Origin of the sequence: Micrococcus sp. KRD070 (assembly GCF_017168435.1) — a bacterium.
Classification (GTDB): domain Bacteria; phylum Actinomycetota; class Actinomycetes; order Actinomycetales; family Micrococcaceae; genus Micrococcus; species Micrococcus luteus.
In genome coordinates, this window is record NZ_JABFNH010000009.1 from 1 (window position 1) to 56,825 (window position 56,825).

50 protein-coding genes, 4 pseudogenes and 1 CRISPR repeat array (1 of these 55 running past the window's edge) are annotated in these 56,825 nt (G+C 68.9%); of the genes and pseudogenes, 27 read left to right on the forward strand and 27 right to left on the reverse strand.

The window, feature by feature from the left end; genetic code table 11:
- The 11 genes and pseudogenes from J1M38_RS03215 to J1M38_RS03265 form a co-directional block, all read left to right on the forward strand.
- Positions 1-1,126: pseudogene (locus tag J1M38_RS03215) on the forward strand (hypothetical protein); the annotation flags it as partial.
- On the forward strand, positions 1,107-1,742 hold the full coding sequence (locus tag J1M38_RS03220; protein ID WP_143741627.1) for an A24 family peptidase: 636 nt from the start codon (positions 1,107-1,109) through the stop codon (positions 1,740-1,742). The pseudogene J1M38_RS03215 and the gene J1M38_RS03220, both read left to right, overlap by 20 nt.
- A 4-nt stretch (positions 1,743-1,746) precedes the next feature.
- Positions 1,747-2,301 (forward strand): hypothetical protein, encoded by a 555-nt coding sequence (locus J1M38_RS03225; protein WP_087114229.1) that lies wholly within the window; start codon positions 1,747-1,749, stop codon positions 2,299-2,301.
- A gap of 96 nt (positions 2,302-2,397) precedes the next feature.
- The gene (locus J1M38_RS03230; protein ID WP_206450438.1) at positions 2,398-3,246 is read left to right on the forward strand and encodes a glutaredoxin family protein; all 849 of its coding nucleotides are present in this window, start codon (positions 2,398-2,400) and stop codon (positions 3,244-3,246) included.
- Positions 3,236-3,439, forward strand: coding sequence for a hypothetical protein (locus J1M38_RS03235; protein WP_206450437.1), 204 nt, complete (start codon positions 3,236-3,238; stop codon positions 3,437-3,439). The genes J1M38_RS03230 and J1M38_RS03235 overlap by 11 nt, the downstream gene beginning before the upstream one ends.
- Before the next feature lie 45 nt (positions 3,440-3,484).
- Positions 3,485-5,254, forward strand: a complete 1,770-nt coding sequence (locus tag J1M38_RS03240; RefSeq protein ID WP_179205923.1) for a hypothetical protein — start codon at positions 3,485-3,487, stop codon at positions 5,252-5,254.
- Positions 5,247-6,026: a hypothetical protein gene (locus tag J1M38_RS03245; protein ID WP_087114233.1), complete on the forward strand. Its 780-nt coding sequence runs from the start codon at positions 5,247-5,249 to the stop codon at positions 6,024-6,026. Before J1M38_RS03240 ends, J1M38_RS03245 begins: the two co-directional genes overlap by 8 nt.
- Positions 6,023-6,484, forward strand: coding sequence for a hypothetical protein (locus tag J1M38_RS03250; RefSeq protein WP_134377206.1), 462 nt, complete (start codon positions 6,023-6,025; stop codon positions 6,482-6,484). Before J1M38_RS03245 ends, J1M38_RS03250 begins: the two co-directional genes overlap by 4 nt.
- 10 nt (positions 6,485-6,494) lie before the next feature.
- Positions 6,495-7,211, forward strand: coding sequence for a DUF4145 domain-containing protein (locus tag J1M38_RS03255; RefSeq protein ID WP_206450436.1), 717 nt, complete (start codon positions 6,495-6,497; stop codon positions 7,209-7,211).
- Positions 7,208-7,480: a hypothetical protein gene (locus tag J1M38_RS03260; protein WP_123244365.1), complete on the forward strand. Its 273-nt coding sequence runs from the start codon at positions 7,208-7,210 to the stop codon at positions 7,478-7,480. Before J1M38_RS03255 ends, J1M38_RS03260 begins: the two co-directional genes overlap by 4 nt.
- A gap of 48 nt (positions 7,481-7,528) precedes the next feature.
- Positions 7,529-8,410: pseudogene (locus J1M38_RS03265) on the forward strand (IS5 family transposase).
- 315 nt (positions 8,411-8,725) lie between these two features.
- Here the strand turns inward: J1M38_RS03265 and J1M38_RS03270 are convergent.
- The 3 genes from J1M38_RS03270 to J1M38_RS03280 form a co-directional block, all read right to left on the reverse strand.
- The gene (locus tag J1M38_RS03270) at positions 8,726-9,352 is read right to left on the reverse strand and encodes a DJ-1/PfpI family protein (RefSeq protein ID WP_206450435.1); all 627 of its coding nucleotides are present in this window, start codon (positions 9,350-9,352) and stop codon (positions 8,726-8,728) included.
- A 267-nt stretch (positions 9,353-9,619) separates the two neighbouring features.
- Positions 9,620-10,189: a TetR/AcrR family transcriptional regulator gene (locus tag J1M38_RS03275; RefSeq protein ID WP_241246434.1), complete on the reverse strand. Its 570-nt coding sequence runs from the start codon at positions 10,187-10,189 to the stop codon at positions 9,620-9,622.
- A 17-nt stretch (positions 10,190-10,206) separates the two neighbouring features.
- Positions 10,207-11,673, reverse strand: coding sequence for an MFS transporter (locus tag J1M38_RS03280; RefSeq protein WP_241246435.1), 1,467 nt, complete (start codon positions 11,671-11,673; stop codon positions 10,207-10,209).
- A gap of 279 nt (positions 11,674-11,952) precedes the next feature.
- Here J1M38_RS03280 and J1M38_RS03285 point away from each other — a divergent pair, with 279 nt between their 5' ends.
- Positions 11,953-12,549 (forward strand): recombinase family protein, encoded by a 597-nt coding sequence (locus tag J1M38_RS03285; RefSeq protein ID WP_206450609.1) that lies wholly within the window; start codon positions 11,953-11,955, stop codon positions 12,547-12,549.
- 22 nt (positions 12,550-12,571) lie between these two features.
- Here J1M38_RS03285 and J1M38_RS03290 read toward each other — a convergent pair whose 3' ends face one another.
- Both J1M38_RS03290 and J1M38_RS03295 read right to left on the reverse strand, forming a co-directional pair.
- Positions 12,572-14,482 (reverse strand): UvrD-helicase domain-containing protein, encoded by a 1,911-nt coding sequence (locus J1M38_RS03290; protein WP_206450610.1) that lies wholly within the window; start codon positions 14,480-14,482, stop codon positions 12,572-12,574.
- A complete protein-coding gene (locus tag J1M38_RS03295) occupies positions 14,479-16,446 on the reverse strand; it encodes an ATP-dependent endonuclease (protein ID WP_206450611.1) in 1,968 nt (655 codons plus the stop codon). The genes J1M38_RS03290 and J1M38_RS03295 overlap by 4 nt, the downstream gene beginning before the upstream one ends.
- 159 nt (positions 16,447-16,605) lie before the next feature.
- Between J1M38_RS03295 and J1M38_RS03300 the strand changes: the two genes are divergently transcribed.
- Both J1M38_RS03300 and J1M38_RS03305 read left to right on the forward strand, forming a co-directional pair.
- Complete coding sequence (locus J1M38_RS03300) at positions 16,606-19,353, forward strand: DNA methyltransferase (protein ID WP_206450612.1); 2,748 nt, start codon at positions 16,606-16,608, stop codon at positions 19,351-19,353.
- 437 nt (positions 19,354-19,790) lie between these two features.
- A pseudogene (locus tag J1M38_RS03305) lies at positions 19,791-20,676 on the forward strand (IS5 family transposase).
- Here J1M38_RS03305 and J1M38_RS03310 read toward each other — a convergent pair.
- Positions 20,673-20,933, reverse strand: coding sequence for a hypothetical protein (locus J1M38_RS03310; protein WP_206450613.1), 261 nt, complete (start codon positions 20,931-20,933; stop codon positions 20,673-20,675). The pseudogene J1M38_RS03305 and the gene J1M38_RS03310 sit on opposite strands and share 4 nt — an antisense overlap.
- A 152-nt stretch (positions 20,934-21,085) precedes the next feature.
- Entirely contained in the window at positions 21,086-21,262 is a 177-nt protein-coding gene (locus tag J1M38_RS03315) for a hypothetical protein (protein ID WP_206450614.1), read from the reverse strand.
- A 310-nt stretch (positions 21,263-21,572) separates the two neighbouring features.
- On the opposite strand from J1M38_RS03315, the gene J1M38_RS03320 reads away from it, so the two are divergent.
- The 4 genes from J1M38_RS03320 to J1M38_RS03335 all read left to right on the forward strand — a co-directional run bounded on the left by J1M38_RS03320 (position 21,573) and on the right by J1M38_RS03335 (position 24,803).
- On the forward strand, positions 21,573-21,872 hold the full coding sequence (locus J1M38_RS03320) for a hypothetical protein (RefSeq protein ID WP_031943823.1): 300 nt from the start codon (positions 21,573-21,575) through the stop codon (positions 21,870-21,872).
- A gap of 3 nt (positions 21,873-21,875) precedes the next feature.
- The gene (locus J1M38_RS03325; RefSeq protein ID WP_049159095.1) at positions 21,876-22,325 is read left to right on the forward strand and encodes a helix-turn-helix transcriptional regulator; all 450 of its coding nucleotides are present in this window, start codon (positions 21,876-21,878) and stop codon (positions 22,323-22,325) included.
- Positions 22,326-22,426: 101 nt separating this feature from the next.
- Positions 22,427-23,059: an HNH endonuclease family protein gene (locus J1M38_RS11915; RefSeq protein WP_242821274.1), complete on the forward strand. Its 633-nt coding sequence runs from the start codon at positions 22,427-22,429 to the stop codon at positions 23,057-23,059.
- A gap of 82 nt (positions 23,060-23,141) precedes the next feature.
- Positions 23,142-24,803, forward strand: coding sequence for an RNA-guided endonuclease TnpB family protein (locus tag J1M38_RS03335; protein WP_206501170.1), 1,662 nt, complete (start codon positions 23,142-23,144; stop codon positions 24,801-24,803).
- 1 nt (position 24,804) lies between these two features.
- Positions 24,805-25,138: direct repeats of the CRISPR family, unit length 22 nt; unit sequence CCGCGCACGCAGGGATGAGCCC.
- Between the two features lie 149 nt (positions 25,139-25,287).
- Here J1M38_RS03335 and J1M38_RS03340 read toward each other — a convergent pair.
- A complete protein-coding gene (locus J1M38_RS03340) occupies positions 25,288-25,944 on the reverse strand; it encodes a hypothetical protein (protein ID WP_206501172.1) in 657 nt (218 codons plus the stop codon).
- Between the two features lie 184 nt (positions 25,945-26,128).
- Between J1M38_RS03340 and J1M38_RS03345 the strand changes: the two genes are divergently transcribed.
- Complete coding sequence (locus J1M38_RS03345) at positions 26,129-26,656, forward strand: DUF2505 domain-containing protein (RefSeq protein WP_078025720.1); 528 nt, start codon at positions 26,129-26,131, stop codon at positions 26,654-26,656.
- A gap of 83 nt (positions 26,657-26,739) precedes the next feature.
- Positions 26,740-27,315 carry a phosphotyrosine protein phosphatase gene (locus tag J1M38_RS03350; RefSeq protein ID WP_206481458.1) on the forward strand — a complete coding sequence of 192 codons (576 nt, stop codon included), beginning with the start codon at positions 26,740-26,742 and terminating at the stop codon, positions 27,313-27,315.
- Positions 27,316-27,362: 47 nt separating this feature from the next.
- Here J1M38_RS03350 and pth read toward each other — a convergent pair whose 3' ends face one another.
- The 3 genes from pth to J1M38_RS03365 form a co-directional block, all read right to left on the reverse strand.
- Positions 27,363-27,938, reverse strand: coding sequence for an aminoacyl-tRNA hydrolase (gene pth, locus J1M38_RS03355; RefSeq protein ID WP_069941663.1), 576 nt, complete (start codon positions 27,936-27,938; stop codon positions 27,363-27,365).
- Positions 27,939-27,945: 7 nt separating this feature from the next.
- Entirely contained in the window at positions 27,946-28,569 is a 624-nt protein-coding gene (locus tag J1M38_RS03360) for a 50S ribosomal protein L25/general stress protein Ctc (RefSeq protein WP_044659564.1), read from the reverse strand.
- Between the two features lie 185 nt (positions 28,570-28,754).
- The gene (locus J1M38_RS03365; protein WP_241246437.1) at positions 28,755-29,918 is read right to left on the reverse strand and encodes an O-antigen ligase; all 1,164 of its coding nucleotides are present in this window, start codon (positions 29,916-29,918) and stop codon (positions 28,755-28,757) included.
- Between the two features lie 315 nt (positions 29,919-30,233).
- On the opposite strand from J1M38_RS03365, the gene J1M38_RS03370 reads away from it, so the two are divergent.
- Positions 30,234-31,637 (forward strand): polysaccharide biosynthesis tyrosine autokinase, encoded by a 1,404-nt coding sequence (locus tag J1M38_RS03370; RefSeq protein ID WP_144860018.1) that lies wholly within the window; start codon positions 30,234-30,236, stop codon positions 31,635-31,637.
- Positions 31,638-31,697: 60 nt separating this feature from the next.
- Here J1M38_RS03370 and J1M38_RS03375 read toward each other — a convergent pair whose 3' ends face one another.
- Together J1M38_RS03375 and rfbB are read right to left on the reverse strand one after the other, a co-directional pair.
- Positions 31,698-33,113, reverse strand: coding sequence for a bifunctional dTDP-4-dehydrorhamnose 3,5-epimerase family protein/NAD(P)-dependent oxidoreductase (locus J1M38_RS03375; RefSeq protein ID WP_206481457.1), 1,416 nt, complete (start codon positions 33,111-33,113; stop codon positions 31,698-31,700).
- Between the two features lie 13 nt (positions 33,114-33,126).
- A complete protein-coding gene (rfbB, locus tag J1M38_RS03380; protein WP_206481456.1) occupies positions 33,127-34,122 on the reverse strand; it encodes a dTDP-glucose 4,6-dehydratase in 996 nt (331 codons plus the stop codon).
- A 139-nt stretch (positions 34,123-34,261) separates the two neighbouring features.
- On the opposite strand from rfbB, the gene J1M38_RS03385 reads away from it, so the two are divergent.
- On the forward strand, positions 34,262-35,599 hold the full coding sequence (locus J1M38_RS03385; protein WP_129867293.1) for a hypothetical protein: 1,338 nt from the start codon (positions 34,262-34,264) through the stop codon (positions 35,597-35,599).
- A 52-nt stretch (positions 35,600-35,651) separates the two neighbouring features.
- Entirely contained in the window at positions 35,652-37,532 is a 1,881-nt protein-coding gene (locus J1M38_RS03390; protein WP_206481455.1) for a glycosyltransferase family 2 protein, read from the forward strand.
- A gap of 48 nt (positions 37,533-37,580) precedes the next feature.
- Here the strand turns inward: J1M38_RS03390 and J1M38_RS03395 are convergent, their stop codons facing one another.
- Together J1M38_RS03395 and J1M38_RS03400 are read right to left on the reverse strand one after the other, a co-directional pair.
- Complete coding sequence (locus tag J1M38_RS03395) at positions 37,581-38,750, reverse strand: glycosyltransferase (protein ID WP_165381398.1); 1,170 nt, start codon at positions 38,748-38,750, stop codon at positions 37,581-37,583.
- Positions 38,750-39,409 carry an alpha-1,2-fucosyltransferase gene (locus tag J1M38_RS03400; protein WP_063189840.1) on the reverse strand — a complete coding sequence of 220 codons (660 nt, stop codon included), beginning with the start codon at positions 39,407-39,409 and terminating at the stop codon, positions 38,750-38,752. Before J1M38_RS03400 ends, J1M38_RS03395 begins: the two co-directional genes overlap by 1 nt.
- Before the next feature lie 280 nt (positions 39,410-39,689).
- On the opposite strand from J1M38_RS03400, the gene rfbA reads away from it, so the two are divergent.
- Both rfbA and J1M38_RS11930 read left to right on the forward strand, forming a co-directional pair.
- A complete protein-coding gene (gene rfbA, locus J1M38_RS03405) occupies positions 39,690-40,559 on the forward strand; it encodes a glucose-1-phosphate thymidylyltransferase RfbA (RefSeq protein WP_129867289.1) in 870 nt (289 codons plus the stop codon).
- A gap of 224 nt (positions 40,560-40,783) precedes the next feature.
- Positions 40,784-41,200, forward strand: a pseudogene (locus J1M38_RS11930) (glycosyltransferase family 39 protein); the annotation flags it as partial.
- Between the two features lie 213 nt (positions 41,201-41,413).
- Here J1M38_RS11930 and J1M38_RS03410 read toward each other — a convergent pair.
- Complete coding sequence (locus J1M38_RS03410; protein WP_206481453.1) at positions 41,414-42,421, reverse strand: IS481 family transposase; 1,008 nt, start codon at positions 42,419-42,421, stop codon at positions 41,414-41,416.
- Positions 42,422-42,774: 353 nt separating this feature from the next.
- On the opposite strand from J1M38_RS03410, the gene J1M38_RS03415 reads away from it, so the two are divergent.
- Positions 42,775-43,293 (forward strand): hypothetical protein, encoded by a 519-nt coding sequence (locus tag J1M38_RS03415; RefSeq protein WP_129866910.1) that lies wholly within the window; start codon positions 42,775-42,777, stop codon positions 43,291-43,293.
- Here the strand turns inward: J1M38_RS03415 and J1M38_RS03420 are convergent.
- The 10 genes from J1M38_RS03420 to J1M38_RS03465 all read right to left on the reverse strand — a co-directional run bounded on the left by J1M38_RS03420 (position 43,265) and on the right by J1M38_RS03465 (position 54,855).
- Positions 43,265-44,155, reverse strand: a complete 891-nt coding sequence (locus J1M38_RS03420; RefSeq protein ID WP_159832909.1) for a glycosyltransferase family 4 protein — start codon at positions 44,153-44,155, stop codon at positions 43,265-43,267. The genes J1M38_RS03415 and J1M38_RS03420 overlap by 29 nt on opposite strands.
- A gap of 291 nt (positions 44,156-44,446) precedes the next feature.
- Positions 44,447-45,580: a glycosyltransferase gene (locus J1M38_RS03425; protein ID WP_206481451.1), complete on the reverse strand. Its 1,134-nt coding sequence runs from the start codon at positions 45,578-45,580 to the stop codon at positions 44,447-44,449.
- Between the two features lie 10 nt (positions 45,581-45,590).
- Positions 45,591-46,553 (reverse strand): glycosyltransferase family 2 protein, encoded by a 963-nt coding sequence (locus J1M38_RS03430; protein WP_135019306.1) that lies wholly within the window; start codon positions 46,551-46,553, stop codon positions 45,591-45,593.
- 16 nt (positions 46,554-46,569) lie between these two features.
- Entirely contained in the window at positions 46,570-47,607 is a 1,038-nt protein-coding gene (locus J1M38_RS03435; RefSeq protein ID WP_206481450.1) for a glycosyltransferase family 4 protein, read from the reverse strand.
- Positions 47,604-48,731: a glycosyltransferase family 4 protein gene (locus J1M38_RS03440; RefSeq protein WP_206481449.1), complete on the reverse strand. Its 1,128-nt coding sequence runs from the start codon at positions 48,729-48,731 to the stop codon at positions 47,604-47,606. Before J1M38_RS03440 ends, J1M38_RS03435 begins: the two co-directional genes overlap by 4 nt.
- Positions 48,728-50,971, reverse strand: coding sequence for an N-acetylneuraminate synthase family protein (locus J1M38_RS03445; RefSeq protein ID WP_206481448.1), 2,244 nt, complete (start codon positions 50,969-50,971; stop codon positions 48,728-48,730). The genes J1M38_RS03440 and J1M38_RS03445 overlap by 4 nt, the downstream gene beginning before the upstream one ends.
- Complete coding sequence (locus J1M38_RS03450) at positions 50,968-51,759, reverse strand: acylneuraminate cytidylyltransferase family protein (RefSeq protein WP_206481447.1); 792 nt, start codon at positions 51,757-51,759, stop codon at positions 50,968-50,970. The genes J1M38_RS03445 and J1M38_RS03450 overlap by 4 nt, the downstream gene beginning before the upstream one ends.
- Positions 51,756-52,877, reverse strand: coding sequence for an RNA-binding protein (locus J1M38_RS03455; RefSeq protein WP_206481446.1), 1,122 nt, complete (start codon positions 52,875-52,877; stop codon positions 51,756-51,758). Before J1M38_RS03455 ends, J1M38_RS03450 begins: the two co-directional genes overlap by 4 nt.
- Positions 52,874-53,935, reverse strand: a complete 1,062-nt coding sequence (locus J1M38_RS03460) for a glycosyltransferase (protein WP_206481445.1) — start codon at positions 53,933-53,935, stop codon at positions 52,874-52,876. The genes J1M38_RS03455 and J1M38_RS03460 overlap by 4 nt, the downstream gene beginning before the upstream one ends.
- A complete protein-coding gene (locus J1M38_RS03465) occupies positions 53,932-54,855 on the reverse strand; it encodes a glycosyltransferase family 2 protein (RefSeq protein WP_206481444.1) in 924 nt (307 codons plus the stop codon). The genes J1M38_RS03460 and J1M38_RS03465 overlap by 4 nt, the downstream gene beginning before the upstream one ends.
- Before the next feature lie 200 nt (positions 54,856-55,055).
- On the opposite strand from J1M38_RS03465, the gene J1M38_RS03470 reads away from it, so the two are divergent.
- On the forward strand, positions 55,056-56,150 hold the full coding sequence (locus J1M38_RS03470) for a PqqD family peptide modification chaperone (protein ID WP_206481443.1): 1,095 nt from the start codon (positions 55,056-55,058) through the stop codon (positions 56,148-56,150).
- A 21-nt stretch (positions 56,151-56,171) separates the two neighbouring features.
- Here the strand turns inward: J1M38_RS03470 and J1M38_RS03475 are convergent, their stop codons facing one another.
- A protein-coding gene (locus J1M38_RS03475) for a glycosyltransferase family 25 protein (protein WP_206481442.1) crosses the window boundary here: on the reverse strand, positions 56,172-56,825 show its 3' portion. 222 nt of this gene lie beyond the right edge of the window; the window shows 654 of its 876 coding nt (coding positions 223-876); its start codon lies beyond the right edge, outside the window; it ends in the stop codon at positions 56,172-56,174.

Genomic DNA, 56,825 nt, shown 5'->3' on the forward strand with positions numbered 1-56,825 from the left:
GCACGACACCATGGACGAGGACGAGGACGAGGAGAGCCAGGACCAGGCCGCGGCGGCCGCCGTGCCGACCGAGCCCGAGGACATCACCCCCGAGCCCCAGGACCAGACCCCGGCCGTCGTCGCAGTCACCGAGACCGCAGGACCCGCCGAGCCCGAGCCCGAGCCCGAGCCGGCCGCGACCGCCGAGCCGGCGCAGCAGGAGGCGGCCACCGATCTCCACGACACGTCCCCCGCGGAGGACGAGGACGAGGACGAGAAGGACGCCGCCCCCGAGCAGCTGGCCTCGACCGACCCGCAGAAGCAGATCGACCTGGACGCCGCACACCTGCTGGAGCAGGCCACCACCCAGGCCCCGATGATCCTGATGCTCGGCGAGCTCAAGCTCGTCGGCGCCCAGGGCCAGGCCCCCGTCACCGCGGCCACCGGCGAGGTCTCGACGACCCAGACCGCCCGCTGCGTCGCCCTGGCCGCCTACCTGGCCCTGCACCCCGGCGCGAGCGCCGAGGCCGTCCACGCCGCGTTCTGGCCCACCCAGCGCTCCGACGGCAAGTCCGCCTCCAGCAACCGCAACAAGCTCACCAGCCAGACCCGCCGCCTGCTCGGCCAGGCCGCGGACGGCACCCCCTACCTGCCCGCCGTGGGCAGCGAGGGCTACCGCGTCCACGAGGACGTGCTCACCGACTGGCAGGTCGTGCAGTCCCTGATCGGCGATGACCCCGTGAAGGCCTCCACCCCCGCCCTGGTCGCCGCCATGCGTCTGGTGAGGGGAGTGCCCTTCGAGCACGCCAAGGCCTCCAACGTCGCCTGGGCCGAGGCCCTGGTCCAGGAGATGGTCCAGACCATCTGCGACGCCGCCCACGAGCTCGTGGCCCGCTCCCTGGCCGCCGGCCACCGCGAGCACGCCCAGCTGGCCGCCCGCGTCGGCCGCGCGATCGACCCCGCCAACGAGGCCGCCTGGCGCGACGCTCTGGTCACCGAGGCCGCCGCCGGCAACCACACCGAGGTCACCCGCCTGATCGAGAAGCTCTACTCCTACCTGGAGTCCTTCGAGGAGGACCTCGAGCCCGAGGTGGAGACCACCGCCCTGATCGAGGAGCTGCGGGCCCATGGCTACCGTGTCGCCTGATCTCCACGACACGTCCCCCGCGGCCACCGACCCCGCGCCGGCGCCCTACACGGTGCCGCCGCGGACGGTGCGCACCCTGATCGGCCCCGGCGGGGCCCTGGCTGCCCTGCTGGGCATCGCCGGCGCCGCGGTCGCCGGGCTGCCCGTGCTCATGGTCCACGCCGCGCTCGCCCTGATCGCCCTGGCCTGCCTGGGCATCTACATGGCGCGCGTGGACCGGGCCCACCGGCTCATCCCGAACTGGGCCGTGGCCGCCCTGGGCGCCATCAACCTCGGCGCCGCGGTGGGGCTGCTGGTCACCGGCTACGGCGCCTGGGCCCTCCAGGGGCTGGTGGTCACCGTGATCGCCGCCGTCGTGCTGATGGTGATGCACCTGATCGGCGGCACCGGCATGGGCGACGTCAAGCTCGTCACCGTGGCCGCCCTGGCCATCGGCGCCCACGGCCCCGGTGCCTGGGTGCTGGCCATCCTGGCCAGCTACGTGCTCGCCGCCCTGTTCGGTGCGGTACCGGCCCTGCTGCGCGGCCAGCGCAAGACTCGCGTGCCCATGGCCCCGTACCTCGTCGCCGGGCACGTGCTCGCCTTGCTCGCCGTCCTGGGCTACCTGGCATCCTGACCAGGTGCCCCGCACCTTCTCCGCCCGCGACCGCCGTGCGCTGACCGGCCTGCTCACCGCCGGGCTCAAGCACGCCCAGCTCGACGACCTCACCGCGGCCCACCCTGTTCCCGGCGACCCTGGCCACGACTCCGGCAAGGCCGGTCGCGTGGGCCTGATCGTGGCCACCTGGCTCGCCAGCGGCGACCACACCGGACTCACCCGCGCCCTCGAGCTGCTCGAGACCGCCAAGCTGCCCCCGGCCCGCCACGCCGACCTCGCCCGCCTGCAACGGAAGGCCGGCCTGGACTCCACGCCACAACCCACGCCAGAAGCCGAGCCAGAAGGCACCCTCGCCGCGGATGGTGCGACGGAGTCGCCGCTGCCGGCCGCGCCGGCCGAGGAAGCGGCGCCGGCCGCATCTCCGCGACACGTCCCCCTGGTCCTCCTCCAGGACCTGGCCGAGGACCATCCCGCGGTCCAGGCCCTGCTGGCCGCCGGCCTCGAGGTCGGGCACCTCGAGCACACCTCGACGATCCCCGCCGACGCGTTGCTGCTGCACCCGGCGCATGAAATCTGACCCCGGAACGGGGAGGGACATCAGCGCCGGATGCCGGCCTTATGGGAAGTGAGGGCCGGCCACGGCCCCGACCATCTCCCTGACCGAGGAGCACCCATGTACACGATCTACACCAGCCCCGGTTGCGGCCCCTGCATGGCAGTGAAGGCCCACCTGCGCGCCCACAAGATCCCGCACACCCTCGTCGACGTCTCCCAGGACCCCGCGGCCGTCGAGAAGCTGCGCAAGATGGGCTACTTCCGCGCGCCGGTCACCGTGGACGAGGCCACCGGGGAGCACTGGCACGGCTACCTCCCCGACCGCTACGCCTCCCCGGCCCCAGAGGCCGCGCCGGCCGCCGACATGCAGGCCACGATCGACCTGGGCCCCGTCGAGGCCGGAGAGCACGTGCTCTGGGACCCCCACCAGGGTCACCTGCTGATCATCGGCGACCGCGACAGCGGCAAGAGCGTGATCCAGCGCGGGATCATGGAGACCGCGGTCTCTGTGGGCTGGCAGGCCTGGGGCCTGGGCCTGCCCGGGGAGCTGGACAAGGTCGAGGACCATCGGTACGCGCAGGTGGTCACCGCCGACGTCAGCGACCAGCTCGAGCGCATCCGTGCCGCCAGCGAGCTGATGCGCGAGCGCTACCACCTGGTGGAGGTCGCCTCCCTCGCCCAGGAGAGCCCCGAGCCCTTCCAGCCCATCGTGCTCGTCCTGGACGACTACGCCCATCTGCGCCAGCGCTGGGCCGACCTCGCCCCGGCCGGGGAGCACGAGGCCGACGTCGCCGAGAACCTCCTGCTGGGCATCCATCGCCTGGGCCGCTCCGTCGGGATCCACCTGTCCGTCTCCTGCCACGGCATCGCCCACCACCTCGGCCAGTCCCTGGCCGCCGGCTCCACCGTGGTGCACACCTCGCTCTGGCGCAGCTCCCTGGAGACGGAGATGGCCCATGCCAGGTGACCGTCGCCGCCTGGCCCGCCACCGCAGCCGCCACTGCGGCGCCTACACCCTGGCCGCCGAGCTCGCCCTGCTGGCCCACGCCGGCCAACCGACCCCGGAGGCCGGCACCGACGATCTCCACGACACGTCCCCGCCCGCGGTGCTGCCCGGCCAGCTCGACGCGCTGGACCTGCTCCCTACCGAGGAGGCTTAGAGCAATGTAGGATTGCTCTAACTGTCAGATCGACCGGAGGTCCCCATGGCCTACTCCAACCGCGAGCGTCCCGGAGGTCGCGCTGGCCTGCGCGACAACACCCCCACCACGTTCCGCCCCGTGGCCTACCGCAACCTCGCCGCCCGCAAGAACCTGTGGGCGGACTACACCACGGGCCGGGGCGTGTTGGACAACGGGCAGGCGGTGCCGCCGAAGATCGGCCCGCGTCGGAAGAACCCGAACCTCACCGACATGCTCGACACTGCGGCCGCCGTCGGTGCGGACCGGATCTTCTTCACGGGCAAGACCCCGGTGGTCACGCCGGGCAAGCGCCACTGGCTGCTGGTGCAGACTCCCGGCTGGCTCGACGGAGGACACAACCTCGGCTCCCCGGCCACCGGCCGTTTCGAGCACCGCCAGACCGGCAAGCGCATGCTGGTGCAGTTCGTCTCCGGGTGGTTCGGCGACGCTCCGCTGAGCCCGGATCAGGCCCGCCTGGCCTGGCAGGCCACCGAAGGCATCATCGGTGCGCACTTCCGCGGAGCCAAGCTCATGGACAGCCCCACCGCCACCGGCGCCAACCTCTGGGCCCTGACCCTGCCGAAGAACCTCGAGCCGTACCCGCTGACCGAGGACATCGCCGAGGAGCTGCACCGCACCTCCGGCCAGCACCACGTCGAGCACCTCGTGGCCGGATCCTCCTCGGACACTCACCCGGACTGCATCCCCCTGCACGACCCGGCGAAGACCCCCAAGATCGACGGCTTCGCCTACGTCGACGGCCGCTTCATGTACGGAGCCATGTGCAGTGAGCTGGGCATCGGCCCCGGGTACCGGCTGCGCCGCGACGACACCGCGGACATGCTCCGGGAGAACCCCTACGCCCGCGCTCGCGTGCACGTGCAGTTCAAGGTCCCCGACACCTGGGACCACATCGGCCTGATCGGCGTCCAGCACGAGAAGGCTTCCGAGGGCTGGTACTGGCCCAACCGCCCCGGCGCCACCGGGAGCGCCTGGATCGACGCCGCCGAGTTCTTCGTCGCCGCCCGCCACGGCTGGCAGCTGGACCCCATCGAGTCCGTCGCGTTCACCACCGATGTCCCCGGCGCCCGCGACCGCGACCGGCGCGTGCGTGCACGCCCGCTGGACACCTGGAAGGACAACCTGGTCAAGGCTCGCGCCGCCGTCGCCGGCGACCCGCTGATGGACGAGATCATCAAGACCGCCGTCTCCGCGGCACTGCGCTCGATCCTGATCAACACGATCGGCAACTTCGCGGCCCGCGGGCGCGTGCAGACCCACATCACCTTCGACCCCAAGGAGGTCCCGGCCAACGCCCCCGACGTCAAGCAGCACGGCAAGGCCTTCATCTGGACCACCAAGCCGCGCTTCGACGGCCAGGCTCAGCGCTACTACCACCCCGAGTTCGCCGTGCAGGTCTGGGGCCGGGCCCGGGCGCGCATGCTCTCCGGACCCATGGCCGGTGGCCTCCAGGGCGGGGCCCTGCACGTGCCGGCCCACACCCTGCTGGGCGTGCGCGGCGACGCGATCTACACCACCGAGGTCCCCTCCTGGTCCCTGACCGAGGAACGTGGCGGCGGCGATGACGGCCGGGTGGGACGCATGCGCCTCCAGGGCTACGTCCCCGGACCGCTGAAGATTCCCGCCGACGAGACCGCCCGCAACAGGCTGCGCGCCAAGGCCGCGCGCCTGGGCGTGGACGCCGCCTACTCCGAATACGAGATGCAGGCCGCCCCCGTCGACGGGACGGACTACCTGCCCGGCGACGACGAGCAGGAGGCCGACGGTGAGTGACCCGGCACAGCTGAGCCCCGCCGAGCTCGTCACCCGGGTGCGCTCGGCCTACGGACTCACCTGGGCCGAACTCGGCGCGGCCATGAACCGCTCCCCGCGCATGATGCAGAAGATCGCCCGCGGGGAGACCTCGGGTGAGTCCTACCGGGACGCGCTGACCGAGCTACACGAGACCGGCGCCGTCTCCAAGGCACCCCGGCGTCGACGCAACGCCGCCGGCAAGCTCGTGCCCGTGCGAGCCAAGCGAGGTGCCAAGAAGCCCACCGTGGTCCCCAAGGACACCCGGCGCGGGCCCTCCCTGACCCGCCACTCCACCACGACCACCCACCTGCCCGACGGCAACCGCATCGTGCGGATCCAGCTGCCCAAGACCGTCGGATCGCCCGAGCGCGGGGCCGGCCTGCACGCGGCCCGCATGTCCATCGTCAACGTCGCCCGCGGCGCCCGCCACCAGGACAAGCGCGTGCACATCCGCGCCACCGTGGACATCGGCGGCGGCCGCACCCGCACCTTCGACGTCGGCTCCAAGGGCGGCTACCTGGCCGCCGACGTCGTCTCCGACGTGCGCGACCGCAACGGCGGGGACATGGGCGGATGGATCGCCTCCCAGATGGGCGACCGCTACGCCCGCGACGCCGTCACGCAGGGCCAGCTGGTGGGACTGTCCGTGACCAGCTTCAACGCCGTGCGCTCCAAGGAGGAACGCGTGGCCCAGGATGAGGCCGGCGCCCGCCGGTGGGGACGACGAGGAGGACGCACCCGATGGGGATGAATCAGCACGAGAAGCCGGCCCCGCCGGCACGCCGGTGGGACGAGGCCCTGGACCCCCACGCCCACCAGGGCCCCTACCGGCCCCCCGCGGCACTGCTGGACATCCTCGCCCGCGCGGCCGGGGCCAACTCCTACGAGGCGGCCACCACCGCCGTGCGCCACCGCGCGGCCAGTGCGGCCACCGAGCTGCACGAGGCGGGCCTGGACCCGCGGGTGATCGGCCTGATCGCCGAGCCGCGGGTCAACGAGCTGCTGGGCGTGGCCGAGCGCTCGGCCCGCTCCCTGCGCCAGCGCGACCGCCAGTTCCCCGAGCCGGTCACCCGCGGCCGGCTCTGGTGCGAGCCTGACGTCGTCGACTACCTGGCCTTCAAGCACGAGACCTCCCCCCGCCCCGGAGCGCTGCACAGCGCGCGTGTGGCCCAGCGTGAGCAGGCCCAGACGCGCGGAGCCCGCCCCTAGACTGACCGGCATGAGCGAGGACTTCACCGACGGCACCGGCCTCTGCCCCCACTGCGGGCACCATGTGGCCGCGACCTACGCCGGCAAGATCCAGGTCAGCCCGCGGTGGGACATCAACTACGCGCGACGCTCCTCCGTGGATCCGGCCTCGGCGGCCCGTATGCCCGAGGCGAGGGACACGATCGCGGGCTACGCCTGCCAGTTCTGCCAGGGACCGATCGCCTTCCTCGAGCACTGGCAGAAGGTCGAAACCGACGCCGCCGGGCATCCGTCTCTGGAGCGCGTCAGACGGACGATGATCGTCCCGGCCAAGCCCCCGCGGCAGCTACCCGAGGCCGCCCCAGCGGGCGTCGCCTCGCTCTACGAGGAGGCCAGCATCTGCGAGGACGCCGGGGCACTGCGCGCCGCCGGCGTGCTCTACCGCGCGGCCACCGAGGAGATGGTCAAGGACCAGGGCGGCACCGGCCGGGACCTCAAGGCCAAGATCAACAGCCTGACCCCGCGGCTGGACGCCGAGGTGCTGGAGGACCTGCACGAGTCCCGCATCGTGGGCAACGACAGCATCCATGCCGGCGTGCAGTACGCCGCCGAGGAGATCGCCGACGTCGCCGAGCTGCTCTGGGAGGCCGCCTTCGTCCTCTACGAGCAGCCGGCCCAGAAGGCCAGCATGCGCGCGGCCCGCAAGGCTCGCCACGACGCCGCCCGCGGCCCGCGCGCGGCGTCGTGATCCCGGTCTACGAGCCGCCGGCCTTCCGCAGCCCCGAGGAGGTCCACTCCGCGCTCTACCAGGACGCCCCCTACGTGCGGGTCATGCTCCCCGACCGGGGACGGGTCGATGCGATGGCTGCCCGCTGGTCGAGCACCCATGTGCTGATCGCCTGGGAGGAGCCGCCCAGCACCGAACGGTTGCAGGCATGGGTGCCCGCTGGGTGGGTCACCCGCATTCGGGCAGAAGAATCGGCCTGGCGCGCCCCCTACGGGCGCACGCACGGCTAGGGCGTGTTGCTAAAGGGTTCCAAGGGGTCGATGCCTCAGTCTTGAGGGATGTCGCGTGACGTGATCTCAGACGAGGTCTGGGCCGTGATCGGCCCACTGCTCCCGGAAGCGAAGACCACCGGGCGCCCGCCCGTGGATCGGCGCACGGTCGTGGAGGCCACCTCTCGGGCAGATCCCGCAGCGGGGCGCCGTGGCGGGATCTGCCCGAGAGGTTCGGGAACTGGAACACGATCTACAAGAACTTCAACCGGTGGGCTGCCCAGGGCGTGTGGGAGCAGGTGCTGGAGAAGACCCAGTCCATGACGCAGGCGGCCGGGGAACTGGACTGGGTCGCCTCAATCGATTCCACGATCGTGCGCGTCCATCAGCACGGTGCGACCCTGCCCCGCACCACAGGGGGCCTGGATGAACTACAAGAAATCAGGGGACGAGCCGGCTGATCATGCGATCGGACGTTCCCGTGGTGGCCTGACGACGAAGAATCATCTGGTCTGTGACGGCAAGGGACGGGCTCTGGCGTTCGTGGTGACCGGCGGCCAGGTCGCGGACACCTCGATGCTGACCACCACGCTGGAGCAGATCAGCGTTGCCGGAGCCCGTGGCCGGCCCAGGACACGCCCGCAGAGACTGATCGCGGACAAGGGCTACCCCTCGAAGGCGAACCGGGCTTGGCTGCGCCGGCATGGCATCGCGGCCACGATCCCCGAGCGGGCCGACCAGATCGCGCACCGGCGCAGACGCCCGGGCCGGCCGATCGACTTCACCGAAGACCAGCGCCAGCGCTACCGGGGCCGCAATGTCGTGGAGCGGTGCTTCAACCGGCTCAAGCAGTGGCGAGGGATCGCGATGCGCTCGGACAAGTACGCCCGGAACTATCACGCCGGGCTCAGTCTCGCCGCGACGCTCCACTGGCTAGCGACCATCCTTTAGCAACACGCCCTAGGCCCCACCCCGTGGCGGAAGCAGTTGGAGGTGCCCGCCCGGCCTCGAGCGGACACCACCCCCTGTCGAGGACCCTGCGGGACCACGCTGGTACGTCAGCCGGCGTGCGCTGGACAGGTGTCCGCGTGGTCCTGTGGATGGACCGGCGCAGGAGAACATGCCCCTGGGGCACGTCGCCGGCGCACGTCGGTGAGGCCCGAAGGGAGAGGAGTGCGACACGATGTGGGAGCCACCGGTCGTGGGAGGCAACGACGACGGCTCGGGGTAGTCCGGGTCGCCGCCATGGGGTCGGAAGGGAAGAGATCAGCTCAAGCCGTGGCGGGCGGCGAACGGGTCCCGGGAGCTGTCCGTGTGGGGCTCGTACTCTGCGCGGCGTGTGGCCGCTTCGGCGACGGCCTCGCCATGCAGCTCGGTGATCAGTGCGGCGGTCATGTCCATGCCTGCGGCTACACCAGAGGACGTCCACCGGTTCCTGTCCTGGACCCACCGGGCCTGTGCCTTCCAGTCCACGTGCGTGCCGAAGCCGGCGGCCCACGTGAAGGCACGTTTGTTCGAGGTCGCCTGATGGCCCTCGAGCAGACCGGCCGCGGCGAGGAGAGCCGAACCGGTGCACACGGAGGCGAGGATCTGCGCTGTGCCGGCCACATGCCGCAACCAAGTGAGGAACTCCTGGTCGTGCACGAGCCGCCGGGTCCCCTGGCCGCCGGGGACCAGCAGGATGCCGGGCTGGGCGAGGTGTGCGTAGGCGAGGTCTGCGACGACCTGGGCGCCGTGGGAGCTGGTGACCGGGCCGGGCTGAGGGCCGACGTACTCCACGCTCACTTGTGGGACCAGCCCGAAGAGCTCGGCGGGGCCGAAGACATCCAGCAGTTCGAAGCCCTCGAAGAGCACGATGCAGACACGACGTGGTGCCGGGGGAGTCGCCGTCATGTCGCCCATCCTCGCACCGGCCGGCAGCACAGGGTGTTGAACGCCGGGTTCGGTGGAGGATGATTCGCTGCGCTATCCCCGGTGCCGAGTCCTCGTTGGGCCAGCCCCGCGCCGTCAAGTCGGGTATACCCACTAGGCGCATGTGTCAGAGCCAGTTGGGTGCTGCTGGACAGAGGTGCCAGGGTGCGATCTTGCTTGACAGGGTTGCCCATCATCGCGCTCGACGGATTCGTCGATCCGGCCTTCTCCAACCGCGCGCTGGCTCGCTTACCCGTTGGGCTTGGCCTCGGATTCATGGACGTCATTCTGGAGTAGCGCGATGATCTGCTTTGCGGTTTCACTCCGGTGGTCCTGTGAGATGGGCCTGCTTCCGATCAGGTCGTTGACCCAGAGCCCGTCAGCAGCGAGCAGGGCGAGCGAGGTCATCTGGTCGCGCTCAGCTTCGTCTCGTTCGCTACGTCCGGTCCATCGGTCGATGAGGTCTTCCCAGATCGCCTTGTGCTGGGTGTGCTGGCTGTCGAGAATCATCTGGAACTCGGCGCGGGAGGCGGCTGTCGAACAAGTGAGTATGTAGGCGGTCAGGCGCTCCATCGACGTTGCCTCAGCGGTCGGCTTTCCACAGGCGATCTCTAACTGCCGCTCCCAGCGATCAGCGAGTCTCTGGTGGATCGCAGCGATCAAGTCGTCTCGTGATGGGAAGTGGTAGATGATCCCGGCCCTGGTGATCCCCGCAGCGGCCGCGACAGAGTCAAACGTGACTGCTGTGATCCCGTCTTCCTCGATCACTTGGATCGCGGCGTCGAGGATCATGGTCTTCTTGCTCTCACGCACCATCATGCGCCCCTCCGATTGGTTCAGTGGTTTTCGGCGTACTCCATTGCCTCGCTGCCGCGCCCGTAAGCGCGGAGCAGCCGATTGGTCAGAGCGGCTCCACTAGCCAGCATGACAGCGAGGACGATCATCGTGACCAAATAGGCCGTGTCGTAGGCGGAGGTGGCGGCTGCGATCACGTCGAGATCTCCGTCGGCGATCCCGAGGGCATCGGCAATGCTCTCCCCCGCTGCGGCGGGAGTGCCATCCGGGAGTCGGACGACTGTGGCGTAGACGAAGGTCAGGAGGCTCCCGAGGAGTGCTACAGCCGAGAGGGAGCCCATCTCGTAGGAGACTTCTTCGATCGAGGCCGCCATGCCGGCCTTTCGCGGAGGCGCGTTGCCCATAATGGCGGCGGAAGCGACGGCGCAGGTGCCGCCCAGGCCGAAGCCGGTCACGATGAAGCTGACGACCAGCAGGGGTAGTGATCCGTTCGCAGAGGCCAGCACGGCGAGAGCTAGTCCTAGGGCGGCGATGGCGAGGCTGCCGGAGATAATGATCCGCAGGCCCACGATATGCAGGATCGCGGCCCCTAGGACACCTGAGGGCAGGGCGCCAAGCGCGATGGCTGCGACTAGAAGGCCTGCTTGCAGGGGGGTGAAGCCCTCGACGAGCTGGAAGCGCTGTGTGGTCGCGAGCTGGGCGCCAGCGATGGTGAACATCGCGAAGAAGGCTGCCAGAGAGCCGCCAGCGAAGGCGCGGTTGCGGAAGATGGAGAACTCGATGAGTGGTTCTTCCAATCGGCCCTGGCGTCGCACGAAGAGGACGAACCCGATGACTGCTGACGCCAGCGCCCCTGCGATCAGAACCCAGTTCTGTGGAATATGGGCCAGTTCCTTGATGACGAGCACGGTGCCCACCAGCCCGACCATCGCATAGAGGGATGAGACGAGATCCCACTTCTTCGACGGATCGGGATCGTTGTGCGGCGCGATGATTGCGGTCGCCACAAGTGCGATGACAACAACGGGGACATTGATGAGGAAAACAGATCCCCACCAGAACCGTTCGAGAAGGGCGCCGCCGAGAATGGGTCCGAGCGCTGCCCCCGCGATCGACAGGCTCCCCCAGATGGCGATGGCAATGTTGCGCTCACGAGGATCGTTGAACGCGAGGCGGATCAGAGCAAGCGTGGCGGGCATCATCGCTGCGGCCCCCACAGCGAGGAGTGCCCTGGCGCCGATCAGGAAGGCAGGGGTGGGCGAGAGTGCCGCTGCCAGTGATGCGGCACCGAAGATCCACAGGCCGACGACGAACATTCGGCGGTGGCCGATGCGATCGCCCAGTGTGCCTGCTCCCAAGAGGAGGCCAGCCATGACCAGGGGGTAGGCGTTGATGATCCACAGTGTCGAGGATCCGGACGCGCCGAGGTCTGCGGTCAACGTAGGCAAGGCGGTGTAGAGGATCGAATTGTCGAGGGTGATGAGTAGCAGGCCGGCCCCCACGGTCATGAGCAGCCACCACCGCCGCGGCGATGATCCAACGTCGTTCACTGTTGTACCCCTGTCCTCTGCCTGTAGTCGCATCAACGAAACTATACTAACAGGGTAGTAAAGTAAACGTCAACGCTCCGACAGAGGGATGCCTCACAATCCAGCTGGGTGTTCATTGCCCCATCCCGGCGTCAAGCCGGGTATACCCCTTTACACACCCCTGCCTCCCACGAGACCATCACGTCAGATAAGGTCCCAGACCGGGCCGTTAGACAGAAGTGTCGGAGGGTCTAGGACGTGGTTGGACAGACTGTGGCCTACGTGCGGGTGAGCTCGGCGGAGCAGAACCTGGGCCGGCAGCTGGAGGCGGTGGGGGAGTGCGACCGCATCTTCGAAGACAAGATCTCCGGCAGCTCTCGGGCCAAGCGCACCGGGTTGGCCGAGCTGATGGCGTACGTCCGGGAGGGGGACCTGGTGAAGGTCGCCTCGATGGACCGGCTCGGCCGAGACACCCGGGACCTGTACGCGATCGTGGACGACCTCACAGACAAGGGGTGCGCGGTCCAGTTCGTGTCCGAGCGGATCACCGTGGACAAGTCCGGCACCTCCCCAGTGGATGGGCTCATGCTGGGCATCTTGGCGGCGTTCGCGGAGTTCGAGCGCCGGCGGATCAAGGAGCGCCAGGCCGAGGGCATCGCCCTAGCCAAAGCCCGCGGCAAGTACGTCCAGGCCCCGAAGCTCTCGGACACCGACGTGGAGCAGGCGCGCGTGATGATCGACATGGGGATCCCGAAGGCCGAAGTGGCGCGCACGTTCGGGGTCAGCCGGCAGACCCTGTACACCTCGCTGTCCAGAACGCAGTCGAGAGTCGGAGGAGGCCTTGGCTCCGAGTGATCAGCTGGGTGAAGCGTCACATCTAGTCGAACCGAATCAGTGACACTCCTGCGTCTTGCAGGTCTTGATAAATTTCTCCAAGCGGTGCCCGAGGGCCTCGCTGGTCACATTGGGTGAAAAACAAGCGCTCAGATGCCCGAGACACTCCCACGAAGAATGTCATGGTGGACTCGATAGTGTTTCGCGCGTGTGCCCACCACTGATCGTTGTCAAGGCCGACGAAGAAGACTGTCGGGTACTCCAGCCCCTTGCTGCGGTGAATGGTCAAGAGGGCCACGGCGTCGTGGTCGAAAAAGGTCTCGGCTACTGAGCTCCAGGACTCGACACGGAGGAGCGTCTGCGCGAGCCGGATGCGGAATGCCTCAAGGGTGACATCAAGGTCCCCAGGTCTATCCCCGAACAGCCGCTTGTGCCCGGCCGTTTCGGTACGCACAAATTGCGTTAACTTTCGAGTTAGAGACGCGGCGATTTCCTCATGTATACCCCCACATGAGTCTGTTCCGATGGGCGTCACCGCCAGCCAGGTCCGCAGATCCTTGAGGTAGTCCGTCAGCTCGTCGTCGATCTCTCTCCCGAGTTTCATGCTTGGCCCACTGGAGCGCACCCGCCCCAGGCTTTCCGTAACGTCACGCCAGACCTGAGGCTGGCCGCTTCTGTTGGTAGCAAGTGCAAGAATGCCCAGTAAGAGTCGTACCAGCTCATCAGTGAGAAGGTCTTGCAGTCTGCGAGTGCCTACTTGTGCATCGTCGTTGCGAAGTCGCAATCCACTGGCTGTCAATGCCCGCTCTAGTTCGGGTTCCAGCATGTCGACCCGTTGTCGGGCAATTACGGCGTAGTCAGCGGGCCGTCGGCCCGTCGTCTCTATGTCTGTGGCGATCCATGCGGCAATGGCGTTCGCTTCGCGCTCGGCAGTGCGGAAGGACCACACTTCAACGGGGGCCACGCCCACCCCTGCATCAACACGCGATTGCTGTGGTGCTACATCGGGATCGAGGCGAACCGCGAAACGATGCTGCAGGTCGACGAGCTGCTGGGTGGATCGGAAGTTGGAGGTGAGAGTGAAGCTCTGGGACGCGAAGTCCGCGTTGAACTGAGCGAATGCATCGTCGAGTGCACCGGCCCAGCCCATGATTCGTTGTTTACGGTCGCCGACGACCGTCATGGTCGTGGTTTCGGGGGAAAAAACCGTCTTGAGAAACGAGTACTGGGCGTAGGTGGTGTCTTGGAATTCATCGATGAAGACAAACGGATACGTAACCCGAAGAGCTCGCTGAAGAGGCGGGCTCGTCCGAATGATAAGGTCGGCTAGCCGGTTTAACATGACGAAGTCGACGACGGACCCATCCGCGTTCAGGTACTTGCGGCTCCACCACTGTTGGGCGGCGTATTCCTGAACGGAGGTCGGTGCCGGTTGCATAGACGGATCGGCTGGGAGTTCGGCCGCGCCGATAATATTGGGTAGAAACGTGGCGGGTGAGAGTGCATACACAGCTTGTGCATGCTCCCGGTCTAGTCCTGCTGCAATGTCCGCCAAAAACTCCTTAACCTCTTGGGGGGACGAGAAACGGATATTGTAATCGGGATCTAGCGTCCATTCACGCGGCAGCAGGGCCCGAAACCGGTCGACTATTGACTTGGTGAATGCATCGAACGTCATCGAATTGAACCGGTGAGCATGCTCGGGCAAGCGTGATTGAACGCGATCTCGTAGGTTGCTAGCAGCGGATCGCTTAAAGGATATTGCCAAGATCTTTTGCGGCGGGCTGCAAATACCTGTTTCTAAAAGGTACCCCGCCCGCTGTGCCAAGAATTCTGTTTTTCCCGCACCGGGGCCTGCCGTTACCGAAACAGTTTCGGCCCTCAGGGCGTCCCACGCAGCCGGCTCGAGGTCATCGATGCCGCGAGGAATCCACTGCTCAGAGGATAAGTTCATGACGGCATGACCGCCTTCTCGATACGGTCTAGGAGACGGCCGAGGGGCGGGGGCGGCTTAGTGAGGTCATCCTTCGGGACTAAGGAGAGTGCTCGAAGATGCGTGCTGGGCTTGGAATCGCTCAAGAATAGATAGCGGTACCAATATAAGTCATCGACACACTCCTCGCTCTTCCATAGATCGACATCAGGCCGGTCGCCCGGGTCGCCAAGAACAGAGTTGCGTGGGTCACCTGTCTTTCGGGGTCCGGTCTTACCATCTTCACGACGTTTGTACTGATCGGGATATCTCCCGAGCATTAGCAGGTCGAGATCTAGCGGTGTCGAGAAGTACACGTACCACTTTTCAAGATGGCCGAGCCATGCCTTTATTTCGTCCATGCTGAGTCCACTGATGTCGTCGACACAGGTAAAACCATCTATTGCTTTACTGCCATCGAACGGCGACTGACCGATCTCAATGAGACGGTTGCAGGCGTCTCGGATACGGCCTTCTCCGCCGCCGTTACGGCCGTAATCAAGGTCTAGGAGTGTTGCGTGTGGAATTCGGAGCTCATTGAGAAGGCGCCAAAAATGATTCGTATGTCGTCCACCAAGCGGGACAACGGCAACAAATGACTGATCAACGTGAAGGTTACGTGCCGCTGCAAGCTTGGGGATAACCAGTTCTTCGGATGTGCCCTCGCAGAGGAGTACAAAGCGCGCGAAATATAATTCTGGATGGGCTTGCACGGCTTCACGTATGTATTTTCCGGCTTCGGATGCTTCGGATGGAAGAAGAATTTTGCTTACGGCGGTTGATTTCGAGGTCTCGTCGATGCGGAAGTGCCTGATGCGGTCAGGCGTGACGCGAGCCATGACGCTCGCTGAGTGGCTGGAAATCAGAGCTTGGGCCCGGCCAGACCTTGTGACGGCGATGAGTTGCTCGACAACCCGGGATAGGAAGTACGGTGACAGGTTGTTTTCGGGTTCCTCGATTGCCAAGATCGTTAGTGCGGGGAGTGCGGTGGCCGTCATGTCGAACTTGTCCTGATGCTGGCCTAGGGCAATCTGGGACTCGAGGTCGAGTGTGGCAGTAGTGAGAGCGATATGCAGTAGTGACTGCTGGCCGTCGCTTAGCTCGCGGGCCGGACGCACCCGTCCCGTGGGTGATGGTTCAAAAAGCATCTCTGCGTTGCTGACTAGGACGGTCATGTCCCTGGTAATCGGCTCGAAAGCCGGCGTCTGGTCAGTAGACAGATGATGGAGCTCTTTCCAGCGCGAAGCAATTGCCTCGGTTACGGTGGCGACGACTGCCTCGGTCCTGAACTTGGTAGATAACTGGTCAGTAGCGCCCGCAATGTGTTCCCGAAAACCTTCCGACCACATGCTCGCGCGCCATAGACGACCTCGGAGGAACGCGCTGACTTGCCGGCTGCCATCTCTGATTGCCGGGACGTATACAGCTTGTATGCGGTTGCGGTCCGATGCTTTCAGGTCGACACACTGATCCTCGAATTCGTCCTCGAAAGTATAGACAATCCGACGCTGATCTTCGATTAACCCACCAGCCGATCCATCGGCAGTCCAGGTGGCGTCCAGAACGACTCTTAGTTTGAGAGCACCTTCGGAATTGGCTGCCATCTGCATAAAGAACTCGGGCACAGTGGAGGTCGCATCAGATGCACCGTCATTGCTGTTGGTGGATGGTTCAATGTCAAGCTCGGGGAACGCGAAGACTACGTCAATGCGAAGAGTTCGGGTTGTCGCCGCTTCAGCTTCATCATTCGGGACGTGGAAATCTTCGACGCGAACCTCGCGCTGGTCCGGTACGACGCTAAACAGTCTGAGTAGCGCCTGGAGCGCCGCTGTCTTCCCGGAACCGTTTACCCCCAGCAATGCGGTCAGTTGCTTGTCGAAGGTGATCGTATGCGGTTCAGGCCCATAACACTGAAAATTGGTGAGGGTGATCTGCTCTAGATGCATCGACTCCGCCTCTCTGGGCAGGCTTGCCCGTCCCACAAACCTAACTGAGATCCCCAGCGCATGTCTCTGGGGCAAGTCGATCTCTCTAGCGCGTCCCGTGCCGGCTGTGCTGGCTAGGGCGGGCATGATGGGGCGGTCACCGTCGAAAGGCTCGCCCTCATGCAGACCAAGCCCCTGTCCTGGGACCAGATCCGCGCGAACGCAGCCGCGTTCGTGCACGAGTGGGCGGGGGAGTCCTACGAGCGGGGGGAGTCCCAGTCCTTCTGGACGGAGCTGTTCGCGGTCTACGGAATCCGCCGCCGCAAGGTGGCCCAGTACGAGAGCCGGGCGAAGAAGGCCGACGGCGGGGCCGGGTTCATCGACGTGTTCTGGCCCGGCATGCTCATCGCTGAGCAGAAGTCACTCGGCAAGGACCTGGTCGCCGCCGAGGATCAGGCGCTGACGTACTTGGCGAACGTGCCCGAGGCCGAGCAGCCCCGCTACGTGATCACCTGCGACTTCGAGACGTTCCGTCTGCGTGACCTGGAGGCTCCGGCCGGGGATGCCGATGCCGTGGTGGAGTTCCCGTTGGAGCAGCTGCCGGTGGAGGCCGAGCGGTTCGGGTTCATCGCCGGCTACCAGAAGCGCGTCTTTGGATCGGCCGAGCAGGCCGCGGCCTCCGTGAAGGCCGCGCAGCTGATGGCCGACCTCTACGTCGAGCTCGAAGGCTCCGGCTACGACGAACACGAGGCCTCGGTGTTCCTGGTGAGGACCCTGTTCGCCCTCTTCGCTGACGACTCTGGGCTGTGGGAGCGGGATCTGTTCCTGGAGTTCATCCAGACCCGTACCGCCGAGGACGGCTCGGATCTGGGCGCGCAGCTGACGGCTCTGTTCCAGGTGCTCAACCGGCCGGTGAACAAGCGCATGGCCGGCACGGACGAGCTGATGCTGCGCTTCCCGTACGTGAACGGGTCCGTGTTCGGGGAGGCGGTGTCGATCCCGTACTTCACCGCCTCGATGCGTCAGAAGCTGATCGCGGCCTGCCACTTCAACTGGGGTGGGATCTCTCCGGCGATCTTCGGGTCCTTGTTCCAGGCGGTGAAGTCCAAGGAGGCCCGCCGGGAGCTGGGGGAGCACTACACGACCGAGGAGAACATCCTCAAGCTCATCGGGCCGTTGTTCCTGGATGAGCTGCGGGCGGAGTTCGTGGCGAGCATCCACTCCCGGCCAGGGCTGCGCAAGCTGCACGAGCGACTGGGGCAGATGCGGTTCCTGGACCCGGCGTGCGGGTGCGGCAACTTCCTGATCGTGGCCTACCGGGAGCTGCGCGCCCTGGAGCTGCAGATCCTGGTGCGTCTGCAGGAGCTGTCGGGCAAGCAGGTGCAGACCTCGCTGGTGATGGACGAGGACGAGAGAGTGCGGGTGCGGATGTCGCACTTCAGCGGGATCGAGCTGGAGGAGTGGCCGGCGACCATCGCCCGCACGGCAATGTTCCTGGTGAACCACCAGGCGAACCAGGACATGTCGTTGAAGATCGGCGTGTCCCCGGAGCAGCTGCCGTTGACCGAGTCGGCGCACATCGTGGTCGGCAACGCGTTGCGCCTGGACTGGAACGAGGTCGTGCCGGCATCCGAGCATGTGTACGTGATGGGCAACCCGCCGTTTATCGGCCAGTACACGAAGACCGCTGAGCAGACCGCGGACATGAAGGCCGTTTGGGGTGCTGACTACGACGGGTACCTGGACTACGTGACCGGCTGGCACGCCCAGGCCATGCACTACTTCGCCGACCAGCCGGTGGGCCGGTTCGCGTTCGTCACCACGAACTCCATCGCTCAGGGCCAGCCGGTGCCGGCCCTGTTCGGGCCGTTGCACCGTGAAGGATGGACGATCCCGTTCGCACACCGCACGTTCGCGTGGACCTCGGAGGCTCCGGGCTCTGCAGCGGTGCACTGCGTCATCATCGGCTTCTCCAAGGGCATCCCCTTGAAGGGGGCGCGGCTGTTCTCCTATGAACGGTCCCAAGGGCATCCGCTGGAGGAACCGGTGAGCGCGATTAGCCCATACCTCGTAGAAGGGCCATGGGTCCTTGTGGCCAAACGCAACAAGCCGTTGGCCCAGCTACCGCCGGTGGTCTATGGGTCCAAGCCCGCCGACGGCGGGCACTTGATCGTGGAGCTGGCTGAGCACCCGGAGGTGGCCTCCGACCCGGTGGCGGTGAAGTACCTGCGTCGGTACGTCGGGGCACGGGAGCTGATCCGTGGGCTTCCCCGATGGTGCCTCTGGCTCGAAGACCTGGACCCCTCCGATCTCGCCCGCTCTGCTGTGCTGCGCCGACACATCGAGGAGTGCAAGGCGTATCGCGAGGCCGCCCCAGTCTCCGGGGACGCTTACAAGCTGCGCGGGACACCGCACCTGTTCCGGCCCAACAAAAATCGACCCCGTGGGGAATACCTCTGCATCCCGCGCCACGTCTCCACGACGCGGGCCTACTTCACCGCAGACCGCTTCGGAGCGGACGTCGTCTCTGGGGATGCCAACTTCGTTGCGGCCGATGCGGATGGTTTCGCGTTCGCGGTGATCTCATCATCGGCGTTCATCGCATGGCAGCGCATGGTCGGTGGGCAGATCAAGTCAGACCTGCGGTTCTCGAACACGCTGGTGTGGAACACACTGCCCCTACCTGAGTTGTCCGAGTCGGAGCGAGGCAAGCTCATTCAAGCCGGCGCCGGCGTGTTGGAGGCGCGCGCGCTGCACCCAGAGCGGTCGTTGGCTCAGCACTACAACCCGCTGGCGATGGCCCCTGAGCTACTGAAGGCGCACGCCCGACTGGACCGTGTCATGGACGGCATCCTCGGTCTGGGCTCCGGTGCGACGGAGAAGGAGCGGCAGACGCGCCTGATGGAGCTCTACGCCGCCTGCGTGTAACCGGTCCGGTCCGGTTCGACGCACCCGTCGCGTTGACGCGTCGTATCGGAAGAATCCACCAGCTGAGCGGTGATCTCGCGGAACGTCTTCTTCAGGGCGTCACCCTGCTGGAGGCACCACCACTGGCACCCACAGGCAGAGGCCTATGAAAGCGGGCTCTCCGAAAAAGAGTTCATCCGTCTGACCCCCAACTGATCGAGGACCACCCCCGCACCGAGGACGGCGAAAACACCGCGTGAACACCTCAGCGACACGCCCCGCGCTGCGCTCCCCGAAACATCGAGCGCGACGAGGACACCGTTCCTCTTAGCGCCCGTGTGCCGGCGACACACGCCCCGGCCCGCAGACTCCCGTGGTGCTCACGCGCCGAGCGCGAGAGCACCACGCTAGGGCGTGTCTGAGAATGGATCCAGGGGTCAGTTGGCACCCTGAAAGGCATGTCCCGGTTCCAGATGCTCTCCGATGCCCAGTGGGAGCTGATGGCCCCGATGCTCCCGACCCGGACCGGCCGCGCCGGCAGGCCGTTCTCCGATGCCCGCACGATGGTCGAGGCGATCATCTACCGGTACCGGTGCTTCGATCCCCTGGCGGGACCTGCCCGAGGTCTACGGGCCCTGGCAGAGAAGTGTGGACCTGGCACCGCCGGATGGCGGCCGAGGGCACCTGGGACACGGTGCTGGCGAAGCTGACCGCCGCCGCCGCCGCGCAGGGCTTGGTGGACTGGTCGGTGTCGGTGGACTCCACGATCGCCCGCGCTCACCAGCACCACCCGGCACACAGGGGGATGGATCGAGTTACAAGAATCCGCGTGAGGAGCCGGCCGATCACGGGATCGGGCGCTCTCGTGGCGGGTTGAGCACGAAGATCCATCAGCTCGTCGATGGCGCCGGGATGCCGCTGGTCAGCCTGATCACCCCAGGCCAGGCAGGAGACTCCCCGATGCTGTTGCCCCTGCTGGAACAGCTGCGTGTGGCCCGGCCGGTGGGACGGCCCCGGACCCGCCCCGAGGCGGTGCTGGGCGATAAGGCCTACTCCTCCCGGGCGATCCGCGCCCACCTGCGCACCCGAGGCATCAAAGCCGTGATCCCCGAGCCGGCGGACCAGCAGGGCCATCGCAGACGCCGCGGTGCCCGCGGCGGGCGCCCCGTCGGCCTCGACGCGGACGCCTACCAGGGGCGGAACGTGATCGAGCGCCAGTACGCGCGCCTGAAGCAGTGGCGGGGCCTGGCGACCCGGTATGACAAGTACGCGATCGTCTACCGGGCCGCCGTTCTCTTGAACGCGGTGATCGCGTGGTCCAAGCTATTGTCGGACACGCCCTAGGCCGCGGTCAGCACGGCGCCTGCGTGCGCGGGCACCAGCCCGTGGGCGGCGGCGTACTGGAAGCGCAGCATCTGGGCCAGGTGGGTCTGGGCTTGCATGAACGCGAGGACCTGAGCGGCGTCGGGCCGGTAGGCGGTGCCGTCGGCGGTCTGGGCGCGCACCATCTCGGGACGGTCGTGGGCGACCCAGCGGGCCACCTCGGAATCTGTGGTCGGCAGGGACGTGGTCATCCGCCCTTGCCAGGACACCTGGATCATCAGGAACACCTCCACCCTTACGTTGATCTGACGTCAACATACTAGGTGGGCTGGCAGGTGGAGGGCAACAAGCTCTGGACGCGCGAAAGCGCCCCGCGAGGTTCCTGCGACTGTCAGATCAACGGGAAAGCGGGGCGCTTCTGGGGTCCAGTCTAGGCGACCGGCGGCGCCGGCGGGAAGGCGTCCGGGGTGTCGATGAACCGCCGCAGCACCTGGCCGCAGTGCCACCAATGGCAGGCTGCGGTGCTCGCATGTGCACGCTCGCTGTCGGTCACCACCTCGACGGCCTCGGCCAGGGCGGCCTCCAGGTGCTCGACCTCGATGCTCATGGCTCCTCCGATCCGCGGGTGTCCTTCACCGTGGATAAGGCCGTCGCGCGGCCGTGATGTCCCTTCTGGGCGCCAGGCAGAGCGAAGCCCTCCCGGCGCGGAGGGGGGATGGCCAGGAGGGCTTCTAAGTCGCAGGCCCTACGGGATGGGCTCACGCTCGACCTGTGCAAACCGTAGCAGGGGCAGTGGTGACGGGGGGGAGGGTTGTGGATAAAGGTTGCGGGTGTATGGAATGACGCGTATGGTTAGACGTGTATCGCTAGACCTACGTGAGGTGATTCTGTCGCCTCCAGATTGAGAGAGCACCCCCATGACCACCTTCTACTACTCCGTCAACGAGATGGCTCGGCAAGCCGGCTTCACCTCGCCCTCCACCTGGACCCGCATCAAGAACGACCTGCGCGCCCCCGACGCCGTCATGGTCAGCAAGATCCAGGGCGCCGGCTGGACCCTGGACAGCTGGGAGGACGCCGCCAACAACGAGCTGCACACCCGTCGCGAGCCCCTGATGAAGGCCATCACCCGCCTGCGCCTCGAGGAGGAGGCCCTGCGTCAGGAGTACGGCGTGACCGACCAGGACGAGCCGGCCGACCAGAAGGCGGAGGGCTGAGCCATGAACGCTATCGAGCTGAAGTGCCGCCGAGAGGCCCTCGGTCTGTCCCGCGACGCCCTCGCCGACACCCTGGGTGTCGCGGAGAAGAGCATCACCCGCTGGGAGTTCGGCAAGAACCCGCCGCGGGACTGGTCCTGGATCGACTCGGCCATGACCCGCCTGGAGGACTACCGCGAGCGCCTCGTGGAGGAGCTGATCGCCGAGACCTTGCGCGTGCATGAGCAGGCCGGTGCCGCGCTGATGTTGACCTACGCTTCCCGCGGTTCCTTCTACAGGTGGTTGCCGGAGATGGAGGAGCCGGACATGGGTGATGGCATCGAGGTGATTCCCGTGGAGCTGCACCGGGCGGCCACCGCCGAGGCCGCGCGCCGGCTGCGGGTGAGCCATGGGCTGCACGCTGTGATCGAGGCTGTGCCCACTCCGCAGGAGCGTGAGGGGGCGGGCTCGTGAGCGTGCGTCGATGGGTCTCGAGCGTCGTCGCCGTGGTGGCTGCTCTGGGCGTGGCTGGCGCCGTCGGGGGTGGACATGTGCAGGGGGTCCAGGTGCCAGAGGTGAAGCTTCCCAAGGTGGCGCTGCCCAGCGGAGTGGAGCTGCCCTCACTCGGCGACACGTCCCCGACTCCGGCGGCCGGCCCGGTCGGGGGCCAGCTCGAGCAGCTGGCCCTGACCTCCGCGGCACCGGCCAGCGCCTACACGCGAGACGCGTTCGGCCAGCGCTGGGCGGACGTGGACCGCAACGGCTGTGACACCCGCAACGACGTGCTGCGGCGCGACCTGACACAGGTGCAGATCAAGCCCGGCACGCAGGGGTGCAAGGTGCTCTCCGGCCAGCTCGTGGACCCCTACAGCGGCGCTACGATCCCCTTCTCCTCCCAGGACTCCCAGGCCGTGCATATCGACCACACGGTCTCCCTTGCCGATGCCTGGGCCTCCGGGGCGTGGGCGTGGGACGAGTCCCAGCGCACGGCGTTCGCCAACGACCCGGCGAATCTGCTGGCCGTGGATGGGCCGGCGAACACCTCGAAGTCGGATGCGACCGCGGCGGACTGGCTGCCGGACACCGTTGCGGGCCGATGTGAGCTCGTGGAGCACCAGGTGGTGGTGAAGGCCAAGTGGGGGCTGAGCGTCACCGAGCGCGAGCGCGCGGCGATGCGCAGGGTGTTGGCCTCCTGCCCGGCTGGGTGAGCGAGGCCGTAACGTGTCCGGGGGGTGGGTGACCATGCCCCTGAACGGATGGACGATGCTGGCGCATGAGGAGGTGCGAGCGATGACGACTACCACGGGTACCGACCTGGCCCCGAGGCTGCGCGCGTTCAAGCACCGCCTGGACCCCAACCCCGCCCAGGCCACCCTGCTGGCCCAGTACGCCGGCGCCGCACGCGTCGCCTACAACATGCTCACCGCCCACAACCGGGCCGCCCTGGCCGCCGGTGCCGCCCGTCGCACCGAGCTGGCCGAGACCGGGCTGGCCGGCCCCGAGCTGGCCGCGCGCATGAAGGCCGAACGCGCCGCCGACCCCACCCTCCGCGTGGTCAGCTACCAGTCGTACTCCACGACCCACCTGACCCCGCTGATCCGCCGCCACCGCGAGGCCGCCGCCGCGATCGCCGCCGGCGCCGACCCGGCCGAAGCATGGACCGACGAGCGATACGCCGAGCCCTGGATGCACACCGTGCCCCGCCGCGTCCTGGTCTCCGGCCTCCAGAACGCCGCGAAGGCCACCGAGAACTGGATGGCCTCCGCCTCCGGCACGCGCGCCGGCGCGCGCGTCGGCCTGCCGCGGTTCAAGAAGAAGGGCCGGTCCCGGGACAGCTTCACCATCCCCGCCCCCGAGGTCATCGGCGCCGCGGGCACCCCCTACAAGCGCGGCGAGCCCCGCCGCGGGGTGATCACCGACCACCGGCACCTGCGCCTGGCCTCCCTGGGGACCATCCGCACCTACGACAAGACCAGCCGCCTGGTCCGCGCCTGCCGCCGCGGCGCCCAGATCCGGTCCATGACCATCTCCCAGGCCGGCGGACGGTGGTACGCCTCGATCCTCGTTGCCGACCCCACCCCCATCCGGACCGGGCCCAGCCGTCGCCAGCGCGCCAACGGCGCCGTCGGCGTGGACCTGGGCGTCAAGCACCTGGCCGCCCTCTCCACCGGCGAGGTCATCGACAACGGCCGCCCCGGTGCCCGCCAGGCCGCCCGCCTGACCCGCCTCCAGCGCGCCCACGCCCGCACCCAGCCCGGCTCGAACCGCCGCGAGCGCGTGCGCCGGCAGATCGCGGCACTCCATCACGGGATCGCCCTACGTCGGGCGGGGCTGCTGCATCAGGTGTCCACGAGACTGGCGATGGACTTCGCGGTGGTCGCCCTGGAGGACCTGAACGTGGCGGGGATGACCCGTTCGGCTCGCGGGACGCTCGAGGCGCCGGGTAGGAACGTGGCCGCCAAGTCCGGGTTGAACCGGGCGATCCTGGATGCCGGGCTGGGGATGCTGCGCCGGCAGCTGGACTACAAGACCTCCTGGGCAGGGTCCCAGGTGAAGATGATCGACCGATTCGCGCCCTCCTCGAAGGCGTGCTCGCGCTGCGGGACAGTCAAATCCACGCTGTCCCTGGCCGAGCGGACCTTCGAGTGCGAGGCCTGCCACCTGGTGATCGACCGCGACGTGAACGCCGCGATCAACATCCGGGCGTGGGCTGTGCAGGAGGAGCGTGGAGCAGGGGTCGAGCTCGCCCGAGGCCGTCGGGAGAGTCGAAACGGACGTGGAGCTGCTGTCTCGGGCCCGCCATCTGGCGGGGCCGCGGGGCAGGGGCGTGGAAGCGTCAAGCCCGCACCCCAGGGTGTGGGCATGTCCAGCCGGGCAACTGGCTGGTCATCCCAACCCCCCTCAACCGAAGGGGAAAGCGCAGAGCGCGGAGCATCCGCCCTGGCCAGGTAGTGGAAGCCCCGCGCACGCAGGGATGAGCCCAGGGGAACAGGGAACAACCACTCGCTCACCGGGGAAGCCCCGCGCACGCAGGGATGAGCCCCCTCAGTCAGTCAGTCAGTCAGTCCGTCAGGTGGAAGCGCCGCGCACGCAGGGATGAGCCCATCTGCTTCTTGATGACGTCATCGGTGCGCTGGGAAGCCCTGCGCACGCAGGGATGAGCCCGATGCTGCTGCTGTGGACGAGCTGCTTGCCGAGGAAGCCCCGCGCACGCAGGGATGAGCCCCAGATGGCGGCCTTGAATCGGATCGAATACCGGGAAGCTCCGCCCGCGTAGGGATGAGCCAGACTCCCAGGGGCATTCACGGCTCCTGGGTTGAGCTGTCGTAGGGATCTGGGCTGGTCCCCGGTCCTTCCTAGACGCCAGCCAGTGCTCGTGACAGCTGCGGGTGTCGTGGAGGTGCTGCGGGGACGTGTCGCGGTGTCCGCGGGATGCTCAGCTGGTGGGCTCGGGGACGGTGGCCTCGCACTGGACCATGGGCATGCCCTTGGGGTCGCCGGTCTGGGCGTCCAGGGGGGCGGTGGTGCCGTCGGCGATGATCTCGCAGTGCAGGTCGCCGGCGGCGGGCAGCTGCGGGACGTTGGCGATCACCTGGATCTTTTCACCGGGCTTGGCCTGGGTGCGCAGGGTCAGGGGGGTGGTGCCGGCGGGCTCGGCGGGGATGGTCTCGTTGGTGTGGGTGTCCGCGCCGGTGCCGCCCACGAAGAGGTTCACGCCGCCGCGGGCTGCCGTGGTGGTGGTGCCGTCGCGGGGGATCCACTGGATGCGGATCTGCACGTCCACGGGCTTGGCGGGGGCCGAGCTGGAGGGACGTGTCGTGGGGGTGGCCGAGCTGGCGGCCGCAGTGGGTGCCGTGGTGCTGCTCGCGGCTGCCGTGGGGGCCGCGCTCGCGCTCGTCGACGGGGCAGGAGCAGGTGTGGCGGTGCACCCCTGGAGGGCGAGGCCGGCCAGGGCCAAGGGGAGCAGGATCAGGGCCGCGAAGGGGCGGGGCACCCTGAGTCGGGTGAACGTGGCCTGCACGTCCTCGCCGGAACGGAGCTTCGCCGTCCCGCTCAGGAGCATGATGAGGGCCACGGCCCAGAGTGCCGACATGGCGGACACACCTTCCAGGGGGTTCACGAGGGGTCGCGCGGCCGGTCCCGGCACCGTGCACGGGACCCGGGTCGCGGAGGCCAGCATATAAGGTGAGGGATGGACGCCCATCGCCGTCGGCGAACCGGTGCCGGCCCTCTCACGGCCCACCGGGCGCGGCCCGACTTGACCCCGAGGAGACACCGTGGCCTTTTCCGCTCAGCAGTCCATCCCGCACCCGCCGGCGGCCGTGGCAGCCGCCCTGGCGTCCGAGGACTTCCACCGTTCCGTGGTCGAGTCCTTCGGCGGCTCCCTGGTCTCGTTCTCCGTCGAGGGCTCCCCGGAGGGCCCGATGACCGTCACCGCCGTGCGCTCCCTGCCCGCGGACCGTATCCCGGATCGTGTCCCGGACATGGCCCGCAAGCTCATCGGCTCCGCCCTCCAGGTGGAGCAGGTGGAGCGGTGGGACGCGCCCGCCGCGGACGGTTCGCGCGCCGGCACCACCACCATCACCGTGCCCTCCGCCAAGGCGACGGCGGACGGCGCCCTCCGCCTGACCGCCGCCGGTGAGGGCTCCCAGTTCTCCGTGGACGGCACCCTCGTCTGCCGGATCCCGCTGGTGGGCTCGAAGCTCGCGGCGAAGGCCGAGCCGATGGTCGGCAAGGTCGTCAATCGTCAGGCCCGGGCGCTGTCCTCGTGGCTCGAGCGTGACGGCGGAGCCGCGCGCGGTTGATCTCGTTCGCCCGTCGCCCGGCGCCGACGAGCTCGGCTCCGCCTGCCCGGCGGGGGCGCCGGGCCCTCCCCACGCCGGACGCCGTGCTCATCGTGTGCACCGGCAACGTGTGCCGCTCGGCCTATGCGAGCCGCGCCCTCCAGGGACGGCTGGCGGCTCTGGTCCCCGGCCGGGTGGAGGTCGGCAGCGCCGGCTCCCAGCCGAACCAGGCACTGAGGGTGCCCCCGCCGCTCGTGCGACTCGGCGCCGAGGCCGGTGTCGCCGGCCTTGCGGACCACCGGCCCGCCGCGCTGCAGCCGTTCATGGTCGCGGAGGCGGATCTCGTGTTGGCGGCGGCTCAAGAGCACATGCGCTTCGCGCTGCGGGAGGTGCCGCAGGCCGTCGCGCGGGTGTTCACCGTGCTGGAGCTCGCAGCGCTGGTCCGCATCTTGGACGCGCGGGACGGACGGGACTGGATCCCCGCCGGTCGCGGGGTGCGTGCGTTCGCGGCGGAGGCGGCCCGCCACCGGGCCCTCGCGCGGTCGACCGCCCAGCCCCTCGACGTCGTGGACCCGTTCCGCGGGCCGGTGGAGGGGTACGCGGAGATGATCCAGATCATGGATCCCGCCCTGGAGACCATCGCGGACGCTCTGGCCCGCGCCGTGAGCCCGACCCCCTGAGCGTGGGGCTGAGCCCCCGTCGAGGACGTCCGCCCGGGGCGGGAGGCTCAGTGGAACGCCTGCTGGGCGGGCGCGAGCCCGTCCGTGACGAGCTTCTCGACGGCGTCCGCCGCGCGGTCCACGTGCAGGGGCAGGACGTCCTGCTCGGGCTTGGTGAAGGGGCGCAGCACGAAGTCGGCCACGTCCATGCGGCCCGGGGGTCGGCCGATGCCGACGCGCACGCGGGCGTAGTCCTTGGTGCCGAGCGAGGCGGTGATGGACTTCAGGCCGTTGTGGCCGCCCTCTCCCCCGCCGCGCTTGAGGCGCAGGGTGTCGAACGGGATGTCCAGCTCGTCATGGACCACCACGAGGTCCTCGGGGCCGATCCCGTAGAAGGACGCCAGCGCGGAGACGGGGCGTCCGGAGACGTTCATGTAGCCGGTGGGCTTCGCGAGCACGACGCGCGGTCCCCCGATGCCGAGGCGACCCGTGGCCACCACGGCGCCGGCCCGGTGGCGGGTGAACCCGACCCCCATGCGGGAGGCGAGCTCATCCGCCACCATCTGGCCGACGTTGTGACGGGTGCGCTCGTACTCGGGCCCGGGATTGCCGAGCCCGACGATGAGCGTGGTCCCCGTCGTCATGGCGTGATCAGTCCTCGGAGCCCTCGGACTCGCCCTCGGCGGACTCGGCGGCCTGCTCCTCCTGCACGGACTCGTCGCCGAGGTCCTGCTCGACGACCTCGCTGACGGTGGCGATGACGATGTCGTCCTCGAGCTGCAGGGTGGTGCCGGCGGGGACCTGCACGTCCGGGGCGTACACGTGGTCGCCGGCCTCGCGGCCCTCGACGGAGATGGTGACGGCCTCGGGCAGGTCGGTGGCGTCGGCCTCGACCGGCACGGTGACGTAGTCCAGCACGTAGTCGTTGCCGGGGGCGACCTCGCCCTCGACATGCACGGTGACCTCGACGATGACCTTCTCGCCGCGGCGGACCTCGATGAGGTCCAGGTGCTCCACGGTGTCCTTGATGGCGTGGCGCTGGATGTCCTTGGGCAGGACCAGGTGCTCCTCGCCGGCCTCGTTCACGACGGTGAGCAGGGCGTTGGGGTTGCGGACGGCCAGGGTGGTCTCCTGGGCCGGCAGCAGCAGGTGCACGGGATCCTGGCCGTGGCCGTAGACGACGGCGGGGATCAGGCCGGCACGGCGGGCCTGGCGGGCGGCACCCTTGCCGAAGTCGGTGCGGCGGGTGACCTTGATCTTGAGCTGGTCAGACATGATGCGTCCTCCTGTGGGGGTCTCGGCCGCGCAGCCGGGGGCGGCGCGGGATGCGGCCAGGAGGGGGCTTCAGTGCCGCAGCGGGCCAGCATGCTGACACGCGGCGGCGGCCTCGTCGATCACGGAGCGCGCGCTCCCTCGCCTGGGCAACCTGGACAGGATAGCACCGGTGATGCTCGTCGCGCTCAGCGGCCCGCTCGTCGGGACCGCTCCATGATGCGGTCCAGCTTGCGGCGGCGGGCCCGGTCCTTCGCGGGTGCGCCATGGTCCTCCTCGTCCTCCTGGGCGCTCAGCAGGAGTCCGCAGCCGAGCACGATGGCGCCGAAGATCGTGATGAATACCTCCCCCAGCTGGAGTGAGGCCACGAGGATGATGAGGGTGGCCGCTTCGACGGCGACGCGGGAGGGCGAGCGGTGCGTCCGGGCGAAAGGCCGCAGGCACAGCCAGAGGTAGGCGCCGACCACCACGATCAGGAACGGCCAGCCGCCCTCCACCAGGAGCCCCAGGTAGGAGTTGTGGAAGAACATGGACACGTTGTCCAGCTCCACGAATGCTGTGGAGAGGCCCTGGCCGAAGAAGGACGTGTCCGCCACCTTCTCCGCGGACGCCTCCTGGATCTGCTCGCGGAACCAGTCGGTGCCCGTGCGGTCGCCGAAGATCCCGAGGTCGGCCAGATTCACTTCGGCCCAGCTGACGAACCAGCCCAGGACGACCCCCAGCGCGAGACGGAGGGCCCACCCCAGGTAGGGGCTCACGAGGATCCACACGACCGCGCAGAGCAGCGCGGCCATCGAGGTCCGCGAGCCGGTGAGGAAGGTCAGGGCGAAGCCGGCGCCCAGCACGAGGAGCTTCGGACCCATGCGCTGCATGGTGGCCACCAGCAGCACGGGCAGGAGCGCATAGAAGAGGCCGGAGACGTTCTTGTCCCCCAGGAACCCGGTGAGGTAGCCGCCGTAGGTGTCCGGGGCCAGGCCCGCGTAGAAGAGGGGCACGTTGATCAGTGCTCCGGCCGTCATCCCGTAGAGGACGCCCTTGATGTCGATCCTCTCGCTGGCGATGGCGTAGATCAGCAGGATCAGGAGCGTGATCCTCGTGGCGCGACGCGTGGGGTCGAGGTCGTTGTGCACGGTCACCGCGACGAGATACGCCACCAGGGCCAGTGCGACGAGGGCCAGCACGCCGTAGTGGGAGAGGTCCCGGCGGGGCTGCCGGAATGAGGCGAGGAGCAGCAGAAGGATGGCGGAGAACTCCGCGAACGGGATCGGCAGGCCGGGAGCGGTGAACGCATCCATCACCAGGCCGATGGCCAGCACGGCCTCGAACAGCCGCGGTGAGGCCGGCGTGACCAAGGGGTTCCACGGGGAGCGGGTCCACGCGGCCTGACCGTCCGGGACGAGGCCGAGTGAGGCGTGACGCCTGGCAGGCCGGGCCTCGGGTGGCGCGACGGCCCCCATGGCGCGGGCAGCCGTCCGGTCACGGGGCGTGCTCGGGCGCATGGTGCGGAACCTTTCATGGACGCCGGGCGATACTCGGCTCAGCGTAGCGCGGTGGCGTGCCTCGTCCTCGGGCCCGGCAGACCGCACGAGGGGTCTTGGTACCGTGGACCGCGCGTGCCTCGCCCACGACGGCCCGCGCATTCCCGTCCATGACCCCCGAGGTGCTCCGTGACGATCGTCGACTTCTTCCGCCTGCTGCGCGCCAACCTCCTCCTGCTGCTGGCGGCCGCCCTCGTGGGGGGTCTGCTGGGCTGGGGCTACTCCGCGCTGCAGCCCCGGATCTACGCGTCCGAATCTCAGGGGTTCCTCGCCGCGCGGGCTGCAGATCAGAGCCTCATCACCAGCAACCTGCCCGCCGAGAGCCGGGCTCAGGCCTACGTCGCCCTGATCAACAGCGAGGCCGTGCGTGAACGCGTGGCCCAGGACACGGGGCAGGACGGCGACGGTTCGCTCTCCGCGGTGCTCGTCCCCGAGTCCAGCATGATCAAGGTGACCGCCACCTCGACGGATCCCGAGACCGCCGCGCAGCTCGCGAACAGTGCTCTGCAGGCGACGGCGGACGTGGCGGCGGACGTGGACAAGAACAGCCCGCTGGAGGTCGTGCCCCTGTCGGACGCCCGCGTGCCCTCTGCTCCCGTGAGCCCTGACACCCGGCGCAACGTCCTCGTGGGCGTCGTGGCCGGACTGGGTGCCGGGCTCGCCATCGCCGTGCTCCGTCGTCTCCTCGACGTGAAGGTGCGCAGCCGCGCCGACGTGAAGGAGATCACCGGCGCCGGTGTGATCGGAGCCGTTCCGGAGAACGCGTCCCTGACCCGCACGGGCGAGGAGGCCGTGGACCTCGACCCCCGGGCCGGCGAGGCCATCCGGGCGCTGCGCACCAACCTCAAGTTCGTCTCCGTCGACGAGCCGCCCCGCGTCGTCTCGTTCACGAGCGCGGACCCCTCCGAGGGCAAGTCGACCGTCGCATCGAACCTGGCCCGCGCCCTGGCCCTGGCCGGCGAACGGGTGCTCGTGGTGGACGCCGACCTGCGGCGGCCCCGGCAGCACGACCTCTTCCAGGTGGCGGGCGACGTGGGCCTGTCCGAGGTGCTGGCCGGTGAGGTGCAGCCGGACGACGCCCTCGCGGCCACCGGCATCCCGAACCTCACGCTGCTCCCCGCCGGCCGGACGCCCCCGAACCCGTCGGAGCTGCTGGGCTCGAAGCGCATGCGGGCCCTGCTGAAGCTGGCATCGGAGGACTTCTTCGTCATCGTCGACTCCCCTCCCCTGCTGCCCGTCACGGACGGCTCCCTCCTGGCCACGGCCGTGGACGGGACTGTGCTCGTGGTGCGTCAGGGGCGGACCCGCAAGGACCACCTGGAGGCGGCTGTGGAGAACCTCGCCGCGGTGGACGCGCATCTGCTGGGCGTCGTCATGAACGGCGTCGCGCGCTCCCAGCGCGGCGGCGGCTACTCCTATGGCTACGGGTACGAGAGCACGTACCACAAGTCCCACGAGAAGTACCTCTCGAGCGTCGGTTCGTCCGCGAAGAAGGGGCGGCGTTCACGCCGCAAGGCCCGCACGCGCAGCTGATCGCACCCACGCACGAAGCCCCCGCCGAAGTCGGCGGGGGCTTTGTCGTGCGAGACGCGGTCAGCGCCTCAGATACGTGCGCAGGCGTTCGCGCTGATCCGGGGCGGTGTAGCCGACGGCGGCCAGGGGCCCGAGGTCGAGGGCGCTGTTGGTCGGCCGCGGGGCCACGCCCTCCTTGCCGGCCATATATGCGGCGGTGGTCGTGGCGGAGACGCGCTCGGCGTCGTGGCCGGTGTCCTCGAAGACCCACCGGGCGACGTCGTGCCAGGTGACCACGTCGCCGCTGTTGGTCATGTGGAACGTGCCCGTGGGCGCGTCCGTGGTGACCAGGTGCAGCAGGGCGTCGGCGAGGTCGTCGGCGAAGGTGAGGCGGCCGTGCTGGTCCGCGACGACGGCCGGGTCGATCCCGCGCTCGGCGAGGGAGGCCATGGTGGCCACGAAGTTCTTCCCCTCCCCGATCACCCAGGAGGTGCGGACGATCCAGTGCCGCGGCACGGTGCGGACGGCGGCCTCGCCGGCGGCCTTCGACTGGCCGTAGACGCCCAGCGGCGCGAGCGGGTGGTCCACCGGGTGCTCCTGCCCCACGGGCAGGGCGCCGTCGAACACGTAGTCGGTCGAGACGTGGGCCAGGGGGACGCCGGCCTCGGTGCAGCGGCGGGCGAGCTCGGCGACGGCGGTCGCATTGACGGCCCAGGCCTGGGCCCGGCCCTCGGGCGTCTCAGCGGCGTCCACCGCGGTCATGGCGGACGCGTTGACCACGGCGCGCAGGCCGCGGAAGTGCTCCCGCGGCCAGGACACCGGATCGGTCATGTCCCACGTGTCCCGGCCGTGGGCCTCGACCGGGATCCCCGCGGCCTCGGCGCGGGCCACGAGGGCGCGGCCGAGCTGGCCGCCGGCGCCGAGCACGAGGATCGGGGCGGGCGCCATGGGGGTGACGTCCGCGAGCATCGGGTGGGCGCGGTCCTTGTCCGAGAGCTCGGCTTCCTCGAGCGGGATGGGCCAGGCGATGGCCGCCGTCGGGTCCGCGAGGTTGAGGAACGTGTACCGGCCCTGCGCGTCGGCGGACCAGTGGTCGTTCACCAGGTAGGTGTAGGCCGTGTCCGGCTCGAGCGTCTGGTAGGAGTTGCCCACCCCGCGCGGCACGAAGACGGCCTTCTCCGGGCCGAGCTCCACGGTGGCGACGGCGCCGAAGGACGGCCCTTCCCGCAGGTCCACCCAGGCGCCGAAGATCCGGCCGTGGGCAACGGCCACGTACTTGTCCCAGGGTTCGGCGTGGATGCCGCGGGTGGTGCCGACGGCGTCGTTGAAGGAGATGTTGTTCTGCACCGGGGCGAGCGAGGCCAAGCGGGGGTGCTCGGCGGCGAGGGCACGGATCTTCTCCCGCTGCCAGTTCTCCTTGAACCAGCCGCGGTTGTCCCCGTGGACGTCGAGGTCGAGGACGAGCAGGCCAGGGATGGCGGTCTCGGTGATGCGCATCAGCGGTGCCCCCTCACTGGCCCTGGGCGCGGTAGGTGGCCTCGACGGCGGCCTTGGCCGGGCGCCACCAGGCCTCGTTCTCGCGGTACCAGCGGACCGTGTCCGCCAGACCGGCGCGGATGTCCGTGAACTGCGGCTCCCAGCCGAGCTCGGTGCGCAGGGCGGTGTTGTCGATCGCGTAGCGCAGGTCGTGGCCCGGGCGGTCGGCGACGAGGTCGTAGTCGTCCGCGGGGCGGTCGAAGAGCTCGAGGAGGATCTCCACGATCTCCCTGTTGTTCCTCTCGCCGTCCGAGCCGATCAGGTACGTGCGGCCGATCTCGCCGCGTTCGAGGATGCGCAGCACGGCCGAGGAGTGGTCCTCCGTGTGGATCCAGTCCCGGACGTTGACGCCCTGGCCGTAGAGGCGGGGGCGGACGCCGTCGATCAGGTTGGTGATCTGGCGCGGGATGAACTTCTCGATGTGCTGGTACGGGCCGTAGTTGTTGGAGCAGTTGCTCAGCGTGGCCTGCACGCCGAAGGAGCGGACCCACGCGCGCACCAGGTGGTCCGAGCCGGCCTTCGAGGCCGAGTACGGGCTGGAGGGGTTGTACGGGGTGGTCTCCGTGAACTTCGCCGGGTCGTCGAGCTCGAGGTCGCCGTAGACCTCGTCCGTGGAGACGTGGTGGAAGCGCTTGCCGTGCTTGCGGGCCGCTTCCAGGAGGACGAAGGTTCCGACGATGTTCGTCTGGATGAACGGCGAGGGATCGTTCAGCGAATTGTCGTTGTGGGACTCCGCCGCGTAGTGCACGACGGCGTCCGACTCGGCGACCAGGCGGTCCACCAGGGCCGCGTCGCAGATGTCCCCCACCTCGAGAGTGACGCGACCCTCGGGCAGGCCGGCCAGGTTCTCCCGGTTGCCGGCGTAGGTGAGCTTGTCCAGGACGACGACGTCGTGGTCCGTGTGGCGGACCAGGTGGTGCACGAAGTTGGAGCCGATGAACCCGGCGCCGCCGGTGACGAGGAGGTGCATGACGTCAGGGTATCTGCGAGTGCACAACAATATGGTGACATAGGCTATGCCCAGGTCGCGCCGAACGCTCGAATCACCGACCCCATGGCCCTCCTCGGGTCAGCACTGCGGCAACCGACTCATTCAGCACTAAGGCCCTATGCATCAGAACCTCGACCCCCGGCCCAGCATCGACCGCTCGACCGTCGAGGTGCCGACAGCACTGGCCGTCGGCGCAACACTCGGCATTGTATGCAGCCTGGTCAGACTCCCCACATCTACATGGGACACTCTTTACGCGGAGGACGGAAAGGTATTCTTGCAGGCATGGGTGTCCAACCCGTCCCTTCACCTTCCCATTGACCCCTATGATGGATATCTGCATTTTTGGCCGCGTTTAATCAGCGGAATTATATCCCTCCTTCCAGTTGATACGTGGCCAACCGCCACGACAGTGGCCTTCGGATCCGTGGTCGGATTAATCGGCGGACTCAGCTTTCTAATATCCAAGAGTCTTATCACCAGCCGGATTCTCCGTCTATTGGTAATGATCATTCCCATCCTCCTCCCTTTTGCCGGAGTCGAAGCGCTTGGCAACCTCGCGAACCTGCATTGGTATTTTCTGTATCTCGGGTTCTGGATCTCATGGCACTCACCTCGAACTTATTCGGCGTCGGTGGTCTGGTCTCTGATCCTGGCGATGGCCGCAATGACCGAGATTCAGCTAGCGATCCTCGCTCCGATTATCGCGGGGCGAGCCTGGAAGGGGACCCGATACGAAAGAATCGTGTTCACAGGATGGTCTGTAGGAATAGTTGCGCAGCTCGTTGCTTTCCTGTCATCTGACACCACCCGCACAAGTCGCGGCTTAGCAGACCCCCTTTCCATGATTCGAGGGCTACTTGTGAATGTCGTCCTCGGGACACCGGTCGGAAATCAGCCGCGCGCAAACTTTCTGATCGAAATTTCCGGCTGGCTGGTCCCCGTCACGCTCGCTATCGCTATTGCCGCGCTCTTGGCGGCGTCTGCGATCAAGGACAATACTCGCAAGTGGGTGATTATTTCCGCCACTTTCACATCGATCACGACATGGGCGCTCAGCTTTCTCCTCAATAACCATCCAGGACTCGACTACATTCGTCCGCCTTTCACCTTCATAAGGTGGGGAACAGGGGCATCGCTTCTCCTATGGGTAGCTATTGTCATAGCATTAGATGTCGCCGCAAGTCATTCTGCGTCAGCCAAGAAACTTGTCCCCACCTTCACCGCGATAGCGCTCATATTGTCATCGCTTATTTCCCCGGCCACAGTCAACACTCGCCATGGCGCGCCGTCCTGGTCGCAGCAGGTCGCAAACCTGCGCCAACGATGTGAGTCACAGAATCCCAGCCGTGAGACCGTGGTCATAGACCATGCGCCGGAGGGATGGCAGATGATCCTTCCCTGCGACCGGTTGATGCCGCGCGGCTACAGTAATGGTGCGGTGAGCTCCCAATAGTCATGTCGAGTGGACCTGACCCAACATGCCGTTCTATTGAAGCGAGTAGACATTGACGGATCCTAAGATCTCAGTCATTATCCCCTGCTACCGTAGCGGACTGCCCCTCAAGGACCAGCTTGCAGCGTTGCTGAGTCAGACGGACGCGCCACCCCGGGAGATCCTGCTATGCGACAACGGGGGGAACCCCTGGCTTCACCCCTATGTCGCGTCCCTCGCTCCCCTGCCGGAGGGCGTGTTCATCCGCATCATCGACGCCGACACCCACCCCGGCGCCTCCTTTGCCCGGAATCGGGGCATCAACGAGGCCTCGGCCGACAAGTTGGCGTTCTGCGACGACGACGACCTCGTCCACCCTGACTGGTGCCGGCTCGCTTACGAGTTCCTCGACGACTTCCCCGTCGTGACCGGTGGCGTGGTGGTCAAGGAGGACACACAGCTCACCGGCAAGTCACTCGCGGAAAAACTCGAGATGCTGGTGGCAGAGACCATGCCGGTCCCCCCACGTCCTGCAGGGCGGGGGTCGATGGGGCCGGCCCTCATGGGCGGGAACTTCGCCGCCCGACGGGACGTCCTGCTGGCTGTCGGGGGGTTCGATGCGGCCCTCGTCCGCGGTGGCGAGGACAACGACCTGGCCTTCCGCCTCGACCGCGCCAGCGTGCCGATCACGGACTGCGGAGCCATGAGCATCATCTACTCCCGACCCTCCGCATGGCGTGACCGCGTCCGTACGCGGGCCCGGGCGGGACGTTCACTTGCGGAGGCCGCTTCGGCGCGGGACGCCTGGCATGCGGTGCCCGAACTGAGCTCCGCACCGACCACAGAACTGGCCCGCGCGGGCGCGGCTGCGGCCGCTATGGCCGCCGGGCTGAAGGCCCGAGACTGGCCTGGCGCGGTCGATCGCGTGGCGACGGCTTGGGGACTCGTTGACGGGTGGACGCGCCATCGAGTCCTCCGGCGGCAGGCCGAGTCACAGGTCGGTCTAGGGCTGGGTGACTCCGGGTGCCCACACCACCCGGGCACGACCGTTCTGGTGGTCGCCTACAACCACGCTCCCTACGTCATCGAGACACTGGAGAGCATTCGACGCCAGACCGTGCCTCCGGTCCGAGTCCTCATCGCCGATGACGCATCCCCGGGAGATGACACCGCCGAGGTCATCCGACAGTGGCTCGCAGACGCGCCGTCGTCGTTCGAGTTCCATCCCAATGCCATCAACATGGGGCTGAATCCGACCCTTAACCGACTGCTGGACAAAGTGGACACCGAATTCGTCACCTACATCGCAGGTGACGACACCATGCGCGAAGATCGCATCGCGGTCCACGAGAAGCTCCTGCGGGCCGCTCCAGATGATGTCGTTCTTGCCTACAGCGACGCCGCGGTGATCGACGAGAACTCTTCGGTGCTCCACCCGTCCTCGCGCGTCGAGTTTCCATGGCCGGACGAACCGCAACGCAGCGAAGACACCCTCGCCTGCCTTGTCGGTTCCAACTGGATCCCGGCTGCGTCGTTCTTCATGCGCACAGCTGTTCTTCGCGAGGAGGGCGGCTACGCTGAAGACCTCTTCTACGAGGACTTTGAGCTCCTCACCCGTCTGGCGGCGCGATATCGCTTCACCTACACGGAGGAGCCCCTCGTTGCCGTCAGGCGGCTGGCAACCTCTCTGGGCGCAGTGGGGTTCGCGCATGACAGTCCCCGTTTCGTCCGGTCCATGTTCGCGGCCTTGCGCAATGCAGAGCACGGCACGTCGGAGGAGGCCCGAGAACTTGCGCGATCACATCGGTGGGAGCTGACCAAACGGGCCGCACGTATCGGCATGCCATTCCGCGAGGTGGTGGCAATGTTCCAGGACAGCTGGCGTGGCGCAGCGACGCCGGCCCACGCGGCCGCCCACCTTGCTCGAATGATCGGGCAGCGAGTGGCCAGCTGAGGGGGCACGAGCCTCTCCAAGGCAGGCCCCAGGGTGGACAGGGCCCGCTTAGAGCGGAGCGGGGCCGATGTGTTGGAGCAAGTGGTCGGCGCGACGCTGGGTCGTCGTTTCGAAATCGTTTGTCGCTACGAGGTCGAGACCTGCCTGCCGTGCACGAAGGAGTGCCTCGGGGTCATCGATGAGAGATCGCAGAATCTCCACCATGCCGTCGATGTCTCCCCTCGGCACCGCCCAGCCCACACCATGGCGCCGCACGAGCGGGCTCAGCGTGGCGTTCGCGTAGCCGAGCACCGGTGCACCTGATCCCAGGGACTCGAAGTAGGTACAGGACGGGTCGCCCTGGAGGTGGGGCAGCAGCATGAGGTCGACGGTGTCCCGTACGTCGTTCAGCCACTCGGTGCGGTAGTCGCGGAATCCACGGAACTGGACCCAGCCTTCCGCGCGGTCCTGCAGTGTCTCGCGCATTGGCCCGGTCCCCAGAAAGGCCATCTCCACCGGCAGACCCGCCCGGCGTGCCCGATGGGCGACTTCAAGAGCGTACTCAGGGCCCTTGATCGGGTCCAGTCGACCGGAGAAGGCCATGCGAAGAGGACCCTCGCCGTCCCATGCCCGAACGGCACGCGCGGCTGCGACGTCTGCGGCGTAGATTCGATGGTCCATGAAGGCCAGCGGGGTGGCTGACTGCTTACCATAGGCCCGGAAGGCAGCAGGTCCGTTGCACTGAAGAGATCTCGCTTTCCGAGCCTGTCTGCGTAACCCGGCCTCGACACGAAGGAGTCCGACCGCTGCACGAGCGAGCGGGATTCCGGAGGACGTCGCACGGTGAATGCCGAGACGGATGCCGTAGTCCACCTCGGCCGTCAGTACTGCGGGCGTACGGGCTTCGGTCATCCCTCTCCAATGGGGTGCCAGGAGACCCAGCGTCAGGTCCAGGCCCAGGGAATCGATCTCAGCCGGGACGGGCTGAGCTTTGACGATGTCGAAACCCAGGCTGTCGACGTCTGCGGTCACGTAGGCCAGTGGGAGCGGTTCGGGGATGTCATTCACCGCAGGCGCGAGGACGATGACCCGTCCTGGCCAACTGCGAGCCAGCTCAGTCAGGCCCGAGAATCCGCGCGCCTCCATGGCAACCAGGCCACCGGAAGAGAGGATCGGACCGGGTAGCACGTATCCGAGCCGAGGGCCCGGTGTAGACGGCACATTGAGACCGAGAGACATCAGGCGCTTCCTTCCCCGTACCGGTCCCCGGGCACGGCGAGCCATTCCGGCAAGAGGAGTGCGGACTCAGAGTACGGATAGTGGCGTCCAAAGAACAGCGGCGCTACGACCCTGCGCGGTCGCTGCCCGGGGGGTCGAGAGGAGGCGAGGTAACCGCCCCAGTACGAAAATGTAGAATTAGCCAGGATCAGGTTATCCGCGCTCGAGACCTGGGCCAGGTCTTGGAACATGTCATGTGGCGAAGGCATCACCCGGACATCGCCGCCCGCAAACAGGTCCGACAGATGGGTCACGCACCAGTCGGGATCGTCGGAGACGAAGACCACCGGCGCCCCTCCCGGGGAGTCGATTTCTTCGATCGCCACCCGCACGAATTCACGAACGTCGAATCCGTAATGACGCCGGAATTCTGGGTTGCTGTAGTAGTCGCCGCGCCGCACGTTCACCACCGTGGCCCCCGGCGTGACGGTGCCCCAGCGATCGCTGAAGGCCGAACCCTGGAGGAGCATGTCCCGGCAGAACTGCTTCAGGTCCGGGTAGAGGAAATCCACATTGATCTCGTGACCCCATTCCACGGTCCGTGACTGGAAGAAGGAAACCTTGTCCTCCGTCACCGTTAGTTCGCGAAGTCGCGGGAATTCCTGGAGCCACGGTTCCATTTTGGGCTTGTACCTCACAAGCCAACTCACCCCGGTGGACCGTTGACGAGCCCACGCGGTCACCCACAGGAAGAGAAAATTCCCACCGTTCATGGGTTCATTTCCCCAGATCACGTACGGCTGACGTCGGCGGATCGGAGCCACACCGCGTGCGATGGCATCTCTGACGACTTGCTGCACAGGGTGATCATATCCGGCTTCTGCTCACACTGAGGGGATCCTGTACACCCACCGTGCGTACCCCTCAGACAGGACCCTCTGCTCCCGATAGCATCACAGCATGAAGGGCATCATCCTCGCCGGCGGCACGGGCTCCCGGCTGCATCCCATTACCCACGGCATCTCGAAGCAGCTCGTCCCCGTCTACGACAAGCCGATGATCTACTACCCGCTGTCCACCCTCATCCTCGCGGGCATCAGCGACATCCTTGTCATCACCACCCCACACGACGCGGAGCAGTTCCAGCGCCTCCTCGGCGACGGTTCCCAGTTCGGCGTCTCTCTGACCTATGTGCAGCAGCCTTCCCCAGACGGCCTTGCCCAGGCTTTCATCCTCGGTGAGGACCACATCGGCGACGAGCATGTCGCGCTCGTCCTGGGGGACAACATCTTCTACGGCCCGGGCATGGGCCAGCAGCTGCGCCGTCACACTGAGGTCGACGGCGCCACCGTGTTCGGTTACTGGGTCGCCGACCCGACGGCCTACGGCGTTGTGGAGTTCGACACCGAGGGGAAGGCCGTCTCACTGGAGGAGAAGCCGGCCCACCCCAAGTCGAACTACGCCGTCCCGGGGCTCTACTTCTACGACAACGACGTTGTCGAGATTGCCAGGAGTTTGAAGCCCTCAGCCCGCGGCGAGCTGGAGATCACGGACGTGAACCGCACCTACCTCGCGCGCGGCGCCCTGAACGTCGAAGTCCTCCCCCGCGGGACGGCGTGGCTCGACACCGGCACTTTCCACGACCTCAACGACGCGTCCAACTTCATTCGCACGGTCGAGTCCCGCCAGGGACTCAAGGTCGGTTCTCCTGAGGAAGTGGCGTGGCGCCAGGGGCTCCTTACAGATGAGCAGCTTCAGGAACGAGCCCAGCCACTGGTGAAATCCGGCTACGGCCGCTATCTGCTCGACCTGCTCAACACCGCAAGATGAGCATGGAAACCGTCGTGCGCGCACGAGGACATCACACCGACGCCGTCATCGTGACGGCCCTGATCGTGGCCCTTGTGGTCCTCCCCGCGATTGTTGCAGGCACCGCCGGTGCGCTCTGGATTCCTCACAACGACTCGTGGGCTCATTCACGGATCGCCGCTTCGTTTGCCGAGACCGGCCGGGTGCATCTCGTCGGGTTCAACCGGGCCTCGATGGTCGGGATGATGGTGCCCCTAGGTTCGCTTGCGTCCAGCGTCGTCGGCCAGCATGTGTTCGTGATGCTCTGCGGAGCCGCCATGATCGGCTTCTCTTACGGGACGGCGCGACGGGTTCTGCCGAGGGGCCGCTCGTTGCTGGTCGCGGCGTTGGTCGGAGTAGCTCCAGGCTTTGCACTGCTGTCGACGTCCTACATGACTGATGTCCCGATGATGGCGGGCATTGCGGGTGGTCTGTACTTCGGTGCCCGCTACCTCGACGGCGGCGGCGTCCTCAACCTCATCGGGAGCATGGCGTTTGGGCTGTGGGCGACCACGGTTCGAGAGCAGGGCCTGGCAGCAGTGGCGGCGGTCGCGGTGACCGCCTGGCTCGTTCGACGGGACAGACGGCGCGTCATTTTCGTCGCCTCCCTCGTCACGCTGGTCGCTATCGCCGCCTTCGAGGTCTGGCGCCGGTCACAGCCAGGTGACGATCCGCCCATGGTCGATCCCACAGTTGGAGGCGCGGTGCGGGCCCTCGCAATGGGGGTCATGACCTTGATGTTCGTGTGTTCTCCGGCGGTCCTACTCGGCGCCTCAAAGCCGCGCTCCGCCGCGGCCTGGTCTTTCGGCACGGCAGGTGCCCTCACTACGGCAGGGCTAGTTGTAAGAGGTCATGACGTTGTTGACTCGGGCCGGGGCCAACGAGGCCGGAGGGGCGTCCCCGCAGGAGGTATGAGGCCGATGGTAGTTGTAGTGGTTCACCCACACCTGCAGGGCCTCACGCCGAGCTTGCTCTGAGGAGTACGGGCGGGCGTAGAGGACCTCATCGACCATCAGCCGGTTGTAGCGTTCGACCTTCCCGTTATGGCGGGGCGTGTAGGGCCGGATCCGGTGGTGCCGGCCCCCGAGCGAGACCACCTTGGCGGTGAAGTCCACGGCCCGGTAGTTGTTCCCGTTGTCCGTGACCACCCGGTCCACGGTGATGCCGTGCGCGGCGAAGAACGCCCGCGCCCGGCAGAAGAACCCGATCGTGGTCACCGTCCGCTCATCCTCCAACGCCTCGGTGTAGGCCAGGCGGGTGAACCCGTCGATCGCCGAGTGCAGGTAGGTGTAGCCGACCCGTCGGCCAGGCCCGCGCTTGGCTGCTCGCGCGTTCTCGGAGTCCCGTCCGTGAGCACGCCAGCCGCCCCCGTCAGGGATGCGCCCGATCTTCTTCACGTCCAGGTGCACCATGTGCCCCGGGCCGCGGGCGGTGATCTTCTGGGGTCGTTGGCGCAGGTCCTCACCTGTGGGCGCGAGGTCTGGCAACCGGGAGATGCCCAGCCGGTGCAGCCACCTGCCCACCGTTCGGAGGCACACCCGGTGGCCCTCGGAGACGAGGTGGTGATGGATCCGGCGGGCCGACCACTTCTCCCTGCGACGCAGGGTCTGGATCTGGGCCACCACCTCGGGGTCGAGCTGGGCGGGAGAGCGTCGTGGCCGGCAGGAGCGGTCTTGCAGTCCTGCCTCGCCCTCGGCGCGGTAGCGGGCCACCCAGGTGGCCACCGTGGGCCGGCTCACCCGGAACTCGGCGGCGACATGGGCTTGCGGGATGCCGTCGTGCAGGTGGCGGTGGACCATCCTGAGACGGCCGGTGGGGGTCAGGGGTGCGTTAGCGTGAGTCATGAGTGGGTCTTTTCGGGCAGGTGGGTTGTTGAGGAACTTCCATCCTGCGGGAGAGGCCCGCTCGTCTCATCTCAGCCCGGCCCTCGTGCCAAGAACCTCATGACCCACAACAGCTAGTGTTCCTCCTCGGGCGGGGCGCCCTGCTGGGAAATTACCTGGCCGCCGACGGCGCCTACATGGCCATGTCCCACGGCGCACGTGACACGGTGCCGGGCTGGCTTCTCTGGTGCGCCGCAGGGCTGGCGATCCTCGCCGGCACCACGGTGGCGGCTCTGTGTGGCGATGTCGTGGCGCGTGCACGTCGTCGCCCAGGCCGTCCATGGCGACCGGCTGGTCAACCCGTCGTCCTGCTCATGGCCTCGTTCTTGCTGATCTACCTCGCGGGCATCACAGTGCAGACGTTCTCGGGCCAGGCGATGTTCGAGCGGTATCTCTACCCGCTCATCGTGCCCCTGAGTGTGCTGGTGCTTCGGGCCACACGGACCCGGGCGGCCCAGAGGGCCGCCGCCGCGACGGCCGCCCTCATCGTCGTGGCCTCCACTGCCCTGGTGACTCTTCATACGTGGTCGAGCACGGGCGTCGTGTGGCAGGCGGCGGAGGAGCTCGTGGCGGAGGGGCTGGCGCCGCAGGACGTGGACGCCGGATTCGCCTGGGTAGGGCTGCACTCGAACGTGGGCGTAGCAGAAGATCCGGCTCGATCAGACGTCGTCGGCGGGTGGGCTGCACTCTTCTCCGACTCGCGTCAGTGCGCCGTCGTGTCCATGGGAGACCCCGTGGCAGCCACGGAACCCGTTCGGACGATCACCTACACGAAGTACCTGTTCTTCGGACAGGACCGTGTGGTCATCGAGCGCCTGGACCCCTGCCGCTGACGACGGCGCGGACCAAGCGGTCGCGGACTCTCGCGCCGACCGCTTCCCAGGTCAGGCGCGCTGCGTGCTGTGATGCGCGGCGCCCCGCCTCCTTGGCCACAGCCGGGTCCGCCAGACGCAGCATGGCTTCACTGACCCCCCCTGGGTCTGACGGATCCACGACGATCCCACCGTCGCCGATCATGTCTGAGGCCCCGCCCACAGTGGTCCCGATGGAGGGAATGCCCATGCGGCCGGCCTCCGCGTACACGATGCCTGCGGGCTCGAGTCGGCTGGGCACGACGAGACACGTGGCTTCGGCGAAGAGGCGTCCCAGTCGCTGTTGCGCCGCCGGCTCTGAGATGGGCAGGAGCCCGTGCACCACGACCCCGTCAGCATCGATGTTGGGGACACCCGCGCCGACCAGGTGGAGGAGGGCGTCGGGGTACAGGTCGCGCACCTGCGCAAAGGCCTTGACCACGGCGTCGCCGCGTTTACGTTCCCAGTCGTGGCCGACGAAGAGGAACCGCGGCGAACTCCAATCCTTGTCCGTGGAAGGCTGCCCCTCTCGATTGACGCCCAGCCCCGTCACCGTGATCCACTCGCGAGGAATTCCGTAGTCGTCACTGATGGAGTCAGCGACCCAGGATGTAGCCGCGAAACAGATGCCCGCCTTCTCGTAGACGCTCTGCTGTAGGCGCCGTCGTCCGTCGACGAGAGCTGGCGGCAGGTCAGGAAACGGGCCCCACGCGTGCTCGACCGCCTGGGCGATCGTCATATCCTCGAAAGTGGCGAGTCGTCGGTGGTGAACTCGGTAGCCCGTGCCGATCTGGAGGACGGCGTCCACATGGCGGGGAACGCGGTACAGTGCAGTCAGCTCCACCAGGCGGGCGTAGGCAGCACTCTCACGGCCAAGCGTCAGCAACTCGTCGGCCGTCGGGCGAAGCCGTTGTGCCGTCACCCGAGTCCAGACTCGAGCGGCAGTGGACGGCGGGGTCAGGTCCACCGGCACCACCCGGACTCCCGCCGCCTCGAGGCCCCGGATGAGACCCGCCGGAGTGCCAGACCAAGACTGGGGGTCAGTCGGGTCCCCCGGGTATGTGACGGCTACGGTGAGTGTCACCCCGGGATCGTTGGCTCGCATGTGGCCATTACACCAGACGCCGAGGGATGCTCATCGCTGTCCCGCAATTCGCGGCAGATTCGTGAGCGCATTGCGAATTCGTTGGCTGAACTCCACTTCGGAAAACTGCTCGGCGTGCACCTGCATCGCCGCCCGGTCCCAGTCATGGGCCAGCAAACGCTCCACTCCGCCTGCCACCAGATCCACCGTCGGCTCATCCACGAATACCCCGTTGACGTCTTCCACGATGGTGTCCAGGTAGCCGCCGGCGCGCAGCGCCACGGTGGGCACGCCCCACGCGCTCGCCTCGAGCGGCGTGATGCCGAAGTCCTCGTGGCTCGCAGCGATCAGCGCCGTCGCGTGTGCGTACGCCCACCGCAGCTGCGCGTCGGTGAGGTCCTGGCCGAACACCACGTCCTCCCCCGCCATCGCACGCAGTCGGGCCTCCTCGGGGCCCTTGCCGATCACCACGAGCGGCCGCCCCGCGCGGGCCGCTGCCTCGATCGCCACGTCCACGTGCTTGTACGGCATGAGCCGCGCGACCGACAGCAGGAAGCCGTCCTCCGCCAGCCGTTCGGCGCCGGGGATCGGCTCCTGCGGGCCCTCCGTGCTCACGGAGTGCGGCGGGAACACGAGGTCCACGCCGTCGAGCCCGTAGACGTCTTCGATCCGCTTCTTCACCACCGTGGAGTTGGCCACATAGCGCGTTCGACGCCGGACGGCTGCGCGGTCCCACCTGCGCAGACCCGGGCGCAGCACGCGGGCGATCCGCCCCTTGATGCTGTTCCGACCGTCCTCGCCCAGGTAGTCGTCCAGCAGGTAGACCCAGCGCGCCGGCGTGTGGCAGTAGACGAGCGTGGCGCCGTCGTAACGGAATCCGTGCGCCCAGCCCGAGGTCGAGACGACGGCGATCGGCTCCTTCACGTGCATCAGCGAGGAGGCCAGGGGCAGCAGCGGCAGTGCCCTCCGCGGGTCCTTCCGCAGCACCCCCACCCGGTTCAGGGGCGAGGTGACGATGTGCGCGTCCTCGAACTCGGGGAACGTGCCCTCGGGGTCGTAGAACGTCGTGTAGATGGGCGCGTCCGGCCACATCCGGTGCAGGGCGAGCACCACCCGCTCTGCCCCGCCCTTCTGGGTGAGGTAGTCGTGGGCGATGGCGATCCGGCCGCGTGTCGTGTCGGTCATGGTGCTCCCCTCAGAACTGTCGGCGGGCACGCCCCGGCCGGGTGCGTCCAGTCTCCGCGGCGGCTTCGACCTGCAAGGCGATCAGTTTTCGTGCGACCGGGGCTGGCAACACGACAGCGGCACGCTCGACGACGGCGGAGCTGTACTGGATCGTGCGCTCCGTGCTCAGAGCAGCCACCGCCCGCACGGCGGCGCCCCACGGCCCGCCCGGGGCGCGGTCCCCGCCGAGTGCGTCCGCCCCGTGCTTGGCGATGAAGATCTGCCGGGCGGACCCGGAATGCAGAGCCCGGCGCGCCTTGGTGTAGGTGGTGACCGCTGCCGCGTGGTGACGGGTCTCCAACTCCGGCCGGATCTCCACCGGATACCCGGCGACGTGGAGGCGGTAGCCGAAGTCCACGTCCTCCCAGCCATAGCGGCGGTAGTCGGGGTCGTAGCCGCCGAGCTCCATGTGGAGGGCGCGGGGGACGGACACGTTGCCCGCCCAGTGCCGCCACTGCTGCTCTGCCGGAAGGGCATAGGCATGGCGACGGTGCGCTTCGTCCTGGGCATCACCGTAGACGCGCTGATAGGCGGAGTCCGGGAGGACATTGGCCGTCAATCCGATCACCCCGCCAGGCCCGCCCGCGTGCGCGGCCACGTGGTCCCGGATGTAGTGGGGTCCGGGCTCGAGATCGTCGTCCGCGCGGATGAGGATGCGGCCGGACGTCGCGTCGGCACCTGCGTTGAGCGCGGCGACCCGTCCGCGGTTCTCCCGGAAGACGGTCCAACTCAGGTCCAGGCCCGGATGTTCTGCGGCCAACTGGGCGAGCACCGCTTCCGACCCGTCCACATCCCCGTCCACGACCACGTGGACCTCGAACGGCGGGGCGTCCTCCTGCGCGGTGAGGGCGCCGATCAGGCGCGGCAACCGCTGGGCTCCGCCCCGGCTGGGGACGATCACGCTGGCCTCGGGGGTCAGGGGCGTCTCGGTCATGAGTCCTCCGCGGGGATCATAGGGACAGGTCATTCAGGAGCTCGGCGACGGCGGCGCGGCCGGCCGCGGGTGAGAACAGTGACTCCCAGCGGTGCCGCTGGGAGTGGGCCACCGCACCCAGATCGACCGCGCGCACGGCCCGCAGGCAATTCGCGAGTGCGGCAGCGTCCCGCTGCGGAACAACGAAGGGGTGAGCGCTGCCGACCACCTCGGGAACGGCCCCCGCGTCGGAAGCCACCACCGGAACGCCCGCGGCCATCGCCTCGGCCGTCACCAGGCCGAAGACCTCGGCCCACTGCGACGGCACGGCCAGCACGTCCACGGAGGTCAGGAACTCGCCGGTGTCCTGCCAGCCGAGCACCTGAACGTCCTCACCGGCTGCCTTCAGGGCGGTGGCGAGCCGCTCGGCCTCGTCCTCCGCCACGAACCGGCTCTCCCCCGCGATGCGGAACACGAAAGCACCCGGGTCGGTCCTCCGCAGCAGCGCGGCGGCCTCCAGCAGGGTGACGATGCCCTTGTCCACGGACAGCCGGCCGAGGAATCCCACGGTCACCGGATCATCGGCACCGCGGGCCGGACGTGTCTGCGGCGCCGTGGGGGCCGGAACCCAGTTGTGGAGTACGCGCGCCCCGCGGATCCGGTCCGCGGCGAACCGGGACGGCACGAGGACCGCGAGCGCGCCGGGGCGCGCCAGGGCGGAGAACACGCGCAGAAGCGGCTTCTCGGGCACCTGATGCAGGTGCACGATCCGGCGCGGCCGACCGGCGAGCTCCGTCGCCGGCAGCAGCCCGTTGCACCACGCGACGTCGTCCTTGCCTCGGCCACGGTCCCAGGCGCGGAGAGCGCGCAGGTACCCCAGGCGTCCGGGCCCACCCACGCGGACCACGTCGAAGCCGTCCGCGGCCAGGCGATCGGCGGTCTCGGCCGGGTGCGCCGGGGCCACGACGCCCACGTCCCGCCCGAGCTCGCGCAGGGCCGTGGCGAGGTGGTGCAGCATCACCTCGCCGCCGCCCACCTCACCCTGGTTCGCCAGGATCCAGATGCGACCGGTCATCCCGAGGACTTCCCCACCCGGCGCCCGAGCACCTCGAGGGTCGCCTCGGCGACCGCCCGGGCCATGGTCTCCACGTCACCCACGCGCACCTCGCCCGGGCCTTCGGCGGCGGCACGCACGACGGCGTCGGCGATGGCCGCCGGCGCGGTCTCGTGGACCAGGCGCTCGGGCGGCAGGATCTCCCCGTTGCCGCCCACGTCCCTGGCGACGGCGGGCAGGCCCGCGGCCGCGGCGTCGAGCAGGGTGTAGCTGAGATTCTCCCACGCCGAGAGCTGCACCAGCACGTCGTGCTCGGCCATGGTCCCCCACGGCTCCACGAAGCCGGGCAGGTCGACCGCATCCGCGACACCGAGCGCCTCGGCCTGGGCACGCAGCTGCCCCTCCAGGGGGCCAGCGCCGGCCAGCGTCACCCGCGTCCCGGGGTCGCGCTCACGCAGGGCGGGCAGTGCGGCGATCAGCCGGTCCAGGTTCTTCTCGGGGGCCAGCCGGGACAGGGAGAGGATCCGCAGCCCCTCCCCCGGTGCGCGCCGCTGCCCCGCGGCCGCGGCCCGCACCGCGGACACATCCACCCCGTTGCGCACCACGGTGAGGGGCGCCCCCGCACCCCACTTGCGCCGGAGCACGTCCGCGGTGGACTGCGCCACCGCGATCACGAGGTCCGTGCCGCGCAGCCGGGCGCGGTGCGCGGCGTTCTTCATCCGGGCCGCCGCGGCGCGGTTGTACAGCCCGTCGTCCGGGGCGATCCCGTGCTCGGTGCTGAGCAGCGCCGGCGCACCGGCCCGCCGCCGGGCCCGTCCCGGGCCGAACGCGGCGAAGGCCGCGAGGTCGGCGTAGGCCAGGTGCGTGTGGATCGCGGCCGGACGCAGGGGGCGCACCGCCGTCCGGAGCGTCCGCACCGAGGCGGCCAGGCCGGCGTCGGGCCCGACGTCCCCGGTGAACACCGCCGCACCCTGCTCGCGGAGGCGCTCGGCGAGCGGGCCCTCGGGGCACAGCACCGCCAGGCGCAGCCCGGGCAGGCCCACGCGCGCCACGTCCAGCACGTGCCGGGCCACGCCGCCCAGATTCGCGACCGGCACCACCCAGAGGGTCAGCGGGTCCACGCCCGTGCGCGCGGCCTCGCTCACAGCCACTGCTCCAACCGATCGAGCGCGATCCAGAAGCCCTCGCCGTTGTTGATGTGGCCCTGCCAGATCTCCGGGATGAAGCTCACCCCGGGGGCCAGGCGGTCCAGCTGCTCGCACAGCACGGGCCAGTCGACGTCGCCCTCCCCGATCTGCGGTCCCTCCCCGTCCACACCGGTGGCGTCCACGAGGTGCAGGTGGATGGTGTGCGGGGCCAGCTTCTCCACCATCTCCGAGAAGGGGATCCCCAGGAACGTGGCCGAGAGCTTGGAGTGGGAGATGTCCAGGCACAGGGGCACCCCCGTGGCCTCCACGAACGCCACGGTGTCGTCCGGGTCCATGAAGAGGTTGTGGTACTGCTGACCGCCCATCAGCCACGGGAACGGCGGCAGCGTCTGCGCGGCGATCCGGATGCCGGAGGTGTCCAGGCGCTGCACGGCCTCGGCGATGCGCTCGTACTTCGGCCGCCGCTCCTCCGGGCGGATGTGCCGGTCCAGGGTGAACCCGCCCATGGTGATGACCATGATGGGCTCCTCCTCGTTCGGGAACCAGCGCTTCAGGTCCCGGGTGATGTCGATCGTGCGCTGCACCTCGGCGATCGAGCGCTCCCACACGGCGTCGTCGTCGCTGGCCAGGTCCACGAGGAAGTCGCCGGAGAAGATGTCCGGCAGGTGGGTGGTGAAGCCCATCGGCATGGGCTCGGTGAACACCGAGTCGATGTCGATCTCGAGGTCCTTGTAGGAGAAGTGGAACTCGAGGAAGTCCGGGGTGCAGTCCTTCGTCAGCGCCTCGACGTCGTGGTAGCGCACCGGCAGGCCCCAGGGGCGCCGGAACTGGAACTGGCGCCCGGTGGGCACCGTGTCGGTGAGGTCGCCGGCGAAGAAGAAGTCGCCCTCGGCCATCTCGCGGTGCAGCGTGCGGCCGACCAGACGCGGCAGCTCGTTGGGCTGCAGGCCGCGGCCGGGGGACTTCACGGTCACGTCGTCGGCGGTGATCGTGGCGCCGGCCTGCAGCGGGCGGGCCGCCACCAGGGACTTGGCCAGGTTGATGCGGTTCATCGCCTCGCCGGTGGAGACCACGCGCTCGGTCCCGACGCCGATCGACTCCTCGATGGCCCGGGTCTGCCGCACCATCTGCGCGAACTCCTCCGGCAGCAGGGAGACCTTGTGGTCGTTGCCCTCGAGCCCGCGGTCCACGGTGAAGTGCTTCTCGATGATCGCGGCGCCCCGGGCCACCGCGGCCAGGGCCACGTGGAAGCCGCGCTCGTGGCCCGAATAGCCCACCGGCGTCTGCGCGATCTCCGCGAGCCGGTCCAGGTAGGCCAGGTTCACGTCCTTGTAGGGGGCGGGGTACGTGGACTGGGCGTGCAGCATCGCGAAGGGGACGCCGAAGGAGCGCACGAGGGCCACCGACTCGCGGATCTCCTCCTCCCGGGACATGCCTGTGGAGAGCACCATCGGCAGGCCGGAGGCGGCCGCGTCCCGCAGCAGACCGTGGTTCGTCAGGTCCGCCGAGGCGATCTTCACGCCGTCCACCGGGTACTCGCGCAGCACCCGCATGGACGGGGCGTCCCACGGGGTGCACATCAGGGCGACGCCGGCGTCCCGGACGTGGTCGAACACCCGCACCATGTCCTCGGCGGAGAGCGAGAACTTGGCCAGCTCGTCCAGGGTGCGCTGGGCCCCCAGGTCCTCGCCGGCGGTGGCCGCACCGGACTGCCGGTACAGGGCGTCCATGTCCCGCAGCTGGAACTTCACGGCGTCCGCGCCCGCCTCGACGGCCAGGTCCACGAGACGGCGGGCCAGGTCCACGTCGCCCTGGTGGTTGTTGCCGATCTCGGCGATCAGGAACGCCGGGTGGCCCTCCCCGATCCGGTGCCCGCCGATCCGCAGCTCCGCCTCCCGGTTGATCGCCAGGGCCGTCAGGCGGCCGCGCTCGTCCAGCAGCGGCAGGTGCAGCGCCCCGGCGGGCAGGGCCTCGCGCATCTCGGCCGGGGAGGCGCCCAGGGGCGCCGTCGCCGGGTCGCGATGGGCGACGTCGGCCGCGGCCACGTCCAGCGACGCCTCCGGATGTGCCACGAGCCAGCGGCGCACGTCCCCGTCCGTCAGGGAGCCGACGAGGAAGCCGTGGGAGTCCACCACGAACACGGTGCGCTCGCGGTTGTCGGTCATCTTCTGCAGGGCGACCAGGAGCGAGTCCTCGGGGAAGACGAGGTAGGGGGTGAGCCTGCGTTCGATGATCACTGCGCGCCTCCGGGGGTGCGGTTCGGTCCGGTGGTGGGGGTCTCGGCGGTGCGCGGGGCACCGAGCTCGGGGCGGTGCCGGAGCACCTTGTGGACCGCCAGGTACTGGTCCATCTGCTGCTCGGCGAGGGCGAAGTCCAGCTCGGTGTCGATGTCCACGCCCTCGAGGTCGTCGAGCTCCAGCAGGCCGATCCGGCCGCCGAGCCGGTTGTGCAGCCGGTCGTAGACCCAGGGGCGCGTCACGTAGAGGGACCCGTTCTCGCGGAACCGCAGGTCGGCGCGCGTCATGTCCTGCCGGCGCTTGCGCGCCGTGACGTCGAAGTCCGGGATCGGCTCCCCGTCGGGATCCTCGGCGTGGCGCCACAGGAACGGGGACACCGGGACGACGCCGACCAGCGAGTCCACCCCCGTGTCCCGGAACTGCCGCACGGCGCGGTCCAGGGTGCCGGGCAGGCGGAGCGGGCTGGTGGCCTGGAGCAGCATCACGCCCTCGGGTTCGACGCCGGCCGCGCGCTCGGCCGCGAGCACGTGCTCGATCACGGGCTCGGTGGGGGTCGAGTCCTGGGCCAGGTGGGCCGGGCGCAGGCCCGGGACGTCCGCGCCGTAGCGGAGGGCGACCTCGGCGATCTCGGCCGAGTCCGTGGAGACCACCACGTGCAGGTCCTCCTCCGCCTCGAGGGCGGCCTGGATGGTCCAGGCCACGAGCGGATGGCCGCCCAGGAGGCGGATGTTCTTGCCGGGCAGCCCCCGGGACCCGCCGCGCACGGGGATGACGCACAGGATGCTCACGCGGTCTCCTTCCAGACGTGTTCGGCGATCGCGGCCGCGGGGTCCGCGGTCGGCGAGGCCAGGGCCGGGGTGGGCTCCGGGGTGCGGCCGGGCCGCCACCGGGTCATGCCGTAGCGCTGCCAGAACCCCTCGAGCCAGGCGGGCGGCTCCGGGTGGACGGCCCACGCGGGCCTGCCGGCCTGCGCGGCCTCGAGGATCCCGGTGGAGAAGACGGCGGCCACGGGCCCGCGGGTGGCGACGAGGGGCGCCCCGGCGTCGTCGATCCGCACGCCGGCCCTGCGCCAGGCCGCGTGCTGGCCGCGGGAGAGACGGTCCCGCTCGGCCGGGTGGGGGCGGTAGGCGGCGCCGGTGGCCCGCACGTACTGTTCGGCGGCTGCGGCGAAGTCCCGGCGGGGCAGCTCGGCGCCGTGCAGCTGGCCGAGGAACACCCCGGGGCCGTCGTCTCCGGCGCCCGAGAGCGCGGGCGCGGTCCGGCGGGCCTGCTCGAGCAACGCCGAGCCCACCGGGACGGCCTCCACATCGGCGCGGCCCTGGGTCCACCAGTCCGCGTCCGCGCTCGTGAAGGCATACAGGGTGGCGTCCTGCGGGACGGGCGGCGTGGAGACGGCCAGCAGGCCGTGCTGGACGACGCCGACCCGCGCCCCCCGCTGCCGGGCCCAGCGCACGGCGGCGCGGCCCGAGGGCAGGTACTCCCCCGCCACCAGGACGCGGCGGAGCCCGGACAGGCGATCCCTCACGACGTCGGCGGTGGCGGCGTGCTCCCGGTGGCCCGCGGCCCCGGGCAGGGCGGGTGCGTCACCGGCGGGCAGCACCCAGCCGACCCCGGCGGCTGCCTCCGGCCGCACCGTGGCCAGGGCGGCCACGGGCGAGGCCAGCGCGGCCAGCTGCGTGGGGCCGAAGGACTCCAGGGCGACGAGGGTGTGCACGTCCCCCGCCGGCAGGAGCAGGCGCGGGACGTCGTCGCCGGTGAACCGGCGGCGTGTCAGGGCGCCGGCCACGCCGCGCACGGTCGAGCGCGCGGTGTCCGCGGCCCGCCGGGTCAGCGGCCACTGGGCGCGCTGCCACGCGTGCCAGCGCGGCAGGTCCTCGGAGCGCCAGAAGAGGGGCGCGTCGGTCATGCCCACCACCCCTGGGCCATGGCCGCCCGGTGCGCGAACGTGTGCTCCGCGTGCGACCGGCGGCGGCCGGCCTCCCGAATGCGCGCTCCCCAGGCGGGATCCGCGACGACCCGGCGGCCCAGCTCGATGAGGTGGTCCGCGTCCTCGAAGACGAGCACCTCCTCGTCCGGGACGTAGAACTCGGCCACGTCGGCCCGATCGACCAGCTGGAGACCGCCCATGCCGGGCACCTCGAAGGTCCGCATCGCGTGGCCGGCCTGCAGGCCGTGGATGTTGATGGCGCCCGCGGCGGCCGCCTGCACGGCGTACGCCTCCTCGAGGGGGATGTCCCGTTCGGCCGGCAGGTCCGGCCGGGTCAGCTCCCACGTGCGCAGGCGGTCCACCGGGTGGTGGCTCCACTGACGCCCGTAGGCGCGCACCGGCACCCCGGCCGCGGCCAGGCGCGAGAGCAGCTCCACGCGGTTCGGGTAGCGCGAGCCCACGAAGACCAGTTCGTCGCGCCGCGGCACCTCCGGCACCGCCATCGCCGGGTCGAAACCGTTGGGCATGTAGTGGGCGTCCACGCCCTCGCCGGCCAGCAGCTCGGCCTCGGAGCGGGCGTAGCTGAGCACCGGCCCGACGGAGCGCAGGAACTCCATCGAGTAGTCGTGCCGCGCGAGGTCGTCGTACAGCCAGAGCATGCGGGGCAGGCCCGCATCGAGGATCGCGGACCAGAAGTCCTCGCCCAGCGAGTCCCCCTTGATGACGAGCACGCGGTCCGGCCGGGCCTCGCGCAGCGCGGCCACGGCCCGCCCCGTGTCCCAGGCGACCCGCGCGGCCGTGCGGTCCACGCCCGCCTTCTGCGGCAGCTCGAGCAGCCCCTTGTTCCGCAGCTTCATGCCGAGCGTGGCGTAGGCGTCGTAGCAGTGCACCGTGACGTCGAAGCCCTGGGCCGCCCACGCCGCCGCGATGGAGCGGTGATAGCCGTGGAACGCCGGCGAGACGAGGAACAGCCGTTCCGGGGAGCGGCCGCGCCGCGCGTCGGGCGGCGCGGGCACGGTGTAGCCGGTGGCGCTCATCGGCGCCGCCCCTTCCAGACCAGCTCGTGCTCGTCCCGGAGCACGGCGCGGGCGTCCACGTCCACACCCCGGGCCTGCCGGAGCACGTTCACGGCGAAGTTCGCCCCCGTCGCCGCGGTGAGCGCGGCCTTGAGGACCCGGGGGTGACCGAACTTCCGGGCGTAGCGGTACCGGGAGTCCACCAGCCAGCCGCGCCGGCGCAGCGGGTCCGAGGAGCCGTGCAGCCCGTGCGGCACACGGACGGCCGGGACCACGATCGACGGCACGCCGCGCTCGCGCAGGCGGCGCTGCAGGTCGACCTCCTCGGAATTCATGAAGTACTCCTCGTCGAACCCGCCGACGGCGCGGACCTGCGCCATCGGCAGGAGCAGCACGGCGCCCATCACCCAGTCGACCGCCACGGGCGAGGCGGACCGGGCCGCCGCGACGTCGTGCCCCACGGCCTCGTGGAGCACGTCCAGGTGACGGAAGCGGGCCAGCGGAGTCAGCCACTCGACGGTCTGGTGCAGGACCGTCGGGAAGTGCCGCCCGGACCACTGCGGCGTGCCGTCCTCGTTGACGACCTGCGGGCTGACCACGGCCGGCTGATACGGAGCGGCCGCCGCCACCAGAGCGTCGATCTGCGCCCCCGTGATCTCGGCGTCCGAGTTGAGGACCAGGGCCAGCTCGGTGGTGACCGCGGCCAGGCCGGTGTTCACGTTCGCCCCGAAGCCGCCGTTGCGCTCGCGGCGCACCACGGTCAGACGCGGATCGTGCGCCTCGGGGTACGGGGTGGGCGAGGCGTCGTCCGAGACCACGACGGCGGCCAGCGCGTCTCCGGGATCGGTCAGCAGGCGGTCGACGAGGGCGAGGGTGGGGGCCGGATCGCCGTAGTGCGGGATCACCACGGTCACCGCCGCCGTGGGCGACTGGGCTGCCATGCGGGCTCCTCCCTCAGCTCGGATGGAGGGCGCACCCAGCGCCCGAGAACCTGTGTCGAGTATAGGGAGGCTCTGGCGAAGACCCGTGCCAGCCGGTGGGGCGGCGCCATGGCCGCCCGCACGGCTCTCAGTACACTGACCGGACAGCCACGGGATGGAAAGGGTGAGCCATGCCCGGCGCCCAGGGGGAGGACGAAGCCATGAGCGAGACCACCGCGTTGCGCATCGGCACCGGTCTCGATGCCGTGACGGTGAGCGGCCTCACAGGAGACGAGCGGGCGGAGGTCATCGCGTCCTGGACCCGGTGCGGTGTGGAGGTCGTGGAGCCGCCCGCCGACGCGGATGCGCACCGGGGCGCCGGCGCCGCGCGTCCGTGGCTCCAGTGGCACGAGGACCTGGTGTTCCTGACGACCTCACGGGCGATCGAATCCGCGCGCGGCACCCACCTGATGTTCCACGCGGCGTGCCTCGCCGCACCGGACACCGGGGCGGCGATCGTCCTGGTGGCGGCGTCCGGGACGGGCAAGACGACGGCCACGCGCCGGCTGGGACCCCATTTCGCCTATCTCACCGACGAGACGGCGATCATCGCCCCGGACGGCCTGGCCGTCACCCCGTACCCCAAGCCGCTGTCCGTGCTGGAGGCACGCGGAGTGCGGCCGAAGACCCAGCGCGGCCCGGACGACCTCGGTCTCGGCCCGACCCTTCCTGACGCCCGACTGGCCCGGATCACCGTGCTGGATCGCGTGCGGGATCCGGAGGGCTCGGTGTCGCCGCGGGCGGAGCCCATGGAGCTCGTGGCTGCGCTGGGGGCGCTCGTCCCCCAGACGTCCTCCCTCTCCTTGCTCCCCCGCGGCCTCGTGACGCTCTGCCGTGTCCTCGACGCGGTCGGCGGCGCCCAACGCCTGGTCTACGCCGAAGCGGAGGACCTGCGGGATGTCGTCGACGGCCTCCTGGCGGCCCCGCCCACGCCCGTCACCCCCGCCTGGGAGGCGCTCACCGATGAGGAGCTGCGGGCCTCGGTCGGTGCGGCGGTCCCGGGCGCGGTGTCCCGCTGCGCCGTCGACGACGGCATCCTGACCGACCACGGCCGCCTGGTCCTGCTCGCCTCGGACCGCCTGGTCGTGCTCGAAGGTCTGGGCCCGTCCGTCTGGCTCCTGCTGGACGAGCCGCGGACGGCCGCCGACGTGGTGGCCTGCCTCCGCACCGAAGGACCCGTGCCCGAGGACGCCGAGGCCCGGGTGCGGGAGGCGATGGACGCCCTGGTCACCGCGCAGCTGGCCACGACCGGCTGAGCCGGCACGGGCGTTCGCTCCCTATGGGGTCTTCCGCAGGCGCCAGAGGAGATCAAATTTCGTCGACTGTGCCTTACGGAGCGCCCGGTGGCGCCACTCCTTCAGGAATTCTCCCCCGCCGACGCGCGAGGCCTTGTCGCCATTCGTCGCGCGCCATCCCACGTGGCCGTCGTCCTGGATGGACGACTCCCCCTCCCAGCCAGCGAGATTCGGGCGCACGGCAAGGACATCGATGCCCAGTTCGTCCCGATAGAACCCGTGGTAGTCGGCCACCCACCAAGGCCGCCCACCGAACTCCTCGTCAAGTGACCGCACGATGCCACGTGCGGCTGCCCTGGTCACCAGATACAAGCCCGTGCCGGTCAACCCAGCACTCCAGCGGCCCATGGTTACAACGCCGCGACGAGAAGGGTGCGCAAATCGGCGCGCGAAGAGTGACAATTGGACGAAATGCTCAGACTTACTCCCTACGGATCGGTCGCGCCGTCCGGCGGGGCCGTGAGGGTCGGCTAGAACGACGAGCGACGTAGGGGGCACATGTCGTGCCAGCGGGGCAAGAATCGATTCGAAGCCATCGACGAACCGCGCGTCGTCTTCCGCGACGAGCAGCAGGTCACGCTCAGCTCCGACCTCCTCGGCAAAACTTCGCATGACCCCCATGTGGCTCAGGGTGCA

What these genes read in the sequence shown, in the direction of transcription:
- J1M38_RS03400 (WP_063189840.1), bottom strand. Translation starts at nt 39,409, where the DNA reads ATGGAACCGTGGCTCCAGGAATTCCCGCGACTTCGCGAACTAACGGTG.
- pth (WP_069941663.1), bottom strand. Translation starts at nt 27,938, where the DNA reads ATGACGACGGGGACCACGCTCATCGTCGGGCTCGGCAATCCCGGGCCC.
- J1M38_RS03300 (WP_206450612.1), top strand. Translation starts at nt 16,606, where the DNA reads ATGCAGACCAAGCCCCTGTCCTGGGACCAGATCCGCGCGAACGCAGCC.
- J1M38_RS03270 (WP_206450435.1), bottom strand. Translation starts at nt 9,352, where the DNA reads ATGACGGCGACTCCCCCGGCACCACGTCGTGTCTGCATCGTGCTCTTC.
- J1M38_RS03385 (WP_129867293.1), top strand. Translation starts at nt 34,262, where the DNA reads ATGCATCAGAACCTCGACCCCCGGCCCAGCATCGACCGCTCGACCGTC.
- J1M38_RS03375 (WP_206481457.1), bottom strand. Translation starts at nt 33,113, where the DNA reads ATGCGCATCACCGAGACCGCCATCCCTGGCCTGCTCGTCCTCGACCTC.
- J1M38_RS03255 (WP_206450436.1), top strand. Translation starts at nt 6,495, where the DNA reads ATGAGCGAGGACTTCACCGACGGCACCGGCCTCTGCCCCCACTGCGGG.
- J1M38_RS03325 (WP_049159095.1), top strand. Translation starts at nt 21,876, where the DNA reads ATGAACGCTATCGAGCTGAAGTGCCGCCGAGAGGCCCTCGGTCTGTCC.
- J1M38_RS03220 (WP_143741627.1), top strand. Translation starts at nt 1,107, where the DNA reads ATGGCTACCGTGTCGCCTGATCTCCACGACACGTCCCCCGCGGCCACC.
- J1M38_RS03435 (WP_206481450.1), bottom strand. Translation starts at nt 47,607, where the DNA reads ATGACCGGTCGCATCTGGATCCTGGCGAACCAGGGTGAGGTGGGCGGC.
- J1M38_RS03320 (WP_031943823.1), top strand. Translation starts at nt 21,573, where the DNA reads ATGACCACCTTCTACTACTCCGTCAACGAGATGGCTCGGCAAGCCGGC.
- J1M38_RS03425 (WP_206481451.1), bottom strand. Translation starts at nt 45,580, where the DNA reads ATGACCGACACGACACGCGGCCGGATCGCCATCGCCCACGACTACCTC.
- J1M38_RS03340 (WP_206501172.1), bottom strand. Translation starts at nt 25,944, where the DNA reads ATGTCGGCACTCTGGGCCGTGGCCCTCATCATGCTCCTGAGCGGGACG.
- J1M38_RS03470 (WP_206481443.1), top strand. Translation starts at nt 55,056, where the DNA reads ATGAGCGAGACCACCGCGTTGCGCATCGGCACCGGTCTCGATGCCGTG.
- J1M38_RS03240 (WP_179205923.1), top strand. Translation starts at nt 3,485, where the DNA reads ATGGCCTACTCCAACCGCGAGCGTCCCGGAGGTCGCGCTGGCCTGCGC.
- J1M38_RS03430 (WP_135019306.1), bottom strand. Translation starts at nt 46,553, where the DNA reads ATGACCGAGACGCCCCTGACCCCCGAGGCCAGCGTGATCGTCCCCAGC.
- J1M38_RS03250 (WP_134377206.1), top strand. Translation starts at nt 6,023, where the DNA reads ATGAATCAGCACGAGAAGCCGGCCCCGCCGGCACGCCGGTGGGACGAG.
- J1M38_RS03235 (WP_206450437.1), top strand. Translation starts at nt 3,236, where the DNA reads ATGCCAGGTGACCGTCGCCGCCTGGCCCGCCACCGCAGCCGCCACTGC.
- rfbA (WP_129867289.1), top strand. Translation starts at nt 39,690, where the DNA reads ATGAAGGGCATCATCCTCGCCGGCGGCACGGGCTCCCGGCTGCATCCC.
- J1M38_RS03335 (WP_206501170.1), top strand. Translation starts at nt 23,142, where the DNA reads ATGACGACTACCACGGGTACCGACCTGGCCCCGAGGCTGCGCGCGTTC.
- J1M38_RS03295 (WP_206450611.1), bottom strand. Translation starts at nt 16,446, where the DNA reads ATGCATCTAGAGCAGATCACCCTCACCAATTTTCAGTGTTATGGGCCT.
- J1M38_RS03310 (WP_206450613.1), bottom strand. Translation starts at nt 20,933, where the DNA reads ATGATCCAGGTGTCCTGGCAAGGGCGGATGACCACGTCCCTGCCGACC.
- J1M38_RS03275 (WP_241246434.1), bottom strand. Translation starts at nt 10,189, where the DNA reads ATGATGGTGCGTGAGAGCAAGAAGACCATGATCCTCGACGCCGCGATC.
- J1M38_RS03415 (WP_129866910.1), top strand. Translation starts at nt 42,775, where the DNA reads ATGGCCTCGTTCTTGCTGATCTACCTCGCGGGCATCACAGTGCAGACG.
- rfbB (WP_206481456.1), bottom strand. Translation starts at nt 34,122, where the DNA reads ATGCACCTCCTCGTCACCGGCGGCGCCGGGTTCATCGGCTCCAACTTC.
- J1M38_RS03395 (WP_165381398.1), bottom strand. Translation starts at nt 38,750, where the DNA reads ATGTCTCTCGGTCTCAATGTGCCGTCTACACCGGGCCCTCGGCTCGGA.
- J1M38_RS03460 (WP_206481445.1), bottom strand. Translation starts at nt 53,935, where the DNA reads ATGAGCGCCACCGGCTACACCGTGCCCGCGCCGCCCGACGCGCGGCGC.
- J1M38_RS03230 (WP_206450438.1), top strand. Translation starts at nt 2,398, where the DNA reads ATGTACACGATCTACACCAGCCCCGGTTGCGGCCCCTGCATGGCAGTG.
- J1M38_RS03455 (WP_206481446.1), bottom strand. Translation starts at nt 52,877, where the DNA reads ATGACCGACGCGCCCCTCTTCTGGCGCTCCGAGGACCTGCCGCGCTGG.
- J1M38_RS03360 (WP_044659564.1), bottom strand. Translation starts at nt 28,569, where the DNA reads ATGTCTGACCAGCTCAAGATCAAGGTCACCCGCCGCACCGACTTCGGC.
- J1M38_RS03410 (WP_206481453.1), bottom strand. Translation starts at nt 42,421, where the DNA reads ATGACTCACGCTAACGCACCCCTGACCCCCACCGGCCGTCTCAGGATG.
- J1M38_RS03290 (WP_206450610.1), bottom strand. Translation starts at nt 14,482, where the DNA reads ATGAACTTATCCTCTGAGCAGTGGATTCCTCGCGGCATCGATGACCTC.
- J1M38_RS03315 (WP_206450614.1), bottom strand. Translation starts at nt 21,262, where the DNA reads ATGAGCATCGAGGTCGAGCACCTGGAGGCCGCCCTGGCCGAGGCCGTC.
- J1M38_RS03465 (WP_206481444.1), bottom strand. Translation starts at nt 54,855, where the DNA reads ATGGCAGCCCAGTCGCCCACGGCGGCGGTGACCGTGGTGATCCCGCAC.
- J1M38_RS03280 (WP_241246435.1), bottom strand. Translation starts at nt 11,673, where the DNA reads ATGACCGTGGGGGCCGGCCTGCTACTCATCACCCTCGACAATTCGATC.